Genomic DNA, 57465 nt, shown 5'->3' on the forward strand with positions numbered 1-57465 from the left:
TTCGTCCTGAGCCAGGATCAAACTCTCCAATAAGGATTGTGTTGATCGCTCCAGACGGAATATGTCTGGCAATCTGGTAAAACTACTCAAAGGAATACTCCTGACGAGGAGTATTCATATTACTGACTGTGTTATCGGCACGCTGTTGAGTTCTCAAAGAACACGCGCTCATCATCACGACCCGCCGGGTGGCGACTCGATCCGAGGCTGTGTCGTACATAAGCTTTTGGTTTGAAACTTCCGACGCCCTTGGCCTCTGAGCTCAGACGAGCTACCGGCTGGGTCTTCATCGTTTCCAGTCACCCACTCTACCACAGTCCGTGGAAGCTTGGTTCGTGACCCTTGCCGCACTCCGTTCCGGTGTTCCCGGCCCGTTCCGCGCTGGCAGAGAGAAAGTTACACGCACGCCAACTCGGGGTCAAATCGGGGGCAACCTGGTCACCCACGGTTAAGAAACCGCAGGTCAACAGCCCCATACAGGACCCACGAACAAGCTATCGCAGCCCCGATGCCGTGCACAGTGTGGCCGCCGTCACATCGAGAAAGATCGAAGGCCGTCGGCCCCAGGTGGGACCGACGGCCTTCGTGAGCCTGACCCGCAGGTCAGAGCTCCACGTGCACGCCCGCGTTGTTGCGCTTGCCGCGACGGAGCACCAGCCACTTGCCGTGGAGGAGGTCGGACGAGGCCGGCTTCCACTCCTCGTCGGTCACCTTCGCGTTGTTCACGTAGGCACCGCCCTCCTTGACCGTGCGCCGCGCGGAACCCCGGCTGTCCGCCAGCCCGGACGCCACCAGCAGGTCGACGATGGTGGGCTCGTCGGCCAGCCGCACGTCGCCCCGAGGAGCCTCGGCCAGTGCCGCTTCGAGCACCGACGCGTCGAGATCGCGCAGCTCGCCCCGGCCGAACAGGGCGGACGACGCCAGGATGACCTGCTGCGTCGCGCGCTCTCCGTGCACCAGGTCCGTGAACTCCTGCGCGAGACGCTTCTGCGCGGAACGCAGGTGCGGAGCCTCCGCCGTCTGCTTCTCCAGCTCGTCCAGCTCCTCACGCGTGAGGAACGTGAACAGGCGCAGGTAGTTCAGCACCGTGACGTCGTCGACGTTCACGAAGTACTGGTACCAGGCGTACGGCGAGGTCATCTCCGGGTCGAGCCACACGCGCCCGCCCCCGGTGGACTTGCCGAACTTGCGTCCTTCGGCGTCCGTGACCAGCGGCGCCGTCAGGGCGTGCACCTGCTTGCCCTCGACCCGGCGCACCAGGTCGACACCGCTCACGATGTTGCCCCACTGGTCGGAGCCACCGATCTGCAGCGCCGTCCCGTACCTGCGGTTGAGCTCGACGTAGTCGTTCGACTGCAGCAGCACGTAGCTGAACTCGGTGTACGACATGCCGTCGGTCTCGAGCCGCCGCTTCACGGTCTCCCGCGACAGCATCACGTTGACCGAGAAGTGCTTGCCCACGTCGCGCAGGAACTCCAGCGCGCTGACCTGGCCGGTCCAGTTGAGGTTGTTCTCGACGATCGCACCCGTGGGCGAGTCGTCGAAGTGCACGAACCGCTCCAGCTGGCCGCGGATCCGGTCGGCCCACTCGGCGACGGTGTCCAGCGAGTTGAGCGTGCGCTCACCGGTGTCGCGAGGGTCACCGATCATGCCCGTCGCGCCGCCCGCCAGCACGATCGGCCGGTGGCCCGCCATCTGGAAGCGCTTGAGCATGAGCAGCGGGACCAGGTTGCCGGCGTGCAGCGACGGCGCCGTCGGGTCGAAACCGCAATAGAGGGTGAGCGGGCCGGCGTCCAGGTCCTTCCGGAGTGCGTCGAGGTCGGTGGACGTCGCGATCAGGCCGCGCCAGGACAGTTCGTCAAGGATGTGCTCGCTCACGCCGCCATTGTCGCCTACCAGGTCGAACGGGTTTCCACCCGGTGCTCGGACGGGTAACCGGCGGGCATGACGGAGCCACGTGACGAATTGCGGCGGCCCACCGAGCGCATGCCGCGCGTGAACGAACCAGTCGTGGAGGAGGTCGTCGAACGCGACGACACCTACCGCAAGGCACGGACGGTGTACGCCGTCTGCGCTGTCATCGACATCGTGTGTTGGACGTTCGCCATCGTGCTGTTGGTGCACATCTTCCTGGTGGTGGCGGACGCGAACGCAGCGAACGGGTTCTTCCAGTTCGTCTCCGGCTGGGCGAGCGGGATCACCCTCGGCCTGGACGGCCTCTTCTCGCCGGCCAGCCCGAAGGTCGCGGTACTCCTCAACGAGGGCCTGGCCGCAGTTCTGTGGCTGCTCATCGGTGCGTTGCTGACGAACCTGATCACGCGCCTGGCGCTGCCGGTCGACCACCGGCGGGCCTGGTACCGCAGGACTACGCCTGTCCGCTGACCACCCGCCGCGGTAGCGCCGCGCCCAGGCTCTCGGCCCAGTCGAGGGCCTGGGCGTTCACGCTGCCGAGCCGCAGGCGTCCTCCGCTCGTCGGGCTGGATCACAACGAGTCCAGGCGCCGGACCTTCACGTCGTTCTCGGCCGATCCGGTCGAGGGCCGTACCTTGGACCGGTGCCCGAGTACGAGTTCGACGTCGCCCCGTCGTTCGCCGAGGAGGACCGCGTTCGGGTGCTGCCGATCGTCGATCGCCTGAAGGAGCTGGGCGTCGAGGTCTTCTACGACAAGGACCGCGAGGTCGAGATGTGGGGGCGCGACCGCGTCGAGTACTTCTCCGAGACGTTCAGTCATCGGGCGAGGTTCGTGCTGCTGTTCAGCTCCCAGCACTACGTGTCGAAGTGGACGCGTCTTCAGAGCCGTGCCGCCATGGCGCGCGCGTTGGAGGAACACACCGAGTACGTGCTGCCGATCCGTATCGACGACACGCCCGTGCCAGGGCTTTTGCCCACCATCGCGTACCTCGACCTGCGCAAGCACGACGAGGAGGTCATCGCACAGGCCGTCGTGGAGAAGCTGGCGCAACACCGTGCGTCGTTCACTCCTACTACGCCGATCACTCCGCAGTCCGTGGCGGCGCTCGTGCGGGAGAAGCCGCGCGGGTGGGAGTACCTGCTCTACGTGACCGTTGTGTCGCAAGGACTTGCGGAGCTGGAGTCGAAGTACCGTGAGCACTTCCTCCGGTACGCGCCGCGCAACGGTGCCGTCGAGCACGGCACCGGGATCGACCTGATCCGCGACCGCAACGTGCTGCTGAGCGAGATCATCAAGGTCGCGGTGGACACCGTGTTCACGGGCGAGACGCAGGAGGCCGCGTTCGGGGCGCCTGGCGAGGCCGGGGACCCTGAGCGGATCGTGCACCTCGGTGAGCTGTTCGTGCGGACGTTCGACGAGATCCTGGAGTGGGCTCGGGGGATCCACGGGACGAGTTACGCGCACGAGCAGGCGCGGATCGCGGCTCGGGTGCAGGCGCGGTTCGCGGATCAGCAACTGCTGGCGATGCACGGGGTGGCGCAGGATCTGCGTCAGGTGGCGGACACACTGGTCGAGCGGTTGACGGCCGGGGAGCCGATCAACATCACCGTGCCGCTGGTGTTCAGCGTGGATCCGGAGCTGGAGGACGAGTTCCGGCAGGCACTTGACCGGCTGTCAGGCTGAGTTGCGGCGCTTGCCGCCCCGCTTGTAGGTCGACACGGCCGGAGAGTCGATCCAGAACCGCCACGGCACGTCCATCGCCACGGCCACACCGACACGGGGCCCCGAACGGACCGAAGCCGCCGGCTCCCCCGCGTACAACCGCACCGGCGAGTCGGCAGAGGTCAGGTCCAGGCCGTTGGACGAACGGTCCAGCCCGAGAACCTTGCACAGCCGCGCGGGTCCCTTGGCGAGCTCCGCGGCCGAGCGCGAGGCCGGGCGACGCGAGAACGCGACGTCCTCACCGGACACCACCTCGCCGGCACGCAGCAGCACGGCACCGGGCACGCCGTCGACCAGGGACACGACGTTGGCGCAGAAGTGCATGCCGTAGACGAAGTAGACGTAGAGGTGGCCGGCCGGGCCGAACATCACCTCGTTGCGCGGGGTTTTGCCGCGGTAGCAGTGGGAGGCCGGGTCGTCGCCGCCGCGGTAGGCCTCCACCTCGACGATGCGCACGCGCACGTCGCCCGCTTCCAGGAAAGAGCCGAGGAGGAGCTGGGCCGCGTCGACCGGGTCGACGGCCAGCTCCTCCCTGGTCAGCAGCCTAGAACTCACGCGCCGCCGCAGCCTTGGCCACCAGTGCGTCCAGCTGCTCGCGGACCCGCGAAGGAGCCGTGCCGCCGTGCGCGTTGCGAGAGGCGATCGAACCCTCGACCGTCAGCACCGAGCGGACCTCGGGGGTCAGTGCGGGCGAGATGGCGAGGAACTCGTCGTCGGTCAGCTCTTCCAGGCCCACGCCACGGGACTCCGCGGCGCGCACGCAGGCACCGGCGGCCTCGTGTGCCACGCGGAACGGAACGCCTTGGCGCACAAGCCATTCCGCGATGTCGGTCGCGAGGGTGAAACCCGCAGGAGCCAGCGAGGCCATGCGCTCGACGTCGAAGCGCAGAGTCGCGACCATGCCCGCGAACGCCGGGAGCAGCAGCTCCAGCTGCTCGACCGAGTCGAACAGCGGTTCCTTGTCCTCCTGCAGGTCGCGGTTGTAGGCCAGCGGCTGGGCCTTCAACGTCGCGAGGAGGCCTGCCAGGTTGCCGATCAGGCGGCCCGACTTGCCGCGCGCGAGTTCGGCGACGTCCGGGTTCTTCTTCTGCGGCATGATCGAGCTGCCGGTGGACCAGGCGTCGTCCAGGACCGCGAAGCGGAACTCGGCGGTGGTCCAGATGATGACCTCTTCCGCGATGCGCGAGAGGTTCACGCTGATCATGGCCAGCACGAACGCGATCTCGGCGGCGAAGTCGCGGGAGGCGGTGCCGTCGATGGAGTTCTCGACCGGGGCGTAGAAGCCGAGGTCGGCGGCCACCTTGGCGGGGTCCAGCCCCAGAGAAGAACCGGCCAGGGCGCCCGAGCCGTACGGGGAGAACGCCGCGCGCTTGTCCCAGTCGTGCAGGCGGTCGACGTCGCGGAGCAGGGCGTGTGCGTGGGCCAGCAGGTGGTGCGACAGCAGGACGGGCTGCGCGGACTGCAGGTGCGTGCGGCCCGGCATCACGGCGCCGAAGTTCGTCTCGGACTGCGCTGCGAGCGCGTCCACGACGTCCAGCACGCCGGCGGCGACGCGGCGGGCGCCGTCACGGAGCCACATGCGGAACAGGGTGGCGACCTGGTCGTTGCGGGAACGGCCGGCGCGCAGCTTGCCGCCCAGTTCGGTGCCCGCGCGGTCGATCAGGCCGCGCTCCAGCGCCGTGTGGACGTCCTCGTCCTCCAGTACCGGGGTGAAGGCGCCGGACTCGACGTCGGCGAGCAACTCGTCCAGAGCCTTCTGCATGCCGGCCAGCTCTTCGTCCGTCAGCAGGCCCGCCGCGTGCAGCACACGGGCGTGCGCGCGCGAGCCGGCGATGTCGTACGGCGCCAGCCGCCAGTCGAAGTGCGTCGACAGCGACAGGCGAGCCATCGCCTCGGCCGGTCCCGACTCGAACCGGCCACCCCACAAAGAACTCATTGCACGCAACTCTCAGCTAGCGAAGTCGTAAAGAGATTCTTCCGAACGGCACACGAGGCCCACCACGCGGCCCTCGTGCAGCGAGATGTCGACCTCGCCGGAACCGGGGCCCAAAGCGGCCCTGGCCACCCGCAACGCGACGGATCCGAGGCTCGAGCGGATCACGCCCGCGCGGAAGTTCAGCTCGCGGACCGCCTCGGACACGGTCATGGTCTCCCCGTCCACCGCCACGGGTACACCGGCGTCGAACGTCAGCACGGCGTGCACCGGTTCATTCATCGACGGAACCCGAGGCCAGCGCGGTGATCCGGTCGGCGAGCTCGGCACCCGTCATCGGCTCGCGGGCCACGACCAGGATCGTGTCATCGCCCGCGATGGTGCCGACGACCTCGTGCAACGCGGCGCGGTCCAGCGCCGACGCGAGGAACTGCGCGGCTCCCGGCGGAGTGCGCAGCACGGCGAGGTTGCCGGAGAAGTCGGTCGAGACCAGCAGCTCGCCCAGCACGCGCACGAGCCGCGTGGTGCCGCCCTGCACGCCGCGCACCGGGCTGCCGTCCTCCGGGATCACGTAGACCGGCGCACCGCCGTCAGGGCCGCGGAGCTTCACGGCGCCCAGCTCGTCCAGGTCGCGCGACAACGTCGCCTGCGTGACCTCGATGCCTTCCGCCGCAAGGAGTTTCGCGAGCTCCGACTGGCTGCGGACGGCACGCTGCGACACCATCTCGACGATGCGGCCCTGACGCGCGGTGCGGGTCATGACGACTGCTCCAGCAACCACACGAGCAACGCCTTTTGCGCGTGCAGGCGGTTTTCGGCTTCCTGCCACACCAGCGACTGCGGGCCGTCGAGCACCTCGTCGGTGATCTCCCAGCCGCGGTGCGCCGGCAGGCAGTGCAGCACCGTCGAGTCGGGCTTTCCTGTCGCCTCCAGCAACGACGTGTTCACCTGGTACGGGCGGAACGGGCCGACGCGGTCCTTGCCGTCGTTCTCCTGGCCCATCGACGTCCACGTGTCGGTGACCAGCACGTCCGCGCCGTCGACCGACTCGCGAGGGTCGCTGATCAACGACACCGAACCGCCGGTCTCGGCGGCACGCTTCTTGGCGTCCTCCAGGAACTGCGGGTTCGGCACGAACGAAGCCGGTGCGCCGATGCGCACGTGCATGCCCGCCGTGGCACCACCCAGCAGCAGCGAGTGCGACATGTTGTTGGCGCCGTCGCCCAGGTACGTCAGCGTCAGACCGGCGAGCCGGCCGTAACGGCGCCGAATCGTCTGCAGGTCCGCGAGCACCTGGCACGGGTGGAACTCGTCGGTCAGCGCGTTCACCACGGGAATCCGCGAGACGCTGGCCATCGCCTCGATGCGCGCCTGGGCGAACGTCCGCCACACCACGGCGTCGACGTACCCGGACAGGATTCGCGACGTGTCCTCGATCGTCTCCTCGCGGCCGAGCTGCATCGAGCGGCCGTCGATGATCACCGGGTTGCCGCCGAGCTGGGCGATGCCGACCTCGAACGACAACCGGGTGCGGGTCGAGTTCTTCTCGAAGATCACCGCGACGGACTTGGGGCCCGCCAGCGGCTTCGCGGTGAACCGGTCCGCCTTGTAGGTGTCCGCGAGGTCGAGGACGGCGGACTGCTCGTCCGTCGTCAGGTCGTCGTCGCGCAGGAAGTGCCGCAAAGTCACTGCTGCTCCTCAAAGAAGGTCGGCAGCGCGGCCACGAAGGACTGCGCGTCGGATTCGTCCAGGATCAGCGGCGGCGCCAGGCGGATGACGTCGGGCTGGATCGGGTTGATCAGGTAGCCGGCCTTCTGCGCGGCCGCCGCGGCCTTCGCCGAGACCGCCTCGCGCAGCATGATGCCGAGCAGCAGGCCGGCTCCCCGCACTCCGGAGATCGCCGGGTGGTGCAGTGCCTCCACGCCGGCCGCGATCTCCTTGCCCACGGACGAGGCGTGCTCCAGCAGGCCTTCCGCGGCGATCGTGTCGAGCACCGCGAGGGCGGCCGCGCAGCACACGGGGTTGCCGCCGAACGTGGTGCCGTGCTGCCCCGGCTGGAAGAGGTCGGCCGCCGCGCCGAACCCGATGGTCGCGCCGAGCGGCAGGCCACCGCCGATGCCCTTGGCCAGCGTGATCACGTCCGGCACGATCCCGGCCTGCTGGAACGCGAACCACGTGCCGACACGGCCGATGCCGGTCTGCACCTCGTCCAGGATCAGCAACGCGCCGTGCTCGGACGTGATCCGGCGCGCCTCCTGCAGGTAGCCCTCCGGCGGTATGACAACGCCCTGCTCGCCCTGGATCGGCTCGACGATGAACGCCGCCGTGTTGTCGTCGATCGCCGCTTCCAGCGCCGCCACGTCACCGAACGGGACGTGCGAGACGCCGGGCACCAGCGGCTCGAACGGCGTGCGCTTCGCGGGCTGGCCGGTCAGCGACAACGCGCCCATCGTGCGGCCGTGGAAGCCGCCGAGCGTCGCCACGACCTTGGTGCGGCCGGTGCGGCGCGACATCTTCAGCGCCGCCTCGTTGGCCTCGGCGCCGGAGTTGCAGAAGAACACCTTGCCCGGCTCGCCCGCGAGGTGCAGCAGGCGCTCGGCGAGCTGCAGCGCGGGCTCGTTGACGTAGAGGTTCGAGGAATGACCGAGCTTGCTGATCTGCGTGGTCACCGCCTCGACGATCTTCGGGTGCGCGTGCCCGAGCACGTTCACCGCGATGCCGCTCAGCAGATCGAGGTAGCGGTTGCCGTCGGTGTCCCAGACGTGGGCGCCCTCGCCGCGTTCCAGCGCGAGCTGAGGCGTGCCGTAGTTGTCCATCATGGACTCTTGCCACCGCGTGGTCACTTGTCCCCCAACACCATCGTGCCCACACCCGAGGAGGTGAAGACTTCCAGCAACACCGAGTGGGCCAGCCGCCCGTCGATCACGTGCGCCTGCGGAACCCCGCCGCGCACCGCGCGCAGGCAGGCCTCCATCTTCGGCACCATGCCGCTTTCCAGGTCCGGCAACATCTTCTCGAGCTCGGACGCGCGAACCTGGTTCAGCAACGACGACTTGTCCGGCCAGTTCGCGTAGAGACCCTCGACGTCGGTCAGCACGACGAGCTTCTCCGCGCCCAGAGCGACCGCGAGAGCACCCGCCGCCGTGTCCGCGTTCACGTTGTGCGGCACGCCGTCGACGTCCGGCGCGACCGACGACACGACCGGGATGCGGCCCGCACGCACGATGTCGAGCACCGCGTCCGGGTTGACCTCGGTGATGTCGCCGACGAGACCGATGTCGACCTCTTCGCCGTCCACCAGCGCACCGCGCCGCGTGGCCGTGAACAGGTGCGCGTCCTCACCGGAAATGCCGACCGCGTAAGGACCGTGCTGGTTGATCAGGCCGACGAGCTCACGCCCGACCTGACCGACCAGGACCATCCGCACGACGTCCATGGCTTCCGGGGTCGTGACGCGCAGACCGCCGCGGAACTCGCTGTGGATGCCGAGCCGATCCAGCATCGACTTGATCTGCGGGCCACCGCCGTGCACGACGACCGGGCGCAGGCCGCAAAGCCGCAGGAACACCATGTCTTCGGCGAACGCCTTCTTCAGCTCGTCGTCGACCATGGCGTTGCCGCCGTACTTGACGACCACCAGGGCGCCGCGGAACCGCTGCAACCACGGCAGTGCCTCGACGAGGACCGCCGCCTTCTCTTGTGCGTTCATGAGGAGTAAGCGCTGTTCTCTTCGACGTAGTCGTGGGACAGGTCCGTGGTCAGCACGGTGGCCTCGGCGCCACCGACGTTGAGGTCGATGACGATCTCGATCTCGCGGCCGCTCAGGTCCGCCTCGGAGCGGTCGCGGTCGCGCGTCCCGTTGCGGTACAGCGACACCCCGTTGATCAGGATCTGCAGCACGTCCGGGTCGATCTGGGCGTCCGCGCGGCCCAGCGCCATCGCGATGCGGCCCCAGTTCGGGTCGCTGCCGAACAACGCGGTCTTGACGAGGTTGTCCTCGGCGATCGTCCGTCCAATGTGGACGGCCTCGGCCTCGGTGGCGGCCTGCTTGACGGTGATGCTGATTTCCTTCGTCACACCCTCGGCGTCGCCCTGGAGCTGCTTGACCAGGTCGGCGGAGACCTCGGTGAGCAGAGCCACGAAGTCCTCGAACGACGGCTCGACACCCGAAGCGCCGGAAGCCAAAACCAGCACGGTGTCGTTGGTGGACGTGCCGCCGTCGACGTCGAGGCGGTCGAACGTGCGGCCCGTCGCGGTGCGCAGCGCCTGGTCGAGCTGGTCACCGGAGATCTTGGCGTCGGTGGTGATGACCGACAGCATCGTGGCCATGTTCGGCGCGAGCATGCCCGCGCCCTTCACGAACCCGCCGACGGACCAGCCCTGCACGGAGGCCTTCCACGACTGCTTGGGGTGCTTGTCCGTGGTCATCACGGCGGTGGCGGCGTTCAGACCTGCCTCGACCGAGGAGGCCAGTTCCTTGGCGGCCGTTTCGACACCGCTCAGCACGTTCTCCATCGGCAGCCGCTCACCGATCAGACCGGTGGAGCACACCGCGACGTCGACCGCGCCGGTGCCGAGCACCTCGGCGACCTTCTCGGCGGTGGCGTGCGTGTCCTGGAAGCCCTCGGGACCGGTGCACGCGTTGGCGCCGCCGGAGTTCAGAACGACCGCGGTGAGGCGTCGCGACTGGATCACCTGCTGCGACCAGAGCACCGGCGCGGCCTTCACCTTGTTCGTGGTGAAGACTCCGGCAGCGGCGTCGGAGGGCCCGTCGTTGACGACGAGCGCGAGGTCGAGCGCGCCGGTCTGCTTGATCCCGGCGGCGATCCCGGCGGCACGGAAGCCCTGGGGTCCGGTGACGCCCTTGTTGCGGTTCACGGAGCGACTCCAACGGTCGAGAGGCCGGTCGTTTCCGGCAGTCCGAGAGCGAGGTTCATGCACTGGACAGCGGCACCCGCGGTGCCCTTGGCCAGGTTGTCGACGGCGGCCACCACCACGAGCCGGTTCAGGTCCTCGTCGACGGTGACTTGCATCTGGACGGCGTTCGAGCCGAGAACGGCGTTCGTCGTCGGCCAGAAGCCTTCGGGCAGAACGTGGACGAACGGCTCGTTCGCGTACGCCTTCTCGTAGGCCTCGCGTACACCGGTGACGTCCTTGAGCTGCGCACTGCAGGTCGCGAGGATGCCGCGCGACATCGGCGCCAGCACCGGCGTGAAGCTGACCTTGATCGGCCTGCCCGCGGCGGCGCTCAGGTTCTGGCTGATCTCCGGCGTGTGCCGGTGGGCGCCACCGACGCCGTACGCGCTGGCCGAGCCCATGACCTCGGAGCCGAGCAGGTTCGGCTTCAGCGACTTGCCGGCGCCCGACGTGCCGGACACCGCGACGACGACGACCTCGTCCTCGATCAGGTCCACGGCCGGGGCCAGGGCCAGTGACGACACCGTCGGGTAGCAGCCGGGAACCGCGACGCGGCGCGCACCGACGAGCCTGTCCCGCTGGCCGGGAAGCTCGGGCAGCCCGTACGGCCAGGTGCCCGCGTGTTCGCCGCCGTACCACCGCTGCCAGTCGTCGGCGCTGGTCAGCCGGTGGTCGGCACCGCAGTCGATCACCACGGTGTCGTCGCCGAGTTGCTCGGCCAGTTCGGCTGAGTGACCGTGGGGCAGTGCGAGGAACACCACGTCGTGACCCTTGAGGGTCTCGGCTGTGGTGTCTTGCAGCTGTCGGTCCGCGAGCGGCAGGAGGTGCGGCTGGTGCCTGAGCAGCTTGTCACCGGCGCTGCTGTTGGCGGTCAGCGCGCCGATCTCGATGTCCGGATGAGCCAGTAGCAGGCGGAGCAGCTCGCCACCCGCGTACCCGCTGGCGCCCGCGACCGCGATCCTCACTGTCATGCGCATGATTATGCACCGTCATGCAAACTCACTCAACCGAGTATGGCCACCTGTCCACCCGATCGAGGCCACCTGGCGCTGTGGCCCCCGGTGCGGGTCGACCATGATGATCAGCGTGAACGTGAGGGTGCGCGACGGGCTGTGGACGGCAGTCGCCTTCCTGTTGGCGCTGGTGGCGCTGCTGGCACCGCTCGGCAGGCCGGTCCAGTGGTGGCTGGTGGTGGCCTCCGCGGTGTGGGCCGCGGCGCTCGTGCCGATCAGCGCGCGGTGGCCGCGGTGGGCGATTTTGCTCACCACTCCCCTGCACGCGGTGAACAACCTGCTCGCGATCGCCCCGACCTCGCTCGTGATCTTCCGGTCCGCCAGGTCCGTCCGCTCGCAGCCGCAGTTGTGGGCGCTGGTGGGTGCCACCGCGGTGCTGCAGGCCGCGTTCGGTGCCCTGCACGCGTGGCGCGCAGGGGACAGCCTGTTCGAGTACCTGCTCGGCACCGCGTTCACCGTCGTGTTCCTGCTGGTCTTCCCAGCTGTGGCCGGTGCGCTCGTCGGGCGGCGCAAGCCGTTGACGCAGGTGCTGATGGAACGCAACGACTACTTGGAACACACGCGTGTGTTGACCGCGAGCACCGCGAGGTCGGACACGCGCGCGCACATCGCGAGCGAGATGCACGACATGCTCAGCCACCGGCTCCGGCAACTGACCGCGCACGCGGACGCGCTCGAGCAGTCCGCCGCCGAGCACGCCCCTGAGCTGCGGGAACAGGTCGAGTTGATCCGCAAGACGTCCGCGGTCGCGATGGACGAGCTGCGCGAGATCCTCGGCGTGCTCGGAACGTCCACCGACGCCGATGAGGACGCCGGCACGCGCGCGGACGTCGAACGGCTCGTCGCAGCGTCAGCCGCAGCGGGCGTGTCCGTCGCCTTGGACTGGTCAGGTCCTGATCTGGCCGACGCCGACGCACGCGTTCGCAGGGCCGTGCATCGGGTCGTGCGCGAAGCACTCACGAACGTCCACAAGCACGCGCCGTCGGCACGGACCCGCGTCTCGGTGCAGGTCGGCGAACGCGTGCGGGTCGAGGTCGTCAATGGTCCGAGTGGCGAGCCCAGGGGTGGTGGCACACGTCGCGGTCTCATCGGGCTGGAGGAACGGGTCGCGCTGATCGGCGGGTCGTTCGGCGCCGGTCCCGTCCACGGCGGGTTCCGGGTGACGGCCGACCTCCCGGCGCATCCGGTGGTGCAGGAGGAATCGGGTGCGGCGGGTGCCGTCGCGGAGGCGCCGCCGCCGATCACCGCCGAGGTGCTGACCGTGCCGCGGGTGATCGGCAGCGGCTGTCTCGGCACGCTCGCCGTCGTCCCGGCGCTCGGCACGGTGCTCGTCCTGCTGATCGTCGCGCTCTTCAGCCGTACCGAGATGACCAGGCAGGAGTTCGACGCGTTCCAGGTGTCGGTCACGCAGGAGGACGACGTCACCGAGACGCACGGCTTCGGCGTGCCGTCGGACAACACGGGGTGCTACCGCTACCACGTGCGCGACGACGCAAGCCGCGACTTCGAGCTCTGCTTCGACCGCAAAGCCGTTCTGATCACGAAGAGGGAGCTGGCCCGGTGAGGTTCGTCTGGCCGTCACTGGCGTTCCTGGTCGGCCTGGTGCCGCTGATCGCTCCGCTGGCACCCGTCCCGCACCCGTTGCTGACGATCGCCACGGCCGCGTGGATCGCGGTTCTCGTGTGGCTCGCCCCGCGCAAACCGGAGTGGGCGCTGCTGCTCACCGCACCACTGTTCGCGGTCAACAACCTCTGGGCGCAGGCCGCCACCGTGTTCGTGGTCTTCACCGCGGCCCGGCGCGTCCCGCGGCTCGGGCGGCTGTGGGCGCTGCTCGGGCTGGCGACGGTGCTGCAGAGCGCGTTCAGCCTGCTGCAGGAGAGCTACCGGAGCATGCCGCTCTGGGAGGCGGTGGCCGGAGCGGCGATCAGCGCGGTGTTCTTCGTGCTCTTCCCCGCCGTGTCGGGGATGCTCCTCGGCCGCCGCAAGCCGATGGTCCGGCTGCTGCAGGAACGCAACGACTACCTGGAGCGGGCTCGCGCGCTGACCGCCGCGTCTGCCAGGTCAGAGGAACGCGCGCACATAGCGGGCGAGATGCACGACATGCTCGGGCACCGGCTCAGCCTGATCTCGATCCACGCCGGGGCGCTGGAGCTGGCGACCGCCAGGAAGGCCCCGCAGTTGCACGAGCAGGCGGAGCTGATCCGCACCACCTCGTCGCTCGCGATGGCGGAGCTGCGCGAGATCCTCGGCGTGCTGCGGACCAACCCCGAACCCGAGTCGCTCGACGAGGACACCGGCACGCGGACCGACATCGAGAGCCTGGTCGCCGGCTTGGTTGCCGCCGGGATCACGGTGACACTCGACTGGACGGGCGACGACCTGCACGGCGCCGATCCGCGCACCCGCCGCGCGGTGCACCGGGTGGTCCGCGAAGCGCTGACGAACGTCCACAAGCACGCCCCTGAGGCCCGCACGCGGGTGCAGGTCGCGGTCCAGGGTGGACGGGCGCGCATCCAGGTGCTGAACGGGCCGTCCGCGACGGCACCCGGCAAGGGCACCCGGCGCGGTCTGATCGGACTGGAGGAACGAGTCGGCCTGCTCGGCGGCTCGTTCAGCGCGGGCCCGCCGGCCGAGGGCGGGTTCCGGGTGGCGGCGGACGTGCCGCTGCACCCGGCGGCCCAGGCGCAGTCCGCGGCCGAGGTCGCGGAGGTGCCGCCGCCGCTCGCGGCCGAGGTGCTGACTGTGCCGCGGGTGCTGGGCGGCGGGTGCCTCGGGCTTCTCGCGCTGCTGCCGATCGCCGGGGCGCTCATCGTGCTGCTGCTCTTCGCGTTGCTCAACCCGACGCTGATGAACGCGCCGTACTTCGACTCGCTGCGGGTGGGCGTCACCACCGAGCAGGAGGTCATGGACCAGTTCGGCGTCGGCCAGCTCGGGGTGGACGGGTGCTCGCGGTTCCGGACGTCGCACAACGCGGAGCTGTACTACAAACTCTGCTTCCGGAACGGCAGACTGGCCTCGAAGGAGCAGGAACGCCCGTAGTCTGACCCGCGTGATCCGAGTCCTCATCGCCGACGACGAGACGCTCATGCGTGCCGGAATCCGGCTGATCCTCGAGAACGATCCGGAGATCACGGTCGTGGCCGAGGCCGGCGACGGCAGACAAGCCGTCGAGCTCGCCCTCAAGCACTCCGTCGACGTCGCGTTGCTCGACATCCGCATGCCCGGCGGCGACGGGCTCAAAGCCGCCGAGAAGATCGCGTCGAGCACCAACGTCGTCATGCTCACGACGTTCGGCGAGGACTCCTACGTGGCGCAGGCGCTGAAGGTCGGCGCGACCGGCTTCCTGCTCAAGGACACGCCGCCCCAGGAGCTGATCAACGCTGTCCGCAAGGCCGCGAACGGCGACCCGATCCTCGCACCGCAGATCACCAGGCGCCTGATCGAGAAGCACCTGGCCGCGCCCGACGACAGCGGCGCGGCCCGCCGCAAGATCGACACGCTCACCGAGACCGAGCGCAACGTGCTCAAGCTCGTCGGCGAAGGACTGTCCAACACCGAGATCGGCGAGCAGCTCTTCATGGCGACCGGCACGGTGAAGGCGCACATCAGCCGGATCCTGCCCAAGCTGGAGTGCGCCAACCGCGTGCAGGCCGCCATCGTGGCCCACGACGCCGGGCTCACCCGGTCGTGAAGCGGTCCAGGGCGCGGATCTTGTTGGTGGCGTCCAGGGCGGCGACCTTGTACGCCTCGGACAGCGTCGGGTAGTTGAAGACCGTGTCGACGAGGTAGTCGACCGTGCCGCCGCAGCCCATCACGGCCTGACCGATGTGCACCAGGTCCGTGGCGCCCGTGCCGAACACGTGCACGCCGAGGATCTTCCGGTCCACAGTGGACACCAGCAGCTTCAGCATGCCGTACGCGTCGCCGACGATCTGGCCGCGCGCGAGCTCGCGGTAGCGGGAGATGCCGACCTCGTACGGAACCGCGGACGACGTCAGCTCCGCTTCCGTAGCGCCGCAGTAGGAGATCTCCGGAATCGTGTAGATGCCGATGGGCTGCAACGCGGTCAGCTCGTGCGCCGCCTCGCCGAACGCGTGGTACGCGGCCAGGCGGCCCTGGTCCATCGACGTCGCGGCCAGCGCCGGGAAGCCGATCACGTCACCGACGGCGTAGATGTGCTCGACCGGCGTGCGGTAGTGCTCGTCGACGGCCAGCCGGCCGCGGCGGTCGGCTTCCAGACCGGCGGCGGCGAGGTCCAGCTTGTCCGTGCAGCCCTGACGGCCGGCGGAGTACATGACCGCGGCGGCCGGGATGCGCTTGCCGGACGCCAGGGTCGTGATGGTGCCGCCGTCGGACACCTCGACGTTCACGACCTTCTCGTCGAACCGGAACGTGACCGCGAGGTCGCGCAGGTGGAACTTCAGCGACTCCACGATCTCCGGGTCGCAGAACTCCAGCATCCGCTCGCGCTGCTCGACGACCGTGACACGGGTGCCGAGCGCGGCGAACATCGACGCGTACTCGATGCCGATCACGCCCGCGCCGACCACGACCAGCGACGTCGGGATCTCGGTGAGGGCGAAGACCTCGTCGGAGTCGAGGATCCGCTCCTCGTCGAAGTCCACGATGGACGGACGGGCGGGCGTCGTGCCGGTCGCGATGACGATGTACTCGCCGGTGATCCTGGTGTGGTCGCCGCGATGGCTTCCTTCCACCGCAACGGTGTGCGGGTCGACGAAGCGCCCGAAGCCGTTCAGCAGATCGATGCCGTTGCGGTGCAGCTGCGCGCGCACGACCTGGACCTCGCGGCCGATCACGTGCTTCGTGCGGGCCATCAGATCGGTGATCGTGATGTCGTGCTTGACCCGGTAGCTCGCGCCGTACAGCTCGCGCTGGCTCATGCCCGTCAGGTACATGACGGCTTCCCGCAGCGTCTTGGACGGGATGGTGCCCGTGTTCGCACAGACGCCGCCGACCATCTCCTGCTTGTCGATGACGGCCACTCGCTTGCCCAGTTTCGCACCCGCGATCGCCGCCTTCTGGCCACCAGGGCCAGAGCCGATGACGATCAGGTCGTAGTCGTACGGCGTCATGGTCAGCAGCCTACTAAGACGGATCCGATTCCACCCCCGAAAGAAATATGAACCCTGCGGCTACAAGCGCCGTTCGTGGGGCCATGACCGAACTACGCACCTTCCGTCTGCCCGAGACCGTCACCGGTTCGGACGACGACGTCGAACTCGGCCGCCAGTTGATCGCAGCCTGGCAGGCCGACGGGATTCTGCAGATCGCGACGGACGCGGTGCAGGACCGGAAGACCGAGGCCGCCATGGCGGCCAGCAGGCGGTTCTTCCACGGGTTGTCACTCGAGGAGAAGTCACGGTTGGTCAGCGACCTGACCTACGCCGGTTACATCGCGTCCGGCGAGGAGGTCACCGACGGCATCGCGGACTACTCGGAGATCTTCACCGTCTGCAAGGACGTTCCGCCCGACGACTCACGTGTCGTCGGCAAATGGCCGTGTCACGGGCCGGTGCCGTGGCCGGACGACAGCTACCGCGACGCCATGCGGGAGTTCATGGCGATGCTCGGCGACTCCGGCGAACGCCTCCTGAAGCTCACCGCACTGGGCTTCGGGCTCGACATCGACACCTTCACCCGGCTCACCGCCGACGGCTGGCACCACATGCGAGTGCTGAGATTCCCACCGAGATCGCAGGCGGTCGACCGCGGCATCGGCGCCCACACCGACTACGGAATGCTCGTCCTGGCCGCGCAGGACGACGTCGGCGGCCTCCACGTCCGGCCGCCGATCGAGGGCGAGGAACGGCCCCGCAACTGGCTGCCCGACGAGTCGGCGGCCGGGTGCTTCCAGGACGCGGAGGGCTGGACCTTCGTCGAACCGGTCCAGCACGTCTTCACCGTCTTCCCCGGTGACATCCTGCAGTTCCTGACCGGCGGCCGGCTGCTGTCCACACCGCACAAGGTCCTGCTGAACGCGCGCGAGCGGTTCACCATGGCGTACTTCCACGAACCGAACTTCGAAGCCGTCGTGCGCCCGTTGGACGACCCTCACGGCGACGACGTGATCCACTACGGAACGCACTTCACCAACATGTTCATGCGCTGCTATCCCGACCGCGTCACCACGCGGCGGATCCTCGACGAGGACCGGCTGACCGTGCTCAGCGAACTCCGGTCCGGGCTTCGCCACTCCTGAACGGCAGCAGGTCGAGCAGGCGGGCCGTGGCGCGGTACTCCGCGACACGGTCCGCGAACGGCCGCTGCACCAGCCTGCGCACGGTGTCCTTCGACAACCGCTCGTAGGCCGGAACCGTGTCGTTGCTGAGGAAGTCCCACCGCGCTTCCCGATCCGCGTAGTTGAACGCGGGCAGCGGGCCGCCGAACAGCGGCCGGTACTGCGCGGGCGTCTTCCCTCCAGGCACCGGCATCGGACCGGCTACGGTGATCGCGTACGTGACGATCTCGCCGGGAGGCAGCAACCGTGCGCGCATCCGGTCGAACTGTTCGGGGATCACCAGGTTCTGCTCGCGCGACGAGAACTCCATGACGGCCTGCGCCGGATCCGCCCACGCGGCGGTCGTCCCGGCGTCGATGATCCCCGCGTCGCGCATCTCCTCCACTGCCTTGATGCCACCGTGCAGGTAGGCGGCGTGCATCGCGCCGAGGTCCATGAAGATGTGCTTCTGCATGGACATCAGCATCGACGAGAAGAACCGCAGCTCCGGCAGCGTGCCGAGGTCGAGCATGCCGGCGGCGAACGCGGGCGCGCCGATGTTCGCGAACCCCATCCACCGCAACGTGTCCGGGTGCTGCAGGTAGAGCCGCGCGTAGAAGTCGTAGACGGCGAAGATGACCGCGCGGTTGGCCTCCGCGGGACGCTGCGGGTCCCAGGCGGACAGGTCGACCCCGGCGTCCTCGGCGGCGCGGACGATCCAGTAGTGCCACAGCAACGCCTTGAACCTGGCTGGCGGGATGCCCTTGGCGCGATGGCGGTTCAGCGCGGCCTCGAGCGTGGCCCTGTCGTACGGCAGGTCGGGGTGGACGCCACCCCGCTGTTCACCGTTCCCGTTGGACAGCGGCAGATCCAGGTAGTCCACCGTGTCCGCCTTGGTGGCACCCATGCTGGTGAGCACGAGCGCCGCCACAACCATGAGCACACGCATGAATGCAAATGGTAGTGGCCAGCAGCGGCGTTTCCGTTCACAGTCGCACGCGGCAAGTGATTCGAGACCACTTTCGGACGGCGATGCGGCCAACGATCTCAACGCCCTACTCCTTCTGCCTATACCGTTCAGGCGTGGATTCGTTCGTCGAGGCGGTCCGGACAGGACTGCGAGAGCTGGCAGATCCGGTGAAAGCCCCGGAGATGCAGGCGTACATGAAGTCCGAGATGCCGTTTCTGGGCGTGCAGAAACCGGGACGGGTCGCGTTGCTCAAATCACTTCCCCGGATCGACTCGCGAGACGAGTGGCTCGACGCCGTGCGGACGTTGTGGCGGGAGGCGACGTACAGGGAGGAGCGGTACGTGGCCCTCGCGTTGAGCGGGGACCGCCGCTTCCAGTCGGTCGAGCTGCTGCCGTGGTTCGACGAGATGATCGTGACCGGGGCGTGGTGGGACTACGTCGACGAGATCGCGTCGAAGCGGATCGGGCCGTTGCTGCGGTCTTCGCCCGATGTCGTGCGGCCGCTGATGCTGAAGTGGTCGGTGGACGCGGACCGGTGGCGGCGGCGGACGTCGATCATCTGCCAGCTCGGGTTCAAGGGCGCGACCGACGTGGAGCTGCTGACCGCGTGCGTCGACGCCAACGTGGAAGACCCCGACTTCTTCCTGCGCAAGGGGATCGGGTGGGCGCTGCGGGAGTTCGCCAAGACCGAGCCCGGCTGGGTGCGGGCGTTCGTCGAGGCGCGGCCGGGGCTGTCGCCGTTGTCACGGCGCGAGGCCCTGAAGCACCTTTAGAGTTGATCTCATGGAGGGCAAGCACGTAAGGCTGGAACCGCTGTCGCTGGACCACGCCGAGGAGTTGTTCGAGGTCACGCGTGACCCGGCCATCTGGACCTGGTTGCTGTCCGGCCAGCCGCGCGACGTCGGCGACATGCGGTCGTGGATCGCGGAGGCGCTGGAGCAACGGGAGGCCTTCGCGCAGATCGAGGTCGCTTCGGGACGCGTCGTCGGCACTACGTCGTTCTACGAGGTGGTGCCGGCGCATCGCAGGCTGGTCATCGGTTTCACGATCGTCGGCAGCGAGTGGCAGGGCACGGCGATCAACCCGGAGGCCAAGCTGCTGTTGCTGTCCGAGGCGTTCGACGTGCGCGGCACGCTGCGGGTCGCCTGGTACACGGACGCCCAGAACGTGCGGTCGCAGCGGGCGATCGAGAAGCTCGGCGCCGTGCGGGACGGGGTGCTGCGCGCCCACATGACGCGGCCGGACGGAACTCAGCGGGACACGGTCGTCTATTCGATGGTGGCCTCGGAATGGCCGGCTGCGCGCGAGCGGCTGACTAGCCGTGTTTCGCGCGACCCGAGTAGGTGAGCGGGAAGACCAGCTCGGCGCACGCGGCCGGCACGTCCTTCGCGACCTGGACCTTCATGACGACCTCGACCGCTCCCCCGGCCGGGATCTCCACGATGTCCTTCAGCGGCACCACGGTCAGCACGCCGGCCGGGCACCCGGCCACGCGCTGCTGGGTGGCGTCGAGCGGCTGACCGGGCACCGCGGACAGGCTCTCGACGATGATGTCGACGGGGTTCGGGTTGGACAGCCGCACCTTGCGCTCGCCCTCGGCTCCCGGGGTGAGTTCCACGGCCGCGCCGGAGATGTCGTTGATTTCGAACGGCTTCAGCTGCTGCATTCCGGACTCGCCACTGCTCACGGAGTACGCCATGGCCGGCAACTGCTGCTCGGGCCACGTCAGGTGCATGGCCGCCACGACGGCCGCGCCGAGCATGAGAATCGTCAACGACACGGCGATCTCAAGGCGCGGACCCAGACTACGCATGGCGCAACTCTCCAGAGTTGTTGCTCCAGGCGGTGGGTTCGCCTCTAGCTCCCCACCGGACCGGCGACCAGACTCGCCCGGTGGTTCATCGCTTCGCCCCTCGGCCCAGCGGGCCGCGTCGCCAATCTTGGAGAAGCTTCACGTACTGCGCAAGCGTCTGACGGGCGCCGATTTCCCCTTGTAATGCGGGACCTTTGGCACCTTGACAGCTACGCAGGGCTACCACCTGCTGATTTGATCCCAAATCCCGATTTCCGGGACTCGACCGATCGAGCGAACTTTACGGACAATCCATCTGGCTGTACGTCGTGGTCCAGCTGCCGACCTTCGCTTCACGCCGGTTCCCTGTTGCCACAATACTGTGTACGTATCGGCGCCCGGCACCGGCTGCCACGTCACGTCGGCTTGCCGGGGACAGAAGACGTGATCACCGGCGAGTTCGGCAGCGTGATCGTGACGGTCTCTCCTGCGGAACACAGGTCAGAGCCCTGATGACGCGGAGAGGCCCGAGATCCTCAGAGAATCTCGGGCCTCACCCGGAGTAACCGCTCAGGCGCGGAGAGCCGCACCCAAACGCTCGCCGGCGGCCGCGACGGCCGCATCGCGAGCACTCGTCGCTTCTTCCACCGTCAGCGTGCGGTCCGGCGCGCGGAAGCGCAAGGAGTACGCGAGCGACTTCTTGCCCTCGCCCACCTGCTCGCCCGTGTAGACGTCGAACAGGCGGATGTCCTCCAGCAGATCGCCCGCTGACGCGCCGAGCACCTCGGACACCGACTGCACCGGCACGGACGCGTCGACGACGAGCGCGACGTCCAGCAGCACCGGCGGGTACGGCGACACCGTCGGCGCCGGGCGGTGGTCGTCCAGCGGCAGGGCGTCGAGGTCGAGCTCGAACGCCACGGTGCGCTTGGGCAGGCCCAGCGCCTCGACCACCTTCGGGTGCAGCTCGCCGGCGTGGCCCACGGGCCAGTCGCCGACGCGCAGCTCCGCACAACGGCCGGGGTGCCACGGCAGCAGGTCCGAAGCCACGACGCGCAACGTCACGCCGTACGCCTGCCCGACGCGCCGGGCCGCCTCGACGGCGTCCGACCACTCGGCCATGCGGCCCTTGCCCCACCAGCCGGCGAGCTCGCGGTGACCCGTGAGCACACCCGCGACGTGCAGCGGCTGCTGCGGCAGAGCGGCGAGCATCGAGGCCACCTCGGCCTCGGTCGGGCGGCGGTCGACACCCAGCGCGGGCACCGGAACCTGTTGCGCGCGCGGCAAAGTCACCTGCGCGATGTTGTACAGCGCGACGTCGCGGGCACCGCGGGCCAGGTTGCGCTGGAGGGTCTCCAGCAGGCCGGGCAGCAGCGTGGTGGCGAGGACGTTCTTGTCCGCCTCCAACGGGTTCAGCACACCGACCGTGTTGCGACGGACGTCGTCTGACGACAGACCGAACGCGTCGAACACCGACGGGTCGATGAACGGGAACGGCTTCACCTCGACGAAACCGTCCTCGGCCAGCGTGCGCCACACCGTGCGGCGGCGGCGCTGCTGCTCGGTCAGGCCACGACCGGCGGGAGCGGGCGGCAGCGTGGACGGGATCGTGTCGTAACCCTCCAGCCGCAGCACCTCCTCGACCAGGTCGGCGGGCTGCACGAGGTCGGCACGCCACGTCGGCGGCACGGCCGTGACGATCGTCTGGCCGTCGTCGGACGTGGTCACCGCGACCTGGCAGCCGATCTGGCCCAGGCGGCGAGCCGTGACGCCACGCGCGTAGCGGACACCGGCGACGCGGTCCGGCAGGTCGATCGGCATCGACACCGGCTCGGGCAGCGCGGGCACGCCCACGTCGGTGCGACCTGGCTTGATCTGGCCCTCGGCGTAGTGGTTGAGCAGCTTCGCGGCCCGCTCCAGCGCCACGGGTGCCAGTGCCGGGTCGACGGTGCGCTCGAAGCGCTTGGCGGCCTCGGACGGCAGCTTGTGGCGGCGGACCGTGCGCGCGATGGACGCCGGGTCCCAGTTCGCGGCCTCCAGCAGGATGTCCGACGAGTTGTCGCGGACCTCCGTGGACGCACCACCCATGACACCGGCGAGCGAGATCACGCCGGAGTCGTCGGCGATCACGATGTCGTCCGGGTCGAGCGCGCGCACCGCGTCGTCCAGCGTCGTCAGCTTCTCGCCGGCTGCGGCACGCCGGACGGTCAGCGCGCCGGACAGGGCGGCCGCGTCGAACGCGTGCAGCGGCTGGCCCAGTTCGAGCATCACGTAGTTCGTGACGTCGACCGGCAGCGAGATCGAACGCATGCCGGCGAGCATCAGGCGGCGGCGCATCCACCACGGCGTGGGCGCGGTGGGGTCGACACCGGTGACCCGGCGCGCGACGAACCGCGAGCAGCCGGTGCGGTCCTCGATGTGGACGGGCCACACCTCGCCCTCGGCCTCGGGGATCTCGACGACACCGGGGTCGCCGAACGGCACGTCGAGCGCGCAGGCGATCTCGCGGGCCAGGCCGCGGACCGAGAACGCGTAGCCGCGGTCGGGGGTCGGCGCGACCTCGATGACCGTGTCGCCCAGGCCGAGCAGCTCCAGCGCGTCGTCGCCGGGCTGCGCGGTGCCGGTGGGCAGCACGAGGATGCCGGAGTGGTCGTCGCCGATGCCGAGCTCGTCCGCGGCGCAGATCATGCCCTGCGACACGCGGCCGTACGTCTTGCGCTCGGCGATCGTGAAGTCGCCGGGCAGGACTGCGCCGGGCAGCGCGACGACGACCGAGTCGCCCTCGACGAAGTTCGTGGCGCCGCAGATGATGTTGTTGACCTGCTCGGGGCCGACCTCGACCCGGCAGTAGCGGATCGGCTTCTTGAACTCGGTGAGCTCCTCGATCTCGACGACGCGGCCGGCGACGATCGGGCCGGTCACGGGACCGAGCGGGCTCACCTCCTCGACCTCGATGCCGATGCGCGTGAACGCCTCGGCGAGCTCGTCGGGCGTGGGGACTTCGTCGAAACCGATGTGTTCGACCAGCCAGCTGACCGGGATGCGCACCGGATCAGGCCTCCGTTCCGAATGGCTGGGTGAAGCGGACGTCGCCCTCGACCATGTCGCGCATGTCGGGCAGTCCGTTGCGGAACTGCAGCGTGCGCTCGAGGCCCATGCCGAACGCGAAGCCGGAGTAGACGTCCGGGTCGACGCCGGTGGCGCGCAGCACGTTGGGGTTGACCATGCCGCAGCCGCCCCACTCGACCCAGCCGGCGCCGCCCTTCTTCTCCGGGAACCACACGTCGACCTCCGCCGACGGCTCGGTGAAGGGGAAGAAGCTCGGGCGCAGGCGCGTCTTGGAGTCCTCGCCGAACATGGCGCGCGCGAACGCGTCGAGCGTGCCCTTGAGGTGGCCCATGGTCAGGCCCTTGTCGACCGCGAGGCCCTCGACCTGGTGGAACACCGGGGTGTGGGTCGCGTCGAGCTCGTCGGTGCGGAACGTGCGGCCGGGGCACACCACGTACACCGGGAGCTCGCGGTCCAGCAGCGTGCGGGCCTGCACGGGCGAGGTGTGCGTGCGCAGGACCAGGCTGCTGTCGTTCGGCGCGATGTAGAAGGTGTCCTGCATCGACCGGGCGGGGTGGTCCTTGCCGAAGTTCAGCGCGTCGAAGTTGAACCACTCGGTCTCGAGCTCGGGGCCCTCGGCGATCTCGTAGCCCATGGCCACGAAGACGTCTCCGATGCGCTCGGCGAGCGTCGTGATCGGGTGGCGCGCGCCGCGCGGGAAACGGTCCCAGGGCAGCGTGACGTCGACGGACTCCTCGCGCAGCACCCGCTCGTCGCGCTCGACCTGGAGCACGGCGTGGCGCTCGTCGAACGCCGTCCTGATCGCGGACTGCGCCTCGTTCACCCGCTTGCCGGCCTCGGCCTTCGCCTTCGGAGGCAGTGCACCGATCTCGCGGCGGGCCAGCAGCACGGGCGACCGGTCACCCAGGTGGCCCGGCTTGACCGCCGCCAGTGCCTCCAGGTCGGCCGCTCCGGCGAACGCCTCGCGCGCCTTCTGCACGGCCGCGTCGAGGTTCTCGGCCGACAGCGCCGCGACCTCCTTGGGGTCGTACGGGTCGTTGGCTCCGGACATGGTTGGTGGACAGCTCCCGTCGCGGACTTCGGAAATCAACTCCCCGATCCTAGTGGGTGCGCTCTTGACCGCTCCCGGACGTTCCATTAAAGAGCGGCACCGGCCCCTGGTGCGTCCCTAGGATGGGCGGCATCATGTCGCACACCTTCCGCGTCGACCTGCGCGGCATCATCGACCTGCTCAGCCATCACCTGTACAGCAGCCCCCGCGTCTACGTGCGTGAACTGCTGCAGAACGCCGTCGACGCGATCACGGCGCGGCGTGAGCTCGACCCGTCCTGCCCCGCCGAGGTCTCGATCACCTGCGGCGCGGAGCTCCGGATCACCGACACCGGCGTGGGCCTCACCGAGGACGAGGTGCACGAGCTGCTGTCGACGCTCGGCCGCACCTCGAAGCGCGATGACCTGGGGTTCGCGCGCACCGGGTTCCTCGGCCAGTTCGGCGTCGGCATGCTGTCGTGCTTCCTCGTCGCTTCTTCAGTGACGGTCATCACCCGGTCCGCCCGCGGTGGTTCCGCCGTGCGCTGGCAAGCGGATTCCTCGGGCAACTACACGGTTTCCGCGGTGGACGACGACGTGCCGGTCGGCACGACGGTGCTGCTGACGGCGTCGCACGGCAACGAGCACTGGCTCGAAGCGGACGTGGTGCGGCCGCTGGTGAGCGACTACGGCGATCTGCTCCCGGCCGCCGTGACGCTGGACGGCTCCGTCGTGACCCGCGGCGAACGGCCGTGGGACGACGAGGACGCGGACCTGTCGTCGTACTGCGAGCAGATCTTCGGGTTCACGCCGTTCGAGGCGATCCCGATCGACGTCGAGGCGGCCGGGCTGACCGGTGTCGCGTTCGTGCTGCCGTCCGGGGTGCATCCGGGCACGCGGCAGACGCACCGGGTCTACCTGAAGCGGATGCTGGTCGGCGACAACGTCGAGGGCCTGCTGCCGGACTGGGCCTACTTCGTGCGGTGCGTGGTCGACGCGTCCGCGATCCGGCCGACGGCGTCGCGCGAGTCGCTGTACCAGGACGAGATGCTGCTGGCGGTGCGCGAGGAGCTGGGCGAGCAGATCCGCGACTGGCTGATCAGGCTGGACGCGATCGAGCCGCGCCGCGCCGGTGAGCTGCTGGCCGCGCACCACCTGGGGATCAAGTCGCTGGCGCGGTCGGACGACGAGATGCTGCGGCTGGTCGAGCGCTGGCTGCCGTTCGAGACGACGGACGGCCCGATCCCGTTGCGGCAGTTCAGACGCAAGCACGGCGCGATCCTCTACATCCCGGACGTCGACGAGTTCCACCAGCTCGCGCCGGTCGCGGCCGCGCAGGGGCTGGGCCTCGTGAACGCCGGCTACGCCTACGACCTGGAACTGCTGAACCGCCTGAGCGCGCTGGACGGACCGGCCGTCGCGCGCCGGGTGGCGCCTTCCGAGCTGCTGGCGGCGCTGGCCGATCCGGAACCGGGCATCGAGACGGCGTTGCGGCTGCGGCTGTCCGAGGGCGCGGTGGCACTGGACCGGCACGACTGCGACGCGGTGATCCGCGACTTCGACCCGGTCTCGCTGCCGGCCCTGCTGATCAGCAACGCCGAGCAGCAGCGCAAGCTCGACACCGAGCAGACCGCGGAGGAGGTCACCGATCCGTTGTGGGCGGAGCTGCTGGGACAGCTCACGGCGGAGTCCGGTTCCGCGCGGCCGGAGCAGCTGGTGCTGAACTGCCGCAACCCGCTCGTGCAGCGGCTCGCGCGGTTGACCGACCCGGCGCTGGTGGAACTGACGTTGGAGTCTCTGTACGTGCACGCCGTTCTTCAAGCGCGGCGGGCGATGCGACCGAAGGACACGGCGGCGCTCAACCGTTCGTTCCTGGAACTGCTGGACCGCGCCGTTGGGGGTAGATGACCATGACCGACTTCACCGCCGAGGACGCCGAAAGCGCGTTCCTGGAGGCGTACAACATGCCCACGGGCATGCCGAAGCACGAGGCGCTGGAACGTGCCGCGCGGATGTCCGACGCGCTCGGGCACCTGCCGCTCGGGGTGTCGTGCCGGATCGCGTTGATCGACTCCGCCTACTACCTCTCGCGCTACGACCTGATGCTCGCGCCGTTCGCGTGGGCCCGTGCCGCCGAGGAGAAGGATCCGGAGGCGTTCAACGACTACGAGATCCACTCGCTGAACTGGTCGCACAAGTGGATCGCGACCGGGCTGCGGCGGGACCCGCGGTTCTCGCTGGAGCAGCTGGAGGCCGTGATCGGGCAGCTCGCCGACCGCTACGGGCGGCTCGGGTTCTCGGTGCAGCCGGTGCACGGTGCGCGCGCCGAGCTCGCCTACCACGTCGGTGACCTGACGGGACTGGCCGAGCACCTCGGGAAGTACCTGGCCACCGAGTCCGGCCCGATGGCGGACTGCGACGCGTGCGTGGTCGAGGAGCAGGTCTGGATGCTGGCGCGGCTGGGGCGGCACCAGGAGGCCGCCGCGCACGGCTGGGAAGGCTTGTCCGGCAACACGAACTGTTCCACGCAGCCGCAGGGAATTCTCACGGCGCTGCTGTGGCCGTTGCTGGAGATCGGTGACGCCGAACGGGCGGCGCACGCGCACACGACCGCGTACCGGTTGATCAAGGACGACGAGATCACGTCGTACGTGCACGAGCACATCCGGTTCTGCGCGTTGACGGGCAACATCGCCCGCGGCGAGGACATCCTGCGCCGGTCGCTGCACAAGGTGACCGCGGCGCAGCTGCCGGCCGACGAGATGTCGTTCGCCGAGTGCGCTTCCGTGCTGCTGCAACGGATTGCCGCGGACACGGTGTTCGAGGTGCCGTCCGTCGGCACGCTGACGGCTGCCGCGTTGCTCGACCGGCTGTCGGCGCGGGCGGTGGAGCTGGCCAAGGCGTTCGACGCCCGCAACGGCACGACGGCGTGGCTCGACCGGGTGACGAAGGCGTTGGAGCAGGCCGCTTATCCGCACGTCGAGCTGGCGGTCCCGTCCGCGCCGGTGGCCGTGCCCGCCGACGAGCCGGTCGTGTCCGGCGATCCGGTGGAGATCGCCGAGACGATGGTGACGCTGTACGAGCAGGGTGACTTCGTGCGGGCGCGGCGGATGCTCGACTCGCTGCCGGCGGACATGGACTCGTTGCTGCCGCCCGATCTCGCGGCGCACGCGGGCATCCGGCGGATGACGACGGGGCTGGTGCCGTTCGATCCCGCGGTGTTCGAGGAGCTGCTGACCCAGCTGCCGCACGACTACGCGCTGCGGTACCAGGCGCGGATGGCGATCGGGCTGGAAGGCGGCCTGGAGCTCGCCGAGCGGTGCCTGGCCGAGGCCGAGTCCGACTTCACGCGGTCGGTCGCGGCGCTGACGCTGGCCGAGTTGCTCGACGACGCGCACGCGCACGAGCGGGCTTCGGAGATGCTGGCTTTGGCGTCCTCTCTGGACGTTCCGGAGCTGCGCGGCCGGGTCCTGGTCGAGGCGGCGGAACACCGGGCGCGGCAACAGGATCTCGAAGGCGCCTACGCCGGCGTCGTGGCGGCCATGGCCGGTGAGCTGCCGCCGAGCGCGCGGTTCGAGGGCTTCCGGCTGCGATTGCGGCTGGAGACGGTGCAAGGTCGCGTGGCAGAGGCGATGGCGACGGCGCGCGAGTTCGTGTCGGCGTTCCCGCTCCCGGAAGCCGCCGAGGCGCGCTGGTACCAGGTCGCCGCCATCCAGGAGCTGGACCAGGAGGCCGCGTGCCTGTCCGACCTGCGCGAGGCCGTGGCGATCTCGCGCGTGCACCTCTCCCCCGGCCACACCGCGCACTTCTGCTTCGCGCTGAGCGGCGGGTACGTGCAGACGGACAGGTTCGTCGAGGCCGCCGAGGTGCTCGAGGAGTCGTTGCGGCTGCTGCAGGACGGCCAGGAGGACCTGCGGCTGCAGGTGGTGTTCCGGCTCGGGCAGGTGTGCCGCAAGCTGGGTGAGCTCCCGGCGGCCGAGCGGTACCTGCGCGAGGCGTCCGAACTGCTGCCGCCGGAGGAGGTGGCGCGCCGGGCGTTCCTGCTGGACGCGCTCGCCTCCGTGCAGGGCCGGATGAACAAGCACGACGAGGCCACGGCTTCCTGGCGTGCGGCGGCCGCGTTGTGGCAGCAGGAAGGCAACGTCTCGGAGGCGATCGGCTCGCTGGTCGAGCTGGCCTCGAACCTGCCGGACGACGACATCGTCGAGACCCGTGCCGCCGTCGACGAGGCCGAGGCGCTGCTGCCGGCGCTCGACGACCCGACGGAGGTCACGCGGCGGCAGGCGGAGATCGTCGCGATCCGCGCGTGGGTGCACGGCCAGGCCGGTGAGTTCGCGCTGGCGATGAAGCACTACCGGGACGCCGAGGCGCTGGTGGTGTCGCTGGGCGACGAGGGCTGGCGGGTGTTCGTCGTGCTGCGGGCGGCGCACGTGCTGCTGAACGCCGACGACCCCGAGGGCGCGGAGGCCGAGGCGCGCCGGGCGGCATCGCTGCTGCCCGACGACAGCCAGGTCGGGAACGTGCTGTCGGTGCTGTCGGAGGCGTTGCAGCGCCAGAAGAAGGCGTCCGGAACGGATCCGCTGGTGCGTGAGCTGACAGCCAGGCTGGGCTAGCCGTTCAGGACTGCTTCGGCGGCCTCCGCGATCGTGCGGCGGGGGCCGTCGTGGCCGAGCGTCAGCACGTGTTCCAGTGCTTTCTTGTAGGCGACGTCGAACGCCTCGTCCGCGGGTACCTCGACGTGCGGGACGACGCCGACGGCTTCCCAGTTCGTGCCGGAGATCGGGTTGATCGCGCGGCCGTTGGGGATCGACGACTTGAGGTGCGGGCCGACCCGATAGCGGTCGCCGGGGTGGGCACCGCCCCTGGTGGTCTCGCCGATGAGGGTGGCGCGCTTGTTCTGCTGCAGGTTGTAGCTCAGCTCTTCCGCGCCGGAGAACGTGCGGTTGCTGGTGAGCACGAAGATCGGCTTCTCGCCGCCGAACCTGGGGCCGGGAACGTGCGGCAGCGTCCAGTACTGCTCGGTGGTGTCGTCCGGGCGGTTGTAGATGTCGTTGAGGTGCACGCGCTCGTCGAACAGGTAGCTGCAGATCAGGGCCACGGTGTTGGGGTCACCGCCGCCGTTGTCGCGCAGGTCGATGATCAGCGCGTCGGTGTGGGCGATCAGGTTCATGGCCGCGGTGACGGCCGGCGTGGCGATCTCAGCGTCGTGCAGCAGCCGGAGGTTCAGCAGGCCGACGTTGCCCTTGAGCCGCTCGACCTTGGTGATGCCGAACGCGTCGAGCTCGGCTTCTCTGCGGTAGGCCACCGGGTCCCAGGCCGACTCCTGACCGGTCTCCGGCACCTCGTCGTGGCTGTACAGCAGGCGGAGGTGCTTGTCGCCGTTGACCGACTGGAGGTCGGCGGTGACGCGCTCGGCGAACCCCTCATCGTCCACATCGGAGTAAGCGCCCTCTGCCAGCCTGGCCCGCAGGACCTTGGTGATGTCCTCGGCGACGTCCGGGAAAACGTAGTAGGAAGCCAGCTGGGAGCACAGGAGTTCGACCTCTGATTCGCGCACGGGCGCACAGTAGCCGCGCACCCGGCTCGCGTCAGCTCAATTCCGTTGGTCGCGGGCGGAGGCATAGAGGCACACCGCGGCGGCCGTCGCGAGGTTGAGGCTTTCGGCGGCGCCGTACAGCGGCACCTTGAGCGAGGTGTCGAGGGAGGCGACGACGTCGTCGGGCAGGCCGTGGGCCTCGCTGCCGAACACCCACGCGGTGGGCTGGGCCAGCTCACCCCTGACCGAGGCCTCGACGAGGTCGGTCCCGGCGTAGCCGTCGGCGGCGACGAGACGGAGACCGGCGGCGCGGCAGGCGGCGAAAACCTCTGCGGCGTCACGGGAACGCGCGATCGGCAGGTGGAAGAGCGAGCCCGTGGAGGCGCGCACGCACTTGCCGTTGTGCGGGTCGACGGTGTCACCGGCGAAGATCACCGCGTCGGCACCGGCCGCGTCCGCCACGCGCGTGACGGTGCCCGCGTTGCCGGGATCGGAGACGCCGTGGAGCACGGCGACGAGGCGGGGTGTGCCCTGCAGCGCGGTGTCCAGCGGCTGCGGCACGGCGTCGCAGGCCGCGACAAGGCCTTGGGGCGTCACGGTTTCCGACAGCGACGCGGCGGCCTTGTCGGTGACCTCGCTGATCCGGATGCCCGCCTGCGCGGCGCTCTGGAGCAGCTCGGGGTTGCGTTCCGCGGCCATCGCCGTGACGAAGAGTTCGTGGACCTGACCGTTCTTCCAGGCGAGTGCCTCTCGCACGGCCTGGGCGCCCTCGACGAGGAAGCGGCCTGCCTTGTCACGGCCCTGGCGGCGGGTCAGGTGGCGAGCAGCAACGACCCGAGGTGTCCGTTCGGTGAACGGAGCTGCCTCGGGTCGTTGTCCGCGTGCGTGCTGGCTCAGGCCTTGTCCTCGGCCGGGGCGTTCACGTCGGCCGGGAGCGCCTTGCGGGCGATCTCGACGAGGGCCGCGAAGGCGGTGGCGTCGGTGACGGCGAGGTCCGCGAGGATCTTGCGGTCGACCTCGACGCCTCCGAGCCGCAGGCCCTGGATGAGACGGTTGTAGGTCATGCCGTTCGCGCGGGCAGCGGCGTTGATGCGCTGGATCCACAGCTTGCGGAAGTCACCCTTGCGCGCGCGGCGGTCGCGGTACGCGTAGTTGAGCGAGTGGAGCACCTGCTCCTTGGCCTTGCGGTACAGCCTCGAGCGCTGGCCGCGGTAACCGCTCGCCAGCTCAAGGGTGGTACGACGCTTCTTCTGGGCATTCACAGCCCGCTTGACGCGTGCCACGGGTCCATCCTGTCGATCTCATGGGGGGAGGGGTCGGGGCCCTCCCCCGAGTTGCTAAGGGGTGTCGAAGCGGGTCAGAGACCGAGCAGCTTCTTGATGCGCGGCGCGTCGTTCTCCGACACGACCGCGGTGCCGCTCATGCGACGGGTGACGCGGCTCGACTTCTTCTCCAGGATGTGGCGCTTGCCGGCCTTCTCCCGGACGATCTTGCCGCTACCGGTGACCTTGAAACGCTTCGAGGTCCCGCTGTGCGTCTTGTTCTTCGGCATTTCCGTCCTCGTCTCGTGCTACCCACCGGGTCGGGGGCGGGCATGCGTCCTATTCGGCGGCTTCGGCGGCGTCGTCCCCCTGGACGACGTCGTCCTGGTCCTGCTTGACCGGACGCGCCTTGATGTTCTTGTGCGGCGCCAACACCATGATCATGTTGCGGCCGTCCTGCTTGGGGTTGGACTCGACGAAGCCCAGCTCCGCGACGTCCTCCGCCAGCTTCTGCAGCAACCGGTAGCCGAGCTCGGGGCGCGACTGCTCTCGACCGCGGAACATGATGGTCACCTTGACCTTGTTCCCGTGCGAGAGGAAGCGGGCCACGTGGCCCTTCTTCGTCTGATAGTCGTGCGGGTCGATCTTCGGCCGGAGCTTCTGCTCCTTGATGACCGTCAGCTGCTGGTTACGGCGAGATTCACGAGCCTTCTGAGCGGTCTCGTACTTGAACTTGCCGTAGTCCATGAGCTTGCAGACCGGAGGTCGAGCCTGCGCGGCGACCTCGACGAGGTCCAGATCCGATTCCTGCGCGAGTCGGAGTGCGTCCTCGATGCGAACGATGCCGACCTGCTCGCCGTTCGGTCCGACCAGACGGACCTCAGGCACGCGGATGCGGTCGTTGATGCGCGGCTCGGTGCTCGCGGGAGCACCTCGGTTCGAGGGACTTGTCATTCACGTCCTTTGCGACTCGTTTGCGCCAAAAACAAGAGCCCCGTCGTCGATGACGACAGGGCCCGCTTCCGACCGATCGCAAACCTGTGGCCTCGGACACCCGTGTGCCCTGGCGTTCAGGAGGACCGGACCCGGCCACCTCAAGAAACGGTGATCGCGGGTGGGAGCGGGGCTCCACTTGCCGCTCTCGCACTAACGAGAGCTGGTCGCGTCGGAAATAGTAGCAGACGCCGTTGTCAACCCCCGAATCGCGGGCCCGCGACGTCCGCTTGCTTGAATGGTGCCGTGACTGAGCCGCTTGAAGACAGCATCCGTGACCTGGGCGATGTTCCCAGCATCGAGGTCATCAGCCGGGCGGCCGTGATGCTGCTGTCCGCCGCCGCGGAGCGCCTGGGCCTCGCCGACCCGGACCCGGACAACTCCCCGCGCCGCGACCTGGACGAGGCCCGCCGCCTGATCACCGCCCTGGCCGGCCTGGTCACCGCGTCCTCGGAGTACCTCGGCCCGCACGCCGCACCGCTGAAGGACGGCCTGCAGTCGGTGCAGCGCGCGTTCCGCGAGGCCTCCGTCGTCCCCGACGAACCGGGCCAGGGTCCCGGCGAGAAGTACACCGGCCCGGTCTACTGATCCGCTCTCACCACGACGGGCTCCCAGGGCTCTGCCCTGATCTGGAACACCGCACTGGCCCGCTGCCCGGTGGCCGCCCTGAACGTGATGGCGCTGCCGTTGTAGAGCGGCCCGATCTCCAGGTGCTCGGCCGGGGGCTCGTTGTGCTGGGAAAGCCCGAGCACCCTGCTCCCCGGCACCACGGACACCGTGAGCTGCTCGATGACGGCGGGCCCGCCGAAGTAGCTGAGCCGGAACTCGTCCGGCGCTCCGGGCGTGATGGCGAACGTGGGCATGCCTCGCCTGCTCCGTTCGGCGGCGAGGGCCTCGGTGATCTCGTTGACCTGCTGCGTGGCCTGCTGGGCTGTGAGTTGCGCCTCATCGGCCAGCATCCGCGACGCCGTGGCCGCCTCCTGCCCCTGCGCCGCTTCCTTCCTGGCTTCCTCCGCCGCAGTCTTGGCCTGCAGCGCACTCGTCGCGGCCTGCTCGACGGCCTTGCGCGCGGCCTGCGCCTCTTCCTGCGCCCTGTTCGCGGCCTGCTCGGCGTTCCTGGCGGCTTCCTGCGCCTTCTTCGCCTCACGGGCCTGCCACAACGCGGCGGCCATCGCGCACATCGCCACAACGGCGGAAATCACGGCCAGCGCGATCATGCCCGCACCCCCAGCGCCGCGAGCTGCCTTCTGGCCAGCTCTTCGATGGTGTCGGTGTCACCGGTGCGCCATCCGACCGCGGGGTCGCTGGGGAACTTGGCCAGTTCCCTCGGCTTCAGACTGGTAAGCGCTCGCAGGGCAAGCAGGTCCGGCATGTCCTTGAGTCTCGCGGTGTGGCCGGCTTTGAAGGCGTACCGGAGCCTCAGCGGCAGCCAGGTGATGAGCAGAAACAGGACGGGCACCGCGATGAGAGCGGTTGCAAGCCAGAACGCGGTGTCCTGAACCACACCGATCTGGGTGTTGCCCGCGCCGATGAGCGACTCGCCGGCCTTGGTGCCGTTGCCGAGCGCTCCGGACAGGTCGTCGCCGACGAACGGGACACCTTTGGCTTTGTCGGCGGCGTTGGTGAAGACGTCGCGGATGTCGCCGCCCGCGTTGACCAGGCCGTCGCCGGGGGCTCTCAGTTCGAGGACCCGGTCGTGGGTGGTGGTGGCCACCCAGATCCACAGGGCCACCCACCCGACGGCGAGGAGGTCGGCGATCAGCTGACGCGTGAGCCTGACAGGTCTGTCCGCGTACCACTTCATGGAGCGATGGTTTCACAAACAACAACCAACGGATCCGTGTCGCCCGTCAAGCAGAACGCTCACGCCGTAGTCATGAGCCTGGCCCAGTGCTCGCCCGGCCGCCGCCCGATCCAGCCGCCGTACAGCAACGCCCACCGCCGGCTCGGCTCGCCCCAGAACTCGTTGACCTTGCGCACCGACTCGTCCCGCGGCAAGCCCTGCGCGGTGAGGGCCCTGGCGGTGTCGGTCATGACCTTCTCGTGGTCGTCGTCGCACGCGTACAGGAAGTCGGTCTTCGCGGTGCTCAGCAGCATCATCGGTTGGATGTCGTCCTCGAAGCCTTCTAGGCGTGTGCCGCGTTCTGCCCAGAACGTCACGGTGGTGGTTACCGGAATTACGTCGTCGTACGGCTCGGAGATGGAGAACAGCGCGGTCACCGGTTTCTGTGCTTGTCGGAGGCACGCGCGTGCATACGCTAGTGACACGCCCAGCAGTTCGGCCAGGTCGTTGCCGCGTGGGATTTCCTGGCTGTTGATGTCGGCCTCGTAGGTCTGCAGGTCACCGTCCGGACTGGTGCCGTTGGACAGGTTGCGCAGGAGGTAGGCGCCGGAGTCGTGCTCGATCCAGCCCTTGGTCGCGGTGGCGGCCAGGGTGGGTGGCAGAGGGGCTTCGTCGGGGCGGATCGCGTGCAGTGCTGCTCGCATTCGGAGGTTGGCCTTCTCCGATATCAACCGTTTCCTCCAAACTGGTGATGGCGTGCCTCTGGGTGGAGGCACGCCATCAGCAAAGCACCTGTCGATCAGGGTCCGCGCGTTGGATTCCGCTCAGCACGAGTCAGCTGGTCACTTGATGAGCGTCGAGCCAGCGGCGGACAGCCGCGCGCGTGAACTCGGGATAAAGGTGCCGGCCTGCCATCCACTCGCCGTGACTGCGCAGCTCCGGCACAAGATGCAGATCTCGCATCAGCGATAAACCCGAGGAATCGTCTTGCTCACGCGAGGCTCGCAGAACCAGGTTTCCGTCCAGCGACAACATGACGAACGACGGCAGGCCGAACCCGTGCCCGAGCAGACTCGCCGCACCCGCACCGGCGAGGTCCCACGACTCCATGAGAGCGACCTTCGCCCACCAGAACGTCGCGGCCTGCTCGGTGTCCTCGTCATCCTCGATCTTGACCCCGAGCAGGAACCGTCTGTCATCGTCGAAGAACTCGGAGTCCAGGCACATCTGCAGCCACGCCGCGTTCAGCTTCTCCACCCGCTGCGGCTCGTCGGGCCCGACCTTCACCGCGACCACGAGCGTGTCACCGATGCCTCCGAACGACGCGAGCGTCGGCGGCACGTACGCGACGTCGGCGTCTGCCAAGCCGACGTAGTCGAGGCCCGCAACGGCGAGAGACTCGGCGAGGCCGATCTCGTCCATCTCCACGATCTCCGAACATGATGTCGACAAAGGGCCGGTGTGCCCGACTGATCGCGCGCACCGGCCCTCTGGTCAGTTGCCTACGGGATCAAACGCTTGCCAGTTCGGCCTAGGCGTTCTGGTCGCCCATTTAACAGGTTTCAGGTTGTCGTAGTTGTGGTTCCTCGTATACCACATCTCACCGGTTTTCGGGTTGGAGACAACACGAAGGAGGCTGGTGTCGTCCCCGTTGTAGAAGATCGGCATGCCGTGCATGCGCCGGTACCGGATGGGCGTGATGTTTTCCCCTCTGCGGTTGAATTGATCCCTCTTGAAGTCACGCACGCCGTCGGAGTCCCTGCGCTGCGGGCAATCGTCGTTGCTTACGAGGTCGCTCACCAACGCGCGGACATCCTTTTCTACCGTCCAGAACTGCTCCCGTGCAGCGGTATCCGCTGTACGCCCCGCAATCGCGGCGTCTGAATAGTTCTCATCCGGCACCCAAAGACTTGTCGGGCTGGCCGCATCGCCCTCGGTTCCGGTCTCGCCATCACCGCAGTTGTGGACCAGTACGTCGGCAGCGGCGCTCTGCCCACGCCCGGCAGCACCCACGTAGTACGTGTGAGTCCCGTCGACCGTCAGGTTGTAGACCAGCTGAACCTTGGAGAACGACCGAGTCCCCAGCACCGTCGCCGGACGGTTGTCCGCCGTGGTGAACCGGTACCCGGGCTTCAGGTCCTCCGCGTGCTTCCACTCCCGCAGCGAGGAAACCCGGAACGGGTGCGCATCCGTCGCGGTGATCTTCCCGACGCCCTTCAGCGTCAGCACCGAGATCTCGTAGAGCTCCCGCTCCGACTCGTGCACCCGCTGGTCCGTCACGACCTTGATCGAGGTCTTGCCCGTGGTCGGATCAGTGGCGATCACTCGATCACCAGGCTTGACGTCCTTGATCGGCTTACGGGAACCATCAGCCATCAACACCGTGGTCGAACCGTCGAAACTGTTCGTGTTGCAGGACACCAGCGCGCGACGATCGGCCGGAGTCCTTCGCGGCGTCGTTACCGCGGTTCTTCTTCGACCCGAGCAACGACAACGCGTCCCCAAGCCCAGGAATCTGGCTGTTCGCGAAGTCCGAGACCGCTTCCTCCGCCACCGTCTGGATGACCGAGGTACCCGGCTTCACCACCGTCGCCTTGATGATCTCCCACGTCTTGTTGACGTCCTGGACGTTCTCCGCCAGCGCCGACACCTTGCGCGCCGGCAGGTTGGGCGCCGACGACACCAGGTCCTCGATCGCGATCCGCGGCTTCAGAGCAGCCTGCAGCAGCGGCAGCGGGTTGTTCTTGGCCGCGTAGGCGATGGCTGCCTTGGCACGCTTGGTGATCGCTGCCATGGCGGCCGCGCGGGCCGCCACTTCGGCCGCAGCTCTGCGTGCGGCGTCCTTCAGAGCTGTATATGGCGAAGTCTCCCGCTCGCGGTCTGAAGCCGTCCTGCCGCGTGCACAGGAGGTTCCGGCATACCGCGCTCGATGCTGCAGCTCGCGTCGTACGGCGTGTGCGTGACGCACAGGACCGGCTTGTTCGCCCTGGCCTGCCAGCCGTAGCCGATCCCCGAACGACGAAGGCGCGCCCTGGTTTCAGGGCGCGCCTTCCTCGTTCAACACAGGTCAGTCGACGACGGCCAGCGCGTCGATCTCCACCAGCAGACCGGCCGGCAGTCCCACGTAGACGGTCGTGCGGGCGGGCGCCGGCTCCGTCACGAACTCGCCGTAGACCTCGTTCAGCTCCGCGAAGTGCGCGGTGTCGGTGAGGTAGACGCGGATCATCACCACGTCGTCGATGGACGCGCCACCGGCGGCCAGCACCGCGTTGAGGTTCGCGAAGGTCTGGCGCGTCTGCTCGGCCACCGTGGTGCCGACGATCTCGCCGGACTTCGGGTCGAACGCGACCTGACCGGCGACCTGCAGGATGTTGCCCTTGCGCACACCCTGCGAGAACTTCGCCACCGGCTGCGGTGCCTCGGCAGTCTTGATCTCAACCTTGGACAACGGATTTCCCCTTATCTCGGAACGTAACCGCACTCGACGGAGGCAGCTTCGGCGGTGGCGAGCAGGTCGGGCAGGTGGGCCAGCAGCCCGTCGAAGTCGAGCAGCACCTTCGGCACCGACATCGAGACCGCGGCGAGCACCTCGCCCCGCGCACCCTTGATCGGGGCGGCGATGCAGTGGATGAAGTCCTCGTGCTCGGCGTTGTCGACGGCGTAACCGTTGGCGCGCACGCGTTCCAGCTCCGCCAGGTAGGCGGTCGGGCCGATGATGGTGTTCGCCGTGAGCCGTGGGAACTCCATGCCGGCCAGCAGCTTCTGCAACGTCGGCGCGGGCAGGTCGGCCAGGAGGATCTTCGCCACGGCCGTGCAGTGCAACGGCGCGCGGCGGCCGATGCGTGAGTACATCCGCATCGGGTGGCTCGACTCGTACTTGTCGATGTAGATCACCTCACCGTCCTCGTAGGACGCCAGGTGGATCGTGTAACCCAGGCGGGAGTTGAGGTCGCGCAACGCGGGCTCGGCCGCGCGCCGGACGTCGCGTTCCTCCAGGGCGCGGTTGGCGAGGTCGAAGAGCGCCGTGCCGAGGCGGTAGTGGTGCACACCGTCGCGCTGCACGAACCGGTGCGACTCCAGCGTGCGCAGCAGCCGCAGCGTCGTCGACTTGTGCACACCGATCACGCCGGACAGCTCGTCCAGCGTCTTCGGGCCCGTCGCGAGCTGGCTCACCAGCGTGAGCGCGCGGTCGAGGCTCTGGCTCATCTAGACCTCCAGGCGGGCGGACGCCCAGGTCCGCGGGTCGGCGCGCAGCAGCGGATCTGTCACGTCGTCCGGCAAAGGATCGCCGACGTCCTCCGCGGTGAGCAAAGCGGCAGCGGCCTGCAGGTGCCCCGCGCGCAACCGCACCGACGGCGTCTCCCCCGCCAGCGTCGCCGCCAGGAACCCGGCCGCGAACGCGTCACCCGCGCCGACCGGTTCCACGACCTCGACCTTCAGCGCCGGTTCGAAGTGCGTCGAACCGCCTTCCAGCAGGGTCGCGCCGTCGGCCCCGTGCTTCACCACCAGCGAGGCCGGGCCGGGCAGCAGCATCCGCAGCCGGGCCGGATCACCGGTGCCCCACACCAGTTCCGCCTCGTCGGAACCCGCGAGGACGATGTCGGCCAGGTCCGCGAGCTCCCGCAGCACGCGCGGATCGCGATCGGCCCACAGCGCGGGCCGCCAGTTCAGGTCGAACGAGATCTTGAAGCCGTGCCGCGGCCGCCTCAGCAGCTCGCGCATCATCGCGAGGCACGAGTCGGACAGGGCGGCCGTGATTCCGCTGACGTGCACCAGCTTCACCTCGCGGAGGTCGAGCCGGTCGATCATCTCCAGTCCCATGCCCGACGCAGCGGAGCCCTGCCGGTAGTAGCGCACCGGGCTGCCGTGCGGTGAGGCCTCCTTGACGTAGAGGCCGGTCGGGCGGGCCGGGTCGACGCGCACGCGCGACACGTCCACGCCGAAGCCGCCGATCGTGTCGAGCACCGCCAGCCCGAACGAGTCGTCGCCGACCGCGCCGACCCACGCCGCGCCGACGCCGAGGCGCGTGAGGTGGCAGGCGACGTTGGACTCGGCGCCGCCGATGGCCCGGTGCCAGGTCCGCACGAGGTGCACGGGACCGGGCTCAGCCGGAACCATCATCACCATGGTCTCGCCGAGGCAAACGACACCGCCTACGTGTTCGAACCGCATGCGTGCTCCAGAGGTGTTCGTTGACGGCGGCGCACCCGAATGCTACACACTCCAGCATCACATCGCGCAATGGGAGTTGCAAAATATGCAACAACTGATGGAGATGGACCTCTCGGCCGTCGCGGACATCAGGTCGGAACGGATCAGCTGGCGGTTCAAGGGCCTGCCCTCGAGCACGTTCGGCTCGACCATCGGCGAGGTCGCCGACCGGCGGCTGGACCTCTTCGCCGACGAGTTCGTCGGCCCGCTCGTCGTGCTGGACGCGGACGCGTTGACGCACAACCTGACGACGATGGCGAAGTGGTGTGACAACCACGGAGTCAAGCTGGCACCGCACGGCAAGACGACGATGGCGCCGCAGTTGTTCCAGCGGCAGGTCGAGCACGGCGTCTGGGGTCTCACCGCGGCCAACGCGTCGCAGTTGCGCGTCTACCGGGCGTTCGGCATCTCGCGCGTCCTGCTGGCGAACCAGCTGCTCGATCCGGCCGCGCTGCGCTGGCTGGTGGCCGAGCTGGACCGCGACGCGCGCTTCGAGTTCAGCTGCTGGGCCGACTCCGAGGCGGGCGTCGCGCTGATGAGCGAGACGTTGCAGGAGCTGCAGCCGTCGCGGCCGGTCGACGTGCTGGTCGAGCTCGGCGCTCCTGGCGGGCGGACCGGGGCGCGAGACCTGGAGACGGCACTCGCCGTCGCCCGCGCGGTCGGCCAGAGCCCGGTGCTGCGCCTGGCCGGTGCCGGCGGCTACGAAGGCGCGCTGGCGCACGACGCGTCCGAGTCCTCCCAGTCCGTTGTGGACCGATACCTGACCGACCTGCGCACGCTGGTGCTGCGAATGGCCGACGCCGGGATGCTCGACGAGCTGGACGAGGTGATCGTCACCGCGGGTGGCAGCGCGTACTTCGACCAGGTCGCCACGACGCTGGCGCAGCCGTGGCCGGTACCGGTGACGCCGGTGCTGCGCAGCGGCGCGTACATCACGCACGACGACGGCTTCTACCGCGGGATCTCACCGTTCGCGCGCATCGAAGGTGTGGAGCCGTTCCGCAGTGCGTTGCGTGCGTGGGCCCAGGTGACGTCACGGCCGCAGCGCGACCTGGCGCTGCTGACGATCGGCAAGCGCGACGCGTCGTTCGACGAGGGCCTGCCGGAACCACAGCTGGTGCGCCGCCCGGACGGCGCGATCGCCCCGCTGACACAGGCGAAGGTGACCGCGCTGAACGACCAGCACGCGTTCCTGTCGCTCGGCGCCGAGGCCACGGTCCGGGTCGGCGACTGGGTCGGGCTCGGTCTTTCCCACCCCTGCACGGTGTTCGACAAGTGGCAGCTCATCCCGGTCGTCGAGGGCACGACCGTGGTCGACCTGATCCGCACCTACTTCTAGCCAAAAGAGAGCCAGCAGAGGAGTGCACTGATGGACGACGTCGTCCTGCGCGGACCACTGATCGCTGACGGCACGGGCACATCCGCCTACCGCGCGGATGTGGCGATCAAGGACGGCGTCATCTCGTCCATTGGACACGGGTTGACGGGCAGGAGGTCGATCGACGCGGACGGGCTCGTGCTCGCGCCGGGTTTCATCGACATGCACTCGCACTCGGACCTGCGGATCCTGGCCGAGCCGGACCACCTGGCCAAGGTCTCGCAGGGCGTCACGACCGAGGTCCTCGGCCAGGACGGGCTGTCGTACGCGCCGGTGAACGACGAGGTGCTCGCCACGCTGCGAGGCCAGCTCGCCGGGTGGAACGACGACCCGCCCGGCTTCGACTGGAACTGGCGCTCGGTCGGCGAGTACCTCGACCGGCTCGACCAGGGCATCGCGGTGAACGCCGCCTACCTGGTGCCACAGGGCACGCTCAGAATGCTCGTCGTCGGCTGGGACGACCGGCCGCCGACGGAGTCCGAAATGGACACCATGAGATCCGTTCTCGCGCAGTCGCTCGCGGAGGGCGCGATGGGCATGTCGTCCGGGCTCACCTACACGCCGGGCATGTACGCGGACACGTCCGAACTCGTGCGACTCTGCGAGGTCGTCGGGCAGCACGGCGGGTTCTACAGCCCCCACCACCGCAGCTACGGCGCGGGCGCGCTGGAGGCGTACGCCGAGATGGTGGACGTTTCCAAGCGCTCGGGCTGTGCACTGCACCTCGCACACGCCACGATGAACTTTCCCGTCAACAAGGGCAGAGCGCCCGAGCTGCTGGCGTTGCTGGACGACGCGATCGCTCACGGCGCGGACATCTCGCTGGACACCTACCCGTACCTGCCGGGTGCGACCTACCTGAGCGCGCTGCTGCCGTCGTGGGCGACGGAGGGTGGACCGGAGAAGGCGCTGGCCCGGTTGTCCGATGTGGACACCCGAGAGCGGATCCGCGAGGAGATCGAGGAGATCGGTTCGGACGGGTGCCACGGCGTGCCGGTCGACTGGGACTCCATCGAGATCAACGGGGTGCGCAACGACCACAACACGCACCTGGTCGGCGCGAGTGTCCGGGCTTCCGCGCAAAGGCTGGGACGCGCGCCCGCAGACCTGTACTTCGACGTGCTGGTCGACGAACGCCTGGGCACGTCCTGCCTCATGCACGTGGGCCACGAGGAGAACGTGCAGGCGATCATGAAGCACCCGGCGCACACCGGCGGCAGCGACGGGCTGCTCGTCGGCGACCGCCCGCACCCGCGCGCGTGGGGCACGTTCCCCCGCTACTTCGCGCGCTACGTCCGCGAGCTGGGCGTGCTGAGCCTGGAGGAGTGCGTCGAGCACCTCACCGGCCGTGCCGCCAAGCGTTTGCGGCTCACCGACCGGGGTCTGGTCCGCGAGGGTTACGCGGCCGACCTGGTGCTGTTCGACGCCTCGACGATCGCCGACACGGCGACGTTCGACCAGCCTCGGCAGCAGGCCGCCGGCATCCCGTACGTGTTCTGCAACGGGGTGACGGTGATCGACGACGGAACCGCCACCGGCGCATTGCCAGGCCATTCACTCAGGAGCCGCCCGTGATCGACTGGTTGCAACACACAACACCGGGTCTGCTGACCCTCGCGGTGGTCAGCATCGCGGTGCTGCTGCTCCTCATCATCAAGTTCAAGGTCGAGCCGTTCATCGCGTTGATCGTGGTGGCACTGCTGGTCGCGCTGGCCGCGGGCGTGCCGACCGAGACGTTGGTCGGATCGGCGCAGAAGGCCTCGGACTCGTTGCTGGAGAGGGGCTTCGGCGGCATCCTCGGCCACATCGCCGCCATCATCGGTCTCGGCACGTTGCTCGGCGCGATTCTCGAGGCGTCCGGCGGCGCGCAGGTGCTGATGGACAAGCTGATGCACGCGTTCGGCGAGAAGCGCGCGCCGGTCGCGATCGGCCTGGCCGGTCTGATCTTCGGTGTGCCGGTCTTCTTCGACATCGGCATCTTCGTCCTGGCGCCGCTGGTGTACGTGGCGGCGCAGCGCAGCGGCAAGTCGATCGTCCTGTTCAGCATGCCTTTGCTGGCGGGCCTTTCGGTCATGCACGCGTTCATGCCGCCTCACCCCGGTCCGGTGGCGGCTGCCGGTCTGCTCAAGGTGTCGCTCGGCTGGATCATCATCATGGGTCTCGCGGTCGCGATCCCGTCGTGGTTCGTCGGTGGTGTCCTGTACTCGTACTGGATCGGCAAGCGGATCAACGTCGCGGTGCCGGAGGAGATGCTGGTCGCGGCCGAGGAGGCCCGCAAGGAGAACGGTGACCGCCAGCCGCCGTCGCTCGGCCTGGTGCTCTCGATCATCGGCCTGCCACTGGTGCTGATCCTCGCCGGCACGTTCGGCTCGATCCTGTTGCAGAAGGGCTCCGCGCCGTACGCGATCGCCACGTTCTTCGGCACGCCCGCGGTGGCGTTGACGATCTCGGTGCTGCTCGCGTTCTGGCTGCTGGGTTTCCGGCGCGGCATGACGCGGGAGAAGATCGCGGAGCTGTCCGGCGCGTCGCTGCGGCCGGTCGCCATGATCCTGCTCGTGGTGGGTGCCGGTGGCTTCTTCGGCGCCGTGCTGGCCGCGACCGGCATCGGCAAGACGCTGGCGGGTGAGCTGTCCGGCATCGGCCTGCCGGTGATCGCGCTGTCGTACGTGATCAGCTGCGTGATCCGGATCGCGCAGGGCTCGGCGACGGTCGCGATCGTGACGACCGCGGGCATCGTGGCACCGGTGCTGGCGGACCTGAACTACTCGCAGCCGCAGCTGGCACTGGTGGTCATGGCGATCGCGGCGGGTTCGATCATCGCCTCGCACGTCAACGACGGCGGGTTCTGGATCGTCTCCCGCTACTTCGGCCTTTCGGTGAAGGAAACGCTGCAGTCGTGGACGGTGCTGGAAACCATCCTCTCCGTGGTCGGTTTCGTGGTTGCCGCGCTGCTCAGCCTGGTCGTCTAATCGGACACAACTCAACAAGTTCGAACGCTTGACATCGCGAGCCCCGCGTCTCAGGATCGGCACATTGTTCATTTGTGTTTGATGTGGACGGGGCCCGCATGAACAACACGGAGGTCGTGCACCTGCACGACGCCACCTCCAGCGTGGTGATCGACGTCGGGGGAGCAGGACTCCCGGTCGTGACGCACTGGGGGCGAACGCTCGGCGACGTCGGCCAGGACGCCCTGCGCACCCTGGCCGACGTGCTGACGCGAACCATCCCCAACAGCGCACCCGATCACCCGGTCGCGGTCGCGCTGCTGCCGGACGCGGGCGCCGGGCACTCCGGTCGTCCCGGCCTGCGCGGGCATCGCGGCGGTGAGCACTTCGCGCCCGCGCTCAAGGTGACCTCGTTCTCGGTCGAGGATTCGATCTTCCGTTACGTGGCGGAGGATCCAGCGGCCGAGCTGACCGTGACCGGTGTGGTGGAACTGGCGTCGTCCGGGATGCTCCGGCTGCGGCACACCGTTCGCAACGACGGCTCGACGCCGTATGCGTTGGAGGGACTGGAGACCGCGCTACCCGCGCCTGCACACGCCACCGAGCTGCTCGACTTCACCGGGCGCTGGAGCCGTGAGCGTTCGCCGCAACGGCACCCGTTCGCCCACGGCACCTGGGTGCGGGAGAACCGGCGTGGGCGCACCGGGCCGGACGCGACGATCGGGCTGCTGGCCGGCACGCCGGGGTTCTCGTTCCGCTCCGGCGAGGTGTGGGCGCTGCACGTGGCGTGGAGCGGCAACCACGTGACGTACGCGGAGAGCTTCCCCGACTCGACGCCCGTCCTGGGTGGCGGGGAACTGCTGCTGCCGGGCGAGATCATTCTCCAGCCGGGCGAGACCTACGAGTCGCCGTGGCTGTACGCGGCCTACTCCTCCGAGGGCATCGACGGCATCAGCGCTGCTTTCCACCGTCAGCTGCGCGAGCGTTCGCTGCGCCCCCGCCCCGTCGTGCTCAACACGTGGGAGGCCGTCTACTTCGACCACGACCTCACGCGGTTGAAGTCACTGGCCGACACGGCCGCCGCCGTGGGCGTCGAACGGTTCGTGCTCGACGACGGCTGGTTCCGCCACCGCCGCGACGACACCGCGGGGCTCGGTGACTGGTACGTCGACGAAACGGTGTGGCCCGACGGCCTCACCCCGCTGATCGAGCACGTCCGCTCGCTGGGCATGGAGTTCGGCCTGTGGTTCGAGCCGGAAATGATCAACACCGACTCCGACCTCTACCGCGCCCACCCCGACTGGGTGCTGGGCCCGCGCCCCGGCGTGCTCGCGCCGTCGTGGCGCAACCAGCAGGTCCTGAACATCGCGCACCCCGAGGCTTACGCGTACATCCTCGAACGCGTCTCGTCCGTGTTGTCCGACAACGACATCGCGTTCGTGAAGTGGGACCACAACCGCGACCTGATCGCCTCGCGGGTGCACGACCAGACCGAGGCGTTCTACCGGCTGCTGGACGACCTGCGGCTGCGGCACCCGCACGTGGAGATCGAAAGCTGCTCGTCAGGAGGCTCCCGGATCGACCTGGGCGTGCTCTCGCGCACCGACCGCGTGTGGACCTCCGACTGCAACGACGCCCTGGAACGCCAGCTGATCCAGCGCTGGACCGGCGTCTTCCTGCCACCGGAGCTGATGGGCGCGCACGTCGGTCCGACCCGGTCGCACACCACCGGCCGCGTGCACGACCTCTCGTTCCGCGTGGCCACCGCCCTGTTCGGCCACTTCGGCATCGAATGGGACATCAACTCGGCCACGGACGAGGAACGCGCGGGGCTGCAGGCGGCGATCGAGTACTACAAGGACGTGCGCTCCCTGGTGCACAGCGGTGTCTCGGTGCGCTCCGACCACCCGGACCCCGCCGCGTGGGTGCACGGCGTGGTCGCCGCCGATCGGTCCGAGGCGCTGTTCTGCTACGCCCAGATCGCGACTTCGGTGCAGCACAAACCGGCGCGGGTGCGCTTGCCCGGTCTCGATCCCGCGCGGACGTACGAGCTGTCGTTCGACGCGCCGGCCGGTTGGCCGAGGCTGATCGGGCGGGACTCGCCGAAGTGGGAACCGGTCTCGTTGCCCGGCTCGGTCCTCGGTGACGTCGGGATCCAGCTCCCGGTGCTCGAGCCTGAGCAGGCGATCCTGCTGCGGTTGCGCTGAGCATGCGAAAGCCCCGGCGGGAAGGATCCCGCCGGGGCTCTCCCCCTTACTGGCCGGCGCGACTTCCGTCGGCCTTGGTAGCCCACCACTTGCCGCCAACGCCCTGCCCGTTGGCTTCGCCGCAGACCTTGTCACCTGAGAAGAGGTACTGCGGCGATCCTGCGATGGTGAGCTGTTTCTTCCCGTCCCGCTCAATCGTCCCCACGATCGAGGGATCCACGCCCTGCACCTGGAAACCCTCGCTGACGAAAGCGGGCGGCCACTGCACCGCGCACTCGCCGGAGCAGTTGCTCGCGGGCGGGTTCGCGGAGTCGTCGTCGAACCGGTAGAGCGTCATGCCGTCGGCGTCGGTGGCGACGACGCCCAGGTCCTTGACGGTCGCGCTGGTGAGCGCGATCGCCTTGTTCTGCTGAGCCTTCTTGCCGTCGGTGGCGGTGGCGAACCACTTCGGCACCGCGATCCCCTTGGCCTCACCGGGCTTGGTGTCGTTCTTGAACGTGTACTGCGGCCAGTTCGCGACGGTGAGCTGCTTCTTGCCGTCCGCGCGGGTGATCGTGCCGAGCAGCTTCGGGTCGACGCCCTTCACGCGCGGCTGGTCACCCTCCACGGACACCGGCGGCCAGGTCGCGGCGCACCCACCGTCGCAAGTGGACTCGCCTGACTTGTCGCCGTCGAACCGGTAGAGCGTGAGGCCGGCGTCGTTGGTCAGCACCGCGCCGAGACCAGCGATCACACCGGTGCGGGCGGCCAGCCGGGTGCGTTCGCCGTTCTTGCCGGTGGCGAACCACTTGCCCTGCAGGCCCTGCCCCTTGGTCTCGCCCGGCTTGCCGTCCTTGGCGAACCGGTACTGCGGGAGGCCGTCGACGGTCAGCTGACGGCTGCCGTCCTTGCGGACGATCGTGCCGACGAGCGCCTCGTCCACGCCGTTCACCGTGAAGTTCTCGTCGGCAACCGTGGCGGGAGGCCAGGTCGCGGCACATTCACCGTCGCAAGTGGACTCACCAGGCTTGTCGCCGTCGAAGCGGTAGAGCGTGAAACCCTTGACGTCGGTGACCACCGGCCCGAGGTCGTCGATCTCCGCGACGCCGAGCGCCACGACGTTCTCCTGCTGCTGTGCGACCGGCTTGCTCTCCGGCGTGCCGGCGCAGGCGGTCAGCGAGATCAACCCCAGTGCGACGACCGCAACCGTCTTGCGGATCATCATGAACCTCCCGGCTCGTGCCCTCCAACGCCACTCACACGTACAGAGCGCCAGGTCGGTTCAAATCTTTTTCAGTCCCCCTGACCAGCGAACATCACGCGCTTCAGCGCGGGGACCGCACTCGCGGTCCTCAGGACGGTCTTGAAGATCGTCCGCACCACCGGGCTGCCGTCCGCGAACTGCTTCGCCGCCCGCAGCGAGTCGCGGACCGCCGCGAACCCGTAGTCGTACATCTCCTGCTCGTACCGGGCGATGGCGTCGCCACCCTCGGCGATGCAGCGTGCGAGCAACTGCGCGTCCCGCAAGGCGATGTTCGCCCCGACTCCCCTCATCGGCGTCATCGCGTGGATGGCGTCGCCGAGCAACGTGACGTTCGTGGGCTGCCAGCGGTCGATCGCCCTGGAGGACCTGATGCGCCACTCGCTGATCGTCTCGACCGGTGAGGCCGCCACGATCCGCTGCAGCTCCGGGCTCCACCGCGAGATCCTCCCCAGCACCTCACGTTGCAGGTCGAGTCCATCGTGGACGGTCATGTCCGCTGCCGCGTAGGCCCACATCAGGTAGGGACGTACGTTGTCGAACAACGGGTCGTCCGGGTGGTCGGTGACGCCGAGCCCGTCGTGGGCGGCCAGGAACATCCCCGCGCGACCCGTCGGGATGATCGAGTTCGCCCGGACGACCAGTTCTGACGGCACCCAGGCGTTCTCGTCGAGGAACAGCTTCCCCGCGATCGCCGTGACACCGACCTCCTCGGTGCCCGCGTGCGGGAGGTACTGCTTGCGCACCCGCGACCGGATCCCGTCCGCACCCACCAGCAAGTCGCACGACGCGGTGGTGCCGTCCTCGAAGTGCAGCGTGATGTCATCGCCCTGCTCGTACCGCTCGAACCGCTTGCCGAACCGCACGTCCAGGCCGTCGAGCAACACCTGCCTGAGCGTGATCCGGCTCGCCGAGTAGTGCTGTTCCGCCTCGGGATCGAGCAGCAGCAACGGCTTGAGCTGCTCCGTCAGGAACCCGAACCCGTTGCCGCCACTTCCGGCACTCCGCTCGAACCTCTCCCAGTTCGCCGCGGGCAGGCATTCCCGCAGAGCCGCGGCTCCGTGCGGGTTGATGTGCACCCGATAGCCCTGCAGGCGGTCCGTGCGCGACCGATCGCGCTCGTACACCGCCACGTCCACGCCGGCCTTGCGCAACCCGTGCGCCAGACACAGCCCACCGATTCCTCCACCGATCACCGCGATTCTCATGTGCCCAGTTTCAACCGCTTGGTTGATTAAGTCAACCCATTGGTTGATAACGGACGGTCGGCTACCGTGTGGCGGTGGATCAACGCCGCTCTCCCAGCGCCTCGGAGCGCAAGCGCGACCCGGAACGCACGCGGGCCCGCATCATCGAGGCGGCCGCGGCGGAGTTCGGCGCGAAGGGCTACGCGGCCGCGCGCACGTCGGACATCGCGGCGCGCGCGGGCGTGAACAAGCAGCTGATCTCGTACTACTTCGGCGGCAAAGAGGGCCTGTACAAGGAACTCGCGACGAGCTGGCACGGCACCGCCGCCGAGATGGCGAGCCAGGAGCAGCCGCTGGACGCGGTGCTGGCGAGCTTCGTGGCGACCACGCTCACCGATCACGGCCGGGTGTGGGCGTGGTCGAACCTGGCGGATGACAGCCCGTCCACCGACCAGGAGTTCCTGCGCGCCCAGGTCGACCAGCTGCGCGACCGGCAGGCCGCCGGCGAGCTCCCCGCTGACCTCGACCCCGGGCTGTTGCTGCTGACACTGATGGCGGCCGCCGCGGCACCGCTGACCCTGCGGCAGACCGCGCGCCAGATCACCGGCGAGGACCCGGGGACTCGTGAGTTCGCCGAGAAGTACGCGGCCCAGCTGGCGTTGCTGGTGCGGCACCTGTCCGGCCGAACCTGACTTCTTTTGCACCCGAACTCGCTACCCTGCGATTCATGGACGAGATCAGGCTTTCCGCGTCGACAGCGGGAGACGGGCTGTCGCCCTCGACGTCCGCCGCGATCAAGAACGCGCACGAGAAGCTCGAAGAAGAGCCGGAACACAACCCCAAGTACTCGGTGGACCTGAGCGACGCGAAGGGCGTCGTCGTCGGAGACAACGCGAGCCAGACCAACAACTTCGGCTGACCATGAGGGTCGAACCACCGCCCGGCGGGGAGCCGGTGTCCATCGACCTCCGTGGTGCACAAGGCATTTCGGTCGGCGACCACACCGTCCAGAAGAACACCTTCTGGATCGCCCTGCCTCCTGCCGTGCGGCGGCTGCTGATCGTCGTGCTCGCCGGTGTGCTGGTCGTGGGCAGTGGATTCGTGGCCGTGCGGTGGATCGTCCCGATGTTCGCGCCCATCTACAAGACGACGTTCCTGATCGACGCGGCCGAAGGTGACCTCGCGAGCGTCACGAACGCGCTGACGACGGTCGTCGGCAACTCCGGTGAGCACGACTCCCAGTCGTTGCGCAGTTTCGGCGGCGACTGCGGCAGCGAGGACAACACGACGCAGCTCGTCGGGTTCGGCACCGGCAACCGGCAGGAGATCGCCGAGGCCGCGCGATCGGTGCGGCAGGGCTCGAAAGCGACGCTGCAGCGCGGAATCGTCGAGGCGGTCGGCGACTTCACCACGCCGATGTCGCTGAAAGCCAAGCAGGTCAACAGGATCATCGTCGTGACGAGGCACGGCAAGGACGCGTGCGACCCCGACGACGAGTTCGTCCAGGCCCAGATCCGGGACCGGGTCGCGGCCGCCGGGCTGACCATCGAGTTCCGGTTCATCGGCTACCAGGTCCTCGACGACGGCGAACGGCTGAAAGAGCTGACCACGCAGCTCAAGTCGCAGGAGCCGACGTTCACGAACTCGCCGGAGGAGCTGAAGCGCGTGCTCACCTGGTTCGCGACCATCGAACCGGTGCTGCGGTCGTCGCAGTCGGTCGTCAACGTGCTGAACCCGACCGTGGACAAGCTGAACTCCGCTTCCGAGGCTCTCAAGAACGGCCGGTTCGACCTGGCGGACAACGCGCTGGCCGAGGCCCGCGACGCCGTCGTCGACATCGAGATCAAGGACCTGGACGGCCGCACCAGCTCGGCGGAAGCGGTGCGGCTGCGGGACCTCGCGGTCCGGCTGCGCACCCTGCAGGCGTCGGTGATCGAGGCAGCCGACGCGTTGCTGACTTCGGCTCGTTCGGGGCGGAACCTGGCGGAGCCGCTCGCCGTCTACACCAAGGCTGCCGACGGCTACAACGCCGTGGCGCGGGAGATGACGGACGCGCTGACATCGCTGCGCGCGCAGGGTCCAGGGGGAACGCGGTGAAACGCTGGTTGCTGATGGCAGGTGCTGTCGTGGTGGTGCTGGGGCTGGTCTCCGGAGGCCTGTGGGTCCTGTTGCCGCCCGATCACCGCACGACGTTCCTGGTCGACGCGTCCGAGTCGGCCGACTTCGGCGAGGTTGCCGACGCCGTCGGTACCGCCGCCTCGAACATGTCCGCCGACGACTCCCTGGCACTGCGCCGTTTTGGTGGCGCCTGCGATGCCGGGAACACCGCCGAACTCGTCCCACCGGGCACCGGGCAGGCGGCGAAGATCAGTGCCGCGGCGCGCGCGATCACGCCCAGTGGCAAGGCGACGCTGCTCAGCGGCATCCTCGCGGCGATCGACGACTTCGCGCGCACCTATCCGTTCCGCGGTGACAAGACGAACCGCGTGGTGGTGATCGCGCGAGGTGGCGCCGACGCGTGCGGCAAGAGCGCCGAGGAGGTGCGCGCGATCATCAAGGAGCACATCGCGAAGGCCGGCGTGAAGATCGACTTCCGGTTCGTCGGCCACAAGCTGAACCGGGACCAGGTCAAGGTCCTCAACGAGATCGCGGCTGCGGCCGACGCACAGCAACCGCGCCTCACCAAGAACTCCGCAGAGCTCGTCACCACGATGAAGGAGGTCTCCGTCCCCGCCGACCTGGTGGCGAAAGAGGTCAAGACCTCGCCGTGCGACGCAGCGACCCCGGAAGTGCTGCTGGCCGCGCACAAGCCCCAGGTGGACGGAGCTCGGTACTTCGACATCAAGTGCGAGCAGGACCGGTACCTGCTGGCGAAGGCGAACAACGAACAGCGGTTCAGCGACGATCTGATCGCCGTCTTCGAGTTCAAGGACGACACGTGGCAGTACGTGGTGGCGGGAACCGACCTGCCGTGCGGTCAGGTGCCGAAGGACGTGTGGCAGAAGTGGGACTTCAGGTGCAACTTCGACCCGGTCGTCTGCCGTGACGGCGAAAGCAAGATCACCGTTCTGGAAGGCTGGGTCGACTGCACGGCCGCGATCGACATCGCCGACCGCTACAACGCCGCGATCAACGCCCAGCAGGCACAGGGACAAGGCCTGTTCTGGACCTACGGCGAGTGGTCCTGCTCATGGCCTTACGAGGACGGGCTGGCGCACTCCCAGGTCCCGCTCAAGTGCGGCAGGAAGAGCGACCGCGCCCTGGTTCAGATCGGCGACTACCAGTGGTGACGGCTAGGACTCGCTGGCCGCGCGGTCGGCGAGGACCTGCTTCAGTCCTTTGAGGCCGCCGCGCATCATCAGGTCGTGGTTGCCGCGGAAGAACGGCTTGGCGATCAGCACCAGCCGCCGCAACAACGGCTTGTTGACCACGACCTCCTGGTCGAACACCAGGTCGGTGCCGCCGTCCCTGCCGATGATCTCCCAGCTCGCGAAGCCTTCGAGATCACCGGACAACGACGCGCGCAGCAGCCCGGCCTGCTGGTTGGCGATGCTGTGCCGCACCTGCACGACGAGGTCGAACGGCAGGAACGCGCGGCAGCGGAGCACACCGGACTCGTCGTCGATCTTCGTCGCCGACCGCACCTCCGGCCACCACTTCGGGTAGTTCGCGATGTCGGACAGCACGTCGTACACGGCTGCCGGAGACGCGCAGACGTGCCACACGCTGCGGAACCGGTAGCGGTTGAGTGACACGGCCGACATCATCGCGGATAGCTCGTTCGAGTGACAGGTTCTCGGCAGAACTCACACCGATCGCCAATTCCTCACAACGTGTCACGCAGGTCCAGCGTCTCATTAGGACAACCGGTTGACGCCGAACGATCACCCCGCCGCCGACACCTCCTCGCCACCGAGCACCTGCAGCAGGAACTGGCCCGTGTAACTCTTCTCGACCTCGGAAACCTGTTCGGGAGTGCCCTCCGCGACGACCATGCCGCCGCCGGAGCCGCCTTCCGGCCCCATGTCGACGATCCAGTCGGAGGTCTTGATGACGTCGAGGTTGTGCTCGATGACGATGACGGTGTTTCCCTTGTCCACCAGGCCGTTGATCACGCCCAGCAGCTTGCGGATGTCCTCGAAGTGCAGGCCCGTCGTGGGTTCGTCGAGGATGTAGACCGTCTTGCCGGTCGACCGCTTCTGCAGCTCCGACGCGAGCTTCACGCGCTGCGCCTCACCACCGGACAGCGTCGGCGCGGGCTGGCCCAGCCGGACGTAGCCGAGGCCGACGTCGACCAGCGTGCGCAGGTGCCGGTGGATGGCGTTGATCGGCTCGAAGAACGCGGCCGCTTCCTCGATCGGCATGTCGAGGACCTCGGAGATCGTCTTGCCCTTGTAGTGCACCTCGAGCGTCTCGCGGTTGTACCGCGCGCCCTTGCACACCTCACAGGGGACGTAGACGTCCGGGAGGAAGTTCATCTCGATCTTGATGGTGCCGTCGCCCGCGCACGCCTCGCAGCGACCGCCCTTGACGTTGAACGAGAAGCGGCCCGGCTGGTAGCCGCGGACCTTCGCCTCGGTGGTGGCCGCGAAGAGCTTGCGGACGTGGTCGAACACGCCGGTGTAGGTGGCCGGGTTCGACCGCGGCGTGCGGCCGATCGGCGACTGGTCGACCCGCACCAGCTTGTCGACCTGGTCCAGGCCCTTGATCCGGGTGTGCCTGCCGGGCACCTGGCGCGCGCCGTTGAGCTTGTTCGCGAGCACCGTGGCGAGGATGTCGTTGACCAGCGTCGACTTGCCCGAGCCGGACACGCCCGTCACCGCCGTGAGCGTGCCGAGGGGGAACGACACGTCGATGCCGCGCAGGTTGTGCTCGCGGGCGCCGACGACGGTCAGCTGCCGCTTCTTGTCGATCTTGCGGCGTTTGGCGGGCATCGGGATCTGCTTGCGCCCCGACAGGTACGCGCCGGTGATCGAGTCCTTGTTCTGCAGGAGCTTCTTGTACGGGCCGCTGTGCACGACCTTGCCGCCGTGCTCGCCGGCGCCGGGACCGATGTCGACGACCCAGTCCGACGTGCGGATCGTGTCCTCGTCGTGCTCGACGACGATCAGCGTGTTGCCGAGGTCGCGCAGCCTGGTCAGCGTCTCGATCAGCCGGTGGTTGTCGCGCTGGTGCAGGCCGATCGACGGCTCGTCCAGCACGTACAGCACGCCCACGAGACCCGAACCGATCTGCGTGGCGAGCCGGATGCGCTGGGCCTCACCGCCGGACAGCGTGCCGGACGCGCGGTCGAGCGACAGGTAGTCGAGACCGACGTCGAGCAGGAAGTGCAGGCGGGCCTGGATCTCCTTGAGCACCGCGCCCGCGATCATCGACTCGCGCTTGCCGAGCTTGAGGCCGTCGAGGAAGTCGGAGCACTCCGCGACGCTCATCGCGCAGACCTCGGCGATGGACTTGTCGCCCTTCTTGCCGTGGTGCAGCGTGACCGCGAGGATCTCGGGCTTGAGGCGGGTGCCGGCACACGCGGGGCACGGGACCTCGCGCATGTAGCCCTCGTACTTCTCCCGCATGTACTCGGACTCGGTCTGCTCCTGGCGCCGCTCGAGGAACGGGATCACGCCCTCGTAGTTGGCGTAGTAGGAGCGCTCGCGGCCGTAGCGGTTGCGGTAGCGGACGTGCACCTGCTCGTCGATGCCGTGCAGGATCGCCTTCTGCGCCTTGGCGGGCAGCAGCCGCCACTGCTGGTCCATCCGGAAGCCGATGGTCTCGCCGAGCGACTGCAGCAGGCGCGTGAAGTACTCGGCGGTCTGCCCGCCGGCCCACGGCGCGATGGCGCCCTCTTCGAGGCTCAGCTCGTCGTCCGGGACCACGAGCTCCGGGTCGACCTCCTTGCGCACACCGATGCCCGTGCAGACCGTGCACGCGCCGTACGGCGAGTTGAAGGAGAACGAGCGAGGCTCCAGGTCCTCGATCGCGAGCGGGTGGCCGTTGGGGCACGCCAGGTTCTCGGAGAAGCCCCTGATCCGCTTCGGGTCCGTCTCCGGCAGGTCGACGAACTCCAGCTCGACCAGACCGTCCGCCAGGCGCAGCGCGGTCTCGACCGAGTCGGTGAGGCGCTGCTTGGACGACGCCTTCACGGTGAGCCGGTCGATCACCACCGCGATGTGGTGCTTCTCCTGCTTCTTGAGCTTGGGCACGTCGGCGAGCGCGTAGACGACCCCGTCGACCTTCGCGCGCGAGTAGCCCTGCCCCTGCAGGTTCTGGAAGAGGTCGACGTACTCGCCCTTGCGGCCGCGGATGACCGGCGCGAGGACCTGGAACTTGGTGCCCTGCTCCATCGCGAGCACCTGGTCGACGATCTCCTGCGGCGTCTGCTTGCCGATCGCCTCGCCGCACTGCGGGCAGTGCGGCTTGCCGGCCCGCGCGTAGAGCAGGCGCAGGTAGTCGTAGACCTCGGTGATCGTGCCGACGGTCGAGCGCGGGTTGCGGCTCGTGGACTTCTGGTCGATCGACACAGCGGGCGACAGGCCCTCGATGAAGTCGACATCCGGTTTGTCCATCTGACCGAGGAACTGGCGCGCGTACGCCGAGAGCGACTCGACGTAGCGGCGCTGCCCCTCGGCGAAGATCGTGTCGAACGCGAGGCTCGACTTGCCGGAGCCGGACAGCCCCGTGAAGACGATGAGGCTGTCCCGCGGCAGGTCGAGATCCACGCTGCGCAGGTTGTGCTCGCGGGCGCCGCGAACGACAAGACGGTCTGCCACTGGGGTCCCTTCGGCTGCGATCGGCGGGCCACTCACGCCGCACTCTTCCGAACAAGCGTTCGAAGCGTACTAGCATCAATTCGGAGGCTGCGACCGACCCGCCGACCATGCTAGGTCCCACCCCTGACAAAAACGGTTCTGGCCGCCGACGCATTCCCCTGAGCAGGCTTTACTCCTAGGCTGGTCACTTCGATCAGAGCCTCAACGTCGGGGAGAGGCAGCACACATGACCTACACGCCGTCCACGCAGCACACCTCCGTACCGGCACCGCGAGGAGTGCCGGACCGGCACATCAACGCGGTGCGCCAGGCGACGGACGTGCTGTACGAGGTCGTCGAGGAGCTGGACCAGGCCGCCGTGCGCGGTCAGAGCCTGCTGCCCGGATGGACCCGCGGACACGTCCTCACCCACCTCGCGCGCAACGCGGACGCGCTGGTGAACCTGCTCACCTGGGCGCGAACCGGGGTCGAGCACCAGGCCTACACGTCACGCACGGACCGCGACGCGGACATCGAGGAGGGCTCGCGGCGGCTCCTGCAGCTGATCAAGGCCGATCTCGACTCAGCGTGCCTGCGCTTCGACGCCGCGTGCCGCGACATGCCGGCGCACGCGTGGCGTTCCGAGGTCATCGCACCCAGCGGCACCACGATCGCGGCGTCGGTCGTGCCGTTGTTCCGGCTGCGCGAGGTCTGGATCCACCTCGTCGACCTGAACTGCGGCGTCGGGTTCGACGACCTGCCCGCGGAGTTCGTGGCGGAGTTGCTCGACGACGCCGTGAAGCAGTTCGAGGGCAGGGTCGACCCGTTCAGCATCGAGGTCGACCTGCCGGAGGGCGGTCAGCGCATCTGGACCGTCAGCGGCCCGGCCAGCCGCAGCTCGGTCAGCGGGTCCGCCAGCGCCGTCCTGGGCTGGCTGACCGGCAGGACCGACGGCACCGGCCTGCGCGGTGAGCTGCCGGAGCTGCCCGACTGGATCTGAGTCAGCAACCGGTACGCGGGCCGCTCGACGAACTTCGTCATCAGCCAGCCCAGCACCACGGCCGAGGTGAGGAACCCGGCGAGCAGCCACCAGGACCGCAGCCCAACGGCGTGCATGCGGTCCATCACCACGGTGCCGATCTGCTGGTGCACGAGGTACACCCCGTACGAGATGCCGGCGAGCCAGGTGACGGGCCTGGCGACCGGCGCGAAGAACACCCAGTCGGGGCCGGCCGCCGCGGCGCACACCAGGAGTAGCAGAACAGCGAAGCCGAGCGTCGAACCGTACTCGGTCGTGTGAATCGCCTGAGCCACCAACGTGGCGGTGAGGAGCGCGACCAGGTGCGGGGTGCTCATCCGGTGCTTGTGCCACAGCCAGATCGCGATTCCGGCGGCGAACAGCTGCGCCCGGTGCAGCGCGAAACCGTTGTAGATCACGAAGAGCGTGTGCGAGTGGTCGAGCAACGGCCGCAGCAGCAGCGGCGTGACGATGAGCGCCCACAGGAAGAACCGGAGCTTGTTGCCGCGCATGTGTTTCACGAGCACGGCCCCGGCGATGAACGCCGCGATCTGCACCGGCACGGTCCAGTACGCGAAGTCGACGATGTTGACGTCGGGGAACCACTGGTTGACCAGCAGCAGGTTGTAGACGACGTCTCTGCCGTCGAGCTGGCTCCACCCCTCGGGTGCGATCCACCGCTGCACGGCATATGTCAGCAGCACGGCCGCCATGTACGCCGGCAGCAGGCGCGCGAGTCTTCTCCACAGGAACTGCCCCGGCCTGCCGCTGTCGAGCGAGGCGCAGGCGAAGAAGGCCGAGACGACCATCAACGTGCTGGCGCCCATCGACATCGGGAAGCGGAACGGCAGCGGCCCGAGGTCGGGATGGCTGCTGACGCTGGTGAGCGTGGCGTGGTGGAGCAGCACACACCCGATGGCGACGACCCGGAGGACGTCCCAGCTGACCCTGCGGGCCGTCCGGGGCTTGTGCCGTTGCGCTGGAATCACGAGAGGCGGGGACCTGTCCGTTTGGTGCTTTCGGAGTAATCGGCGGGTCGGCGGTGATCCTTTACTACCCTATGAGTGCGACCTGTACGCAACCTGAAGGTGTGCGTTGCACCGCTTCGAGCGACTACCGTCTGCCACCGTGGACGTACTCGAGAACTACACCGGACACGTCGAGCCGGACGGCCCCGCGGCCCGCCGCACCCTGGACGCGCTGACCATCACGAAGATCTCCGTCGGACCGATGGACAACAACGCCTACCTGCTTGTTTGCCGGTCCACGAACGAGGCGTTGCTCATCGACGCGGCCAACGACTACGAGCGCCTGTCCGACCTGCTCGGCCACATCCCGAACCGCCCCCGCCTGCGCACGATCGT

At 68.7% G+C, this 57465-nt stretch carries 54 protein-coding genes and 1 pseudogene (1 of these 55 only partly in view); 21 read left to right on the forward strand and 34 right to left on the reverse strand.

Going from position 1 to position 57465, the window contains the following annotated elements; all coding sequences use genetic code 11:
- Positions 1-603: 603 nt before the first annotated feature.
- Complete coding sequence (tyrS, locus tag C8D87_RS35235; protein ID WP_109640885.1) at positions 604-1878, reverse strand: tyrosine--tRNA ligase; 1275 nt, start codon at positions 1876-1878, stop codon at positions 604-606.
- A 66-nt stretch (positions 1879-1944) separates the two neighbouring features.
- On the opposite strand from tyrS, the gene C8D87_RS35240 reads away from it, so the two are divergent.
- Together C8D87_RS35240 and C8D87_RS35245 are read left to right on the forward strand one after the other, a co-directional pair.
- Positions 1945-2382, forward strand: a complete 438-nt coding sequence (locus tag C8D87_RS35240) for a hypothetical protein (RefSeq protein WP_112230112.1) — start codon at positions 1945-1947, stop codon at positions 2380-2382.
- A 172-nt stretch (positions 2383-2554) separates the two neighbouring features.
- A complete protein-coding gene (locus tag C8D87_RS35245; RefSeq protein ID WP_112230116.1) occupies positions 2555-3595 on the forward strand; it encodes a toll/interleukin-1 receptor domain-containing protein in 1041 nt (346 codons plus the stop codon).
- On the opposite strand, the gene C8D87_RS35250 is transcribed toward C8D87_RS35245, so the two are convergent.
- From C8D87_RS35250 to argC, 9 genes are read right to left on the reverse strand one after another with little or no spacing between them, the layout of a single operon-like run.
- The gene (locus tag C8D87_RS35250) at positions 3587-4189 is read right to left on the reverse strand and encodes a DNA-3-methyladenine glycosylase (RefSeq protein WP_233442452.1); all 603 of its coding nucleotides are present in this window, start codon (positions 4187-4189) and stop codon (positions 3587-3589) included. The two genes, C8D87_RS35245 and C8D87_RS35250, sit on opposite strands and share 9 nt — an antisense overlap.
- Positions 4179-5570: an argininosuccinate lyase gene (gene argH / locus C8D87_RS35255; protein ID WP_112230118.1), complete on the reverse strand. Its 1392-nt coding sequence runs from the start codon at positions 5568-5570 to the stop codon at positions 4179-4181. The genes C8D87_RS35250 and argH overlap by 11 nt, the downstream gene beginning before the upstream one ends.
- 12 nt (positions 5571-5582) lie before the next feature.
- Positions 5583-5849, reverse strand: coding sequence for an argininosuccinate synthase (locus C8D87_RS49300; RefSeq protein ID WP_215732582.1), 267 nt, complete (start codon positions 5847-5849; stop codon positions 5583-5585).
- Complete coding sequence (locus tag C8D87_RS35265) at positions 5842-6327, reverse strand: arginine repressor (RefSeq protein ID WP_109640889.1); 486 nt, start codon at positions 6325-6327, stop codon at positions 5842-5844. The genes C8D87_RS49300 and C8D87_RS35265 overlap by 8 nt, the downstream gene beginning before the upstream one ends.
- Positions 6324-7256, reverse strand: a complete 933-nt coding sequence (argF, locus tag C8D87_RS35270) for an ornithine carbamoyltransferase (protein WP_112230120.1) — start codon at positions 7254-7256, stop codon at positions 6324-6326. The genes C8D87_RS35265 and argF overlap by 4 nt, the downstream gene beginning before the upstream one ends.
- Positions 7253-8386 (reverse strand): acetylornithine transaminase, encoded by a 1134-nt coding sequence (locus C8D87_RS35275; RefSeq protein ID WP_112230531.1) that lies wholly within the window; start codon positions 8384-8386, stop codon positions 7253-7255. Before C8D87_RS35275 ends, argF begins: the two co-directional genes overlap by 4 nt.
- Before the next feature lie 20 nt (positions 8387-8406).
- A complete protein-coding gene (argB, locus tag C8D87_RS35280) occupies positions 8407-9276 on the reverse strand; it encodes an acetylglutamate kinase (RefSeq protein WP_109640891.1) in 870 nt (289 codons plus the stop codon).
- Positions 9273-10445: a bifunctional glutamate N-acetyltransferase/amino-acid acetyltransferase ArgJ gene (gene argJ, locus C8D87_RS35285; protein WP_112230122.1), complete on the reverse strand. Its 1173-nt coding sequence runs from the start codon at positions 10443-10445 to the stop codon at positions 9273-9275. Before argJ ends, argB begins: the two co-directional genes overlap by 4 nt.
- The gene (gene argC, locus C8D87_RS35290; RefSeq protein ID WP_109641059.1) at positions 10442-11455 is read right to left on the reverse strand and encodes an N-acetyl-gamma-glutamyl-phosphate reductase; all 1014 of its coding nucleotides are present in this window, start codon (positions 11453-11455) and stop codon (positions 10442-10444) included. The genes argJ and argC overlap by 4 nt, the downstream gene beginning before the upstream one ends.
- A 115-nt stretch (positions 11456-11570) precedes the next feature.
- Between argC and C8D87_RS35295 the strand changes: the two genes are divergently transcribed.
- From C8D87_RS35295 to C8D87_RS35305, 3 genes are read left to right on the forward strand one after another with little or no spacing between them, the layout of a single operon-like run.
- Positions 11571-13061 carry a sensor histidine kinase gene (locus C8D87_RS35295; RefSeq protein WP_170166704.1) on the forward strand — a complete coding sequence of 497 codons (1491 nt, stop codon included), beginning with the start codon at positions 11571-11573 and terminating at the stop codon, positions 13059-13061.
- Positions 13058-14536 carry a sensor histidine kinase gene (locus tag C8D87_RS35300; protein WP_112230126.1) on the forward strand — a complete coding sequence of 493 codons (1479 nt, stop codon included), beginning with the start codon at positions 13058-13060 and terminating at the stop codon, positions 14534-14536. The genes C8D87_RS35295 and C8D87_RS35300 overlap by 4 nt, the downstream gene beginning before the upstream one ends.
- A 10-nt stretch (positions 14537-14546) precedes the next feature.
- Entirely contained in the window at positions 14547-15188 is a 642-nt protein-coding gene (locus C8D87_RS35305; protein ID WP_112230128.1) for a response regulator, read from the forward strand.
- Here the strand turns inward: C8D87_RS35305 and sthA are convergent.
- Positions 15175-16590 carry a Si-specific NAD(P)(+) transhydrogenase gene (gene sthA / locus C8D87_RS35310; protein WP_109640896.1) on the reverse strand — a complete coding sequence of 472 codons (1416 nt, stop codon included), beginning with the start codon at positions 16588-16590 and terminating at the stop codon, positions 15175-15177. The genes C8D87_RS35305 and sthA overlap by 14 nt on opposite strands.
- Positions 16591-16673: 83 nt before the next feature.
- Between sthA and C8D87_RS35315 the strand changes: the two genes are divergently transcribed.
- Positions 16674-17717 (forward strand): 2OG-Fe(II) oxygenase family protein, encoded by a 1044-nt coding sequence (locus C8D87_RS35315; RefSeq protein WP_112230130.1) that lies wholly within the window; start codon positions 16674-16676, stop codon positions 17715-17717.
- Here C8D87_RS35315 and C8D87_RS35320 read toward each other — a convergent pair.
- Positions 17683-18684 (reverse strand): hypothetical protein, encoded by a 1002-nt coding sequence (locus tag C8D87_RS35320; protein ID WP_112230132.1) that lies wholly within the window; start codon positions 18682-18684, stop codon positions 17683-17685. The genes C8D87_RS35315 and C8D87_RS35320 overlap by 35 nt on opposite strands.
- Positions 18685-18767: 83 nt before the next feature.
- Between C8D87_RS35320 and C8D87_RS35325 the strand changes: the two genes are divergently transcribed.
- The gene (locus tag C8D87_RS35325; RefSeq protein ID WP_233440143.1) at positions 18768-19478 is read left to right on the forward strand and encodes a DNA alkylation repair protein; all 711 of its coding nucleotides are present in this window, start codon (positions 18768-18770) and stop codon (positions 19476-19478) included.
- A 10-nt stretch (positions 19479-19488) separates the two neighbouring features.
- Positions 19489-20052: a GNAT family N-acetyltransferase gene (locus C8D87_RS35330; RefSeq protein ID WP_112230134.1), complete on the forward strand. Its 564-nt coding sequence runs from the start codon at positions 19489-19491 to the stop codon at positions 20050-20052.
- Here the strand turns inward: C8D87_RS35330 and C8D87_RS35335 are convergent.
- From C8D87_RS35335 to pheS, 3 genes are all read right to left on the reverse strand, one after another.
- A complete protein-coding gene (locus C8D87_RS35335; protein ID WP_109640901.1) occupies positions 20021-20518 on the reverse strand; it encodes a hypothetical protein in 498 nt (165 codons plus the stop codon). The two genes, C8D87_RS35330 and C8D87_RS35335, sit on opposite strands and share 32 nt — an antisense overlap.
- 549 nt (positions 20519-21067) lie before the next feature.
- Positions 21068-23545: a phenylalanine--tRNA ligase subunit beta gene (gene pheT / locus C8D87_RS35340; RefSeq protein ID WP_109640902.1), complete on the reverse strand. Its 2478-nt coding sequence runs from the start codon at positions 23543-23545 to the stop codon at positions 21068-21070.
- Between the two features lie 4 nt (positions 23546-23549).
- Positions 23550-24617 (reverse strand): phenylalanine--tRNA ligase subunit alpha, encoded by a 1068-nt coding sequence (gene pheS, locus C8D87_RS35345; protein WP_109640903.1) that lies wholly within the window; start codon positions 24615-24617, stop codon positions 23550-23552.
- A gap of 134 nt (positions 24618-24751) precedes the next feature.
- On the opposite strand from pheS, the gene C8D87_RS35350 reads away from it, so the two are divergent.
- Both C8D87_RS35350 and C8D87_RS35355 read left to right on the forward strand, forming a co-directional pair.
- Entirely contained in the window at positions 24752-26503 is a 1752-nt protein-coding gene (locus C8D87_RS35350) for an HSP90 family protein (RefSeq protein ID WP_112230533.1), read from the forward strand.
- Positions 26504-26505: 2 nt separating this feature from the next.
- Entirely contained in the window at positions 26506-29208 is a 2703-nt protein-coding gene (locus C8D87_RS35355) for a hypothetical protein (protein ID WP_112230136.1), read from the forward strand.
- Here C8D87_RS35355 and C8D87_RS35360 read toward each other — a convergent pair.
- The 5 genes from C8D87_RS35360 to infC form a co-directional block, all read right to left on the reverse strand.
- Positions 29205-30152 (reverse strand): S41 family peptidase, encoded by a 948-nt coding sequence (locus tag C8D87_RS35360; RefSeq protein ID WP_112230535.1) that lies wholly within the window; start codon positions 30150-30152, stop codon positions 29205-29207. The genes C8D87_RS35355 and C8D87_RS35360 overlap by 4 nt on opposite strands.
- Before the next feature lie 36 nt (positions 30153-30188).
- A complete protein-coding gene (locus C8D87_RS35365) occupies positions 30189-31028 on the reverse strand; it encodes a TrmH family RNA methyltransferase (RefSeq protein WP_112230537.1) in 840 nt (279 codons plus the stop codon).
- Positions 31025-31414 carry a 50S ribosomal protein L20 gene (gene rplT, locus C8D87_RS35370; RefSeq protein WP_109640905.1) on the reverse strand — a complete coding sequence of 130 codons (390 nt, stop codon included), beginning with the start codon at positions 31412-31414 and terminating at the stop codon, positions 31025-31027. The genes C8D87_RS35365 and rplT overlap by 4 nt, the downstream gene beginning before the upstream one ends.
- Before the next feature lie 74 nt (positions 31415-31488).
- Complete coding sequence (gene rpmI, locus C8D87_RS35375) at positions 31489-31683, reverse strand: 50S ribosomal protein L35 (RefSeq protein WP_109640906.1); 195 nt, start codon at positions 31681-31683, stop codon at positions 31489-31491.
- A 49-nt stretch (positions 31684-31732) separates the two neighbouring features.
- The gene (infC, locus tag C8D87_RS35380) at positions 31733-32347 is read right to left on the reverse strand and encodes a translation initiation factor IF-3 (protein WP_109640907.1); all 615 of its coding nucleotides are present in this window, start codon (positions 32345-32347) and stop codon (positions 31733-31735) included.
- A 285-nt stretch (positions 32348-32632) separates the two neighbouring features.
- Between infC and C8D87_RS35385 the strand changes: the two genes are divergently transcribed.
- A complete protein-coding gene (locus C8D87_RS35385; protein WP_112230138.1) occupies positions 32633-32974 on the forward strand; it encodes a DUF1844 domain-containing protein in 342 nt (113 codons plus the stop codon).
- On the opposite strand, the gene C8D87_RS35390 is transcribed toward C8D87_RS35385, so the two are convergent.
- From C8D87_RS35390 to C8D87_RS35430, 9 genes are all read right to left on the reverse strand, one after another.
- Complete coding sequence (locus C8D87_RS35390) at positions 32968-33603, reverse strand: hypothetical protein (protein WP_112230140.1); 636 nt, start codon at positions 33601-33603, stop codon at positions 32968-32970. The two genes, C8D87_RS35385 and C8D87_RS35390, sit on opposite strands and share 7 nt — an antisense overlap.
- Entirely contained in the window at positions 33600-34190 is a 591-nt protein-coding gene (locus C8D87_RS35395; RefSeq protein ID WP_112230142.1) for a hypothetical protein, read from the reverse strand. The genes C8D87_RS35390 and C8D87_RS35395 overlap by 4 nt, the downstream gene beginning before the upstream one ends.
- Positions 34191-34249: 59 nt before the next feature.
- Complete coding sequence (locus C8D87_RS35400) at positions 34250-34873, reverse strand: hypothetical protein (RefSeq protein ID WP_112230144.1); 624 nt, start codon at positions 34871-34873, stop codon at positions 34250-34252.
- 130 nt (positions 34874-35003) lie between these two features.
- Positions 35004-35597: a hypothetical protein gene (locus C8D87_RS35405; protein WP_112230146.1), complete on the reverse strand. Its 594-nt coding sequence runs from the start codon at positions 35595-35597 to the stop codon at positions 35004-35006.
- Positions 35598-35663: 66 nt separating this feature from the next.
- Entirely contained in the window at positions 35664-36545 is an 882-nt protein-coding gene (locus C8D87_RS35410) for a Hint domain-containing protein (RefSeq protein WP_112230148.1), read from the reverse strand.
- The gene (locus tag C8D87_RS35415; protein ID WP_112230150.1) at positions 36538-36984 is read right to left on the reverse strand and encodes a hypothetical protein; all 447 of its coding nucleotides are present in this window, start codon (positions 36982-36984) and stop codon (positions 36538-36540) included. The genes C8D87_RS35410 and C8D87_RS35415 overlap by 8 nt, the downstream gene beginning before the upstream one ends.
- A 252-nt stretch (positions 36985-37236) precedes the next feature.
- On the reverse strand, positions 37237-37617 hold the full coding sequence (locus C8D87_RS35420; RefSeq protein WP_112230152.1) for a RidA family protein: 381 nt from the start codon (positions 37615-37617) through the stop codon (positions 37237-37239).
- An 11-nt stretch (positions 37618-37628) separates the two neighbouring features.
- A complete protein-coding gene (locus tag C8D87_RS35425) occupies positions 37629-38375 on the reverse strand; it encodes an IclR family transcriptional regulator (protein WP_109640915.1) in 747 nt (248 codons plus the stop codon).
- Positions 38376-39341: a sugar kinase gene (locus C8D87_RS35430; protein ID WP_112230154.1), complete on the reverse strand. Its 966-nt coding sequence runs from the start codon at positions 39339-39341 to the stop codon at positions 38376-38378. It abuts the gene before it with no gap.
- Between the two features lie 97 nt (positions 39342-39438).
- Here C8D87_RS35430 and C8D87_RS35435 point away from each other — a divergent pair, with 97 nt between their 5' ends.
- From C8D87_RS35435 to C8D87_RS35450, 4 genes are all read left to right on the forward strand, one after another.
- Entirely contained in the window at positions 39439-40719 is a 1281-nt protein-coding gene (locus tag C8D87_RS35435; RefSeq protein ID WP_411711525.1) for an amino acid deaminase, read from the forward strand.
- Between the two features lie 30 nt (positions 40720-40749).
- A complete protein-coding gene (locus tag C8D87_RS35440; RefSeq protein ID WP_109640918.1) occupies positions 40750-42333 on the forward strand; it encodes an N-acyl-D-amino-acid deacylase family protein in 1584 nt (527 codons plus the stop codon).
- Positions 42330-43727 carry a GntP family permease gene (locus C8D87_RS35445; RefSeq protein ID WP_112230158.1) on the forward strand — a complete coding sequence of 466 codons (1398 nt, stop codon included), beginning with the start codon at positions 42330-42332 and terminating at the stop codon, positions 43725-43727. The genes C8D87_RS35440 and C8D87_RS35445 overlap by 4 nt, the downstream gene beginning before the upstream one ends.
- 98 nt (positions 43728-43825) lie before the next feature.
- On the forward strand, positions 43826-45913 hold the full coding sequence (locus C8D87_RS35450; RefSeq protein WP_109640920.1) for an alpha-galactosidase: 2088 nt from the start codon (positions 43826-43828) through the stop codon (positions 45911-45913).
- A gap of 46 nt (positions 45914-45959) precedes the next feature.
- On the opposite strand, the gene C8D87_RS35455 is transcribed toward C8D87_RS35450, so the two are convergent.
- Both C8D87_RS35455 and C8D87_RS35460 read right to left on the reverse strand, forming a co-directional pair.
- Positions 45960-47117 (reverse strand): hypothetical protein, encoded by a 1158-nt coding sequence (locus C8D87_RS35455; protein ID WP_112230160.1) that lies wholly within the window; start codon positions 47115-47117, stop codon positions 45960-45962.
- A gap of 68 nt (positions 47118-47185) precedes the next feature.
- Positions 47186-48361, reverse strand: coding sequence for an FAD-dependent oxidoreductase (locus tag C8D87_RS35460; protein ID WP_112230162.1), 1176 nt, complete (start codon positions 48359-48361; stop codon positions 47186-47188).
- Between the two features lie 74 nt (positions 48362-48435).
- Here C8D87_RS35460 and C8D87_RS35465 point away from each other — a divergent pair, with 74 nt between their 5' ends.
- From C8D87_RS35465 to C8D87_RS35480, 4 genes are read left to right on the forward strand one after another with little or no spacing between them, the layout of a single operon-like run.
- Positions 48436-49032 carry a TetR/AcrR family transcriptional regulator gene (locus C8D87_RS35465; protein WP_233440144.1) on the forward strand — a complete coding sequence of 199 codons (597 nt, stop codon included), beginning with the start codon at positions 48436-48438 and terminating at the stop codon, positions 49030-49032.
- Positions 49033-49067: 35 nt separating this feature from the next.
- Positions 49068-49259, forward strand: coding sequence for a hypothetical protein (locus C8D87_RS35470; protein ID WP_109640924.1), 192 nt, complete (start codon positions 49068-49070; stop codon positions 49257-49259).
- 2 nt (positions 49260-49261) lie between these two features.
- Positions 49262-50437 carry a VWA domain-containing protein gene (locus C8D87_RS35475; RefSeq protein ID WP_112230164.1) on the forward strand — a complete coding sequence of 392 codons (1176 nt, stop codon included), beginning with the start codon at positions 49262-49264 and terminating at the stop codon, positions 50435-50437.
- Positions 50434-51630 (forward strand): vWA domain-containing protein, encoded by a 1197-nt coding sequence (locus tag C8D87_RS35480; RefSeq protein ID WP_112230166.1) that lies wholly within the window; start codon positions 50434-50436, stop codon positions 51628-51630. Before C8D87_RS35475 ends, C8D87_RS35480 begins: the two co-directional genes overlap by 4 nt.
- Before the next feature lie 3 nt (positions 51631-51633).
- Here the strand turns inward: C8D87_RS35480 and C8D87_RS35485 are convergent, their stop codons facing one another.
- Together C8D87_RS35485 and uvrA are read right to left on the reverse strand one after the other, a co-directional pair.
- Positions 51634-52095: an SRPBCC family protein gene (locus C8D87_RS35485; protein WP_109641064.1), complete on the reverse strand. Its 462-nt coding sequence runs from the start codon at positions 52093-52095 to the stop codon at positions 51634-51636.
- 129 nt (positions 52096-52224) lie between these two features.
- Complete coding sequence (gene uvrA / locus C8D87_RS35490; RefSeq protein WP_109640927.1) at positions 52225-55104, reverse strand: excinuclease ABC subunit UvrA; 2880 nt, start codon at positions 55102-55104, stop codon at positions 52225-52227.
- Between the two features lie 226 nt (positions 55105-55330).
- On the opposite strand from uvrA, the gene C8D87_RS35495 reads away from it, so the two are divergent.
- Entirely contained in the window at positions 55331-56083 is a 753-nt protein-coding gene (locus C8D87_RS35495) for a maleylpyruvate isomerase family mycothiol-dependent enzyme (protein WP_109640928.1), read from the forward strand.
- Positions 56084-56130: 47 nt separating this feature from the next.
- Here the strand turns inward: C8D87_RS35495 and C8D87_RS35500 are convergent.
- Positions 56131-57090 (reverse strand): annotated as a pseudogene (locus C8D87_RS35500) (acyltransferase family protein); the annotation flags it as partial.
- Positions 57091-57229: 139 nt separating this feature from the next.
- On the opposite strand from C8D87_RS35500, the gene C8D87_RS35505 reads away from it, so the two are divergent.
- Positions 57230-57465: part of an MBL fold metallo-hydrolase coding region (locus C8D87_RS35505; RefSeq protein ID WP_112230168.1), annotated on the forward strand (this coding region is incomplete at its 3' end). Its footprint extends 394 nt past the window's final position; the window shows 236 of its 630 annotated nt.

Origin of the sequence: Lentzea atacamensis (assembly GCF_003269295.1) — a bacterium.
Lineage (GTDB): Bacteria > Actinomycetota > Actinomycetes > Mycobacteriales > Pseudonocardiaceae > Lentzea > Lentzea atacamensis.

Bases quoted from the DNA above. Each gene is read 5' to 3' on its own strand.
- C8D87_RS35440 (WP_109640918.1), top strand. From the start codon at position 40,750: ATGGACGACGTCGTCCTGCGCGGACCACTGATCGCTGACGGCACGGGC.
- C8D87_RS35435 (WP_411711525.1), top strand. From the start codon at position 39,439: ATGGAGATGGACCTCTCGGCCGTCGCGGACATCAGGTCGGAACGGATC.
- C8D87_RS35425 (WP_109640915.1), bottom strand. From the start codon at position 38,375: ATGAGCCAGAGCCTCGACCGCGCGCTCACGCTGGTGAGCCAGCTCGCG.
- pheS (WP_109640903.1), bottom strand. From the start codon at position 24,617: ATGTCCGGAGCCAACGACCCGTACGACCCCAAGGAGGTCGCGGCGCTG.
- C8D87_RS49300 (WP_215732582.1), bottom strand. From the start codon at position 5,849: ATGAATGAACCGGTGCACGCCGTGCTGACGTTCGACGCCGGTGTACCC.
- C8D87_RS35455 (WP_112230160.1), bottom strand. From the start codon at position 47,117: ATGATGATCCGCAAGACGGTTGCGGTCGTCGCACTGGGGTTGATCTCG.
- C8D87_RS35430 (WP_112230154.1), bottom strand. From the start codon at position 39,341: ATGCGGTTCGAACACGTAGGCGGTGTCGTTTGCCTCGGCGAGACCATG.
- argC (WP_109641059.1), bottom strand. From the start codon at position 11,455: ATGACAGTGAGGATCGCGGTCGCGGGCGCCAGCGGGTACGCGGGTGGC.
- C8D87_RS35470 (WP_109640924.1), top strand. From the start codon at position 49,068: ATGGACGAGATCAGGCTTTCCGCGTCGACAGCGGGAGACGGGCTGTCG.
- C8D87_RS35355 (WP_112230136.1), top strand. From the start codon at position 26,506: ATGACCGACTTCACCGCCGAGGACGCCGAAAGCGCGTTCCTGGAGGCG.
- C8D87_RS35395 (WP_112230142.1), bottom strand. From the start codon at position 34,190: ATGAAGTGGTACGCGGACAGACCTGTCAGGCTCACGCGTCAGCTGATC.
- C8D87_RS35335 (WP_109640901.1), bottom strand. From the start codon at position 20,518: ATGCGTAGTCTGGGTCCGCGCCTTGAGATCGCCGTGTCGTTGACGATT.
- C8D87_RS35460 (WP_112230162.1), bottom strand. From the start codon at position 48,361: ATGAGAATCGCGGTGATCGGTGGAGGAATCGGTGGGCTGTGTCTGGCG.
- infC (WP_109640907.1), bottom strand. From the start codon at position 32,347: ATGACAAGTCCCTCGAACCGAGGTGCTCCCGCGAGCACCGAGCCGCGC.
- C8D87_RS35315 (WP_112230130.1), top strand. From the start codon at position 16,674: ATGACCGAACTACGCACCTTCCGTCTGCCCGAGACCGTCACCGGTTCG.
- C8D87_RS35330 (WP_112230134.1), top strand. From the start codon at position 19,489: ATGGAGGGCAAGCACGTAAGGCTGGAACCGCTGTCGCTGGACCACGCC.
- C8D87_RS35390 (WP_112230140.1), bottom strand. From the start codon at position 33,603: ATGATCGCGCTGGCCGTGATTTCCGCCGTTGTGGCGATGTGCGCGATG.
- C8D87_RS35495 (WP_109640928.1), top strand. From the start codon at position 55,331: ATGACCTACACGCCGTCCACGCAGCACACCTCCGTACCGGCACCGCGA.
- rpmI (WP_109640906.1), bottom strand. From the start codon at position 31,683: ATGCCGAAGAACAAGACGCACAGCGGGACCTCGAAGCGTTTCAAGGTC.
- argB (WP_109640891.1), bottom strand. From the start codon at position 9,276: ATGAACGCACAAGAGAAGGCGGCGGTCCTCGTCGAGGCACTGCCGTGG.
- argH (WP_112230118.1), bottom strand. From the start codon at position 5,570: ATGAGTTCTTTGTGGGGTGGCCGGTTCGAGTCGGGACCGGCCGAGGCG.
- sthA (WP_109640896.1), bottom strand. From the start codon at position 16,590: ATGACGCCGTACGACTACGACCTGATCGTCATCGGCTCTGGCCCTGGT.
- C8D87_RS35450 (WP_109640920.1), top strand. From the start codon at position 43,826: ATGAACAACACGGAGGTCGTGCACCTGCACGACGCCACCTCCAGCGTG.
- C8D87_RS35265 (WP_109640889.1), bottom strand. From the start codon at position 6,327: ATGACCCGCACCGCGCGTCAGGGCCGCATCGTCGAGATGGTGTCGCAG.
- C8D87_RS35475 (WP_112230164.1), top strand. From the start codon at position 49,262: ATGAGGGTCGAACCACCGCCCGGCGGGGAGCCGGTGTCCATCGACCTC.
- C8D87_RS35275 (WP_112230531.1), bottom strand. From the start codon at position 8,386: ATGATGGACAACTACGGCACGCCTCAGCTCGCGCTGGAACGCGGCGAG.
- C8D87_RS35350 (WP_112230533.1), top strand. From the start codon at position 24,752: ATGTCGCACACCTTCCGCGTCGACCTGCGCGGCATCATCGACCTGCTC.
- C8D87_RS35320 (WP_112230132.1), bottom strand. From the start codon at position 18,684: ATGCGTGTGCTCATGGTTGTGGCGGCGCTCGTGCTCACCAGCATGGGT.
- C8D87_RS35400 (WP_112230144.1), bottom strand. From the start codon at position 34,873: ATGCGAGCAGCACTGCACGCGATCCGCCCCGACGAAGCCCCTCTGCCA.
- C8D87_RS35325 (WP_233440143.1), top strand. From the start codon at position 18,768: ATGCGGCCAACGATCTCAACGCCCTACTCCTTCTGCCTATACCGTTCA.
- C8D87_RS35410 (WP_112230148.1), bottom strand. From the start codon at position 36,545: ATGGCTGATGGTTCCCGTAAGCCGATCAAGGACGTCAAGCCTGGTGAT.
- C8D87_RS35240 (WP_112230112.1), top strand. From the start codon at position 1,945: ATGACGGAGCCACGTGACGAATTGCGGCGGCCCACCGAGCGCATGCCG.